46 protein-coding genes, 4 pseudogenes and 1 riboswitch (2 of these 51 only partly in view) are annotated in these 57,671 nt (G+C 36.0%); of the genes and pseudogenes, 38 read left to right on the plus strand and 12 right to left on the minus strand.

Annotated elements, in window-relative coordinates; translation table 11 throughout:
* A protein-coding gene (locus TR08_RS20095) for a phosphodiester glycosidase family protein (RefSeq protein ID WP_045521313.1) crosses the window boundary here: on the plus strand, nt 1–792 show its final stretch. It extends 3,318 nt beyond the left edge of the window; the window shows 792 of its 4,110 coding nt (coding positions 3,319–4,110); its start codon lies beyond the left edge, outside the window; the stop codon is at nt 790–792.
* A 61-nt stretch (nt 793–853) separates the two neighbouring features.
* Here the strand turns inward: TR08_RS20095 and TR08_RS20100 are convergent, their stop codons facing one another.
* The gene (locus tag TR08_RS20100; RefSeq protein WP_045521314.1) at nt 854–3,127 is read right to left on the minus strand and encodes an outer membrane protein assembly factor BamB family protein; all 2,274 of its coding nucleotides are present in this window, start codon (nt 3,125–3,127) and stop codon (nt 854–856) included.
* A gap of 625 nt (nt 3,128–3,752) precedes the next feature.
* Between TR08_RS20100 and TR08_RS20105 the strand changes: the two genes are divergently transcribed.
* Entirely contained in the window at nt 3,753–6,083 is a 2,331-nt protein-coding gene (locus tag TR08_RS20105) for a glycerophosphodiester phosphodiesterase family protein (protein ID WP_045521315.1), read from the plus strand.
* Nucleotides 6,084–6,486: 403 nt separating this feature from the next.
* Entirely contained in the window at nt 6,487–6,822 is a 336-nt protein-coding gene (locus TR08_RS20110) for a DUF1904 family protein (protein ID WP_045521316.1), read from the plus strand.
* A gap of 256 nt (nt 6,823–7,078) precedes the next feature.
* Here TR08_RS20110 and TR08_RS20115 read toward each other — a convergent pair whose 3' ends face one another.
* Nucleotides 7,079–7,963, minus strand: a complete 885-nt coding sequence (locus TR08_RS20115; RefSeq protein WP_045521317.1) for a LysR family transcriptional regulator — start codon at nt 7,961–7,963, stop codon at nt 7,079–7,081.
* 170 nt (nt 7,964–8,133) lie between these two features.
* Here TR08_RS20115 and TR08_RS20120 point away from each other — a divergent pair, with 170 nt between their 5' ends.
* The 3 genes from TR08_RS20120 (at nt 8,134) to TR08_RS20130 (ending at nt 12,801) form a co-directional block, all read left to right on the plus strand.
* Nucleotides 8,134–11,016 carry a 2-oxoglutarate dehydrogenase E1 component gene (locus TR08_RS20120; protein WP_045521319.1) on the plus strand — a complete coding sequence of 961 codons (2,883 nt, stop codon included), beginning with the start codon at nt 8,134–8,136 and terminating at the stop codon, nt 11,014–11,016.
* A gap of 68 nt (nt 11,017–11,084) precedes the next feature.
* On the plus strand, nt 11,085–12,344 hold the full coding sequence (odhB, locus tag TR08_RS20125; RefSeq protein ID WP_045521321.1) for a 2-oxoglutarate dehydrogenase complex dihydrolipoyllysine-residue succinyltransferase: 1,260 nt from the start codon (nt 11,085–11,087) through the stop codon (nt 12,342–12,344).
* Between the two features lie 184 nt (nt 12,345–12,528).
* A complete protein-coding gene (locus TR08_RS20130) occupies nt 12,529–12,801 on the plus strand; it encodes a hypothetical protein (protein ID WP_045521323.1) in 273 nt (90 codons plus the stop codon).
* 352 nt (nt 12,802–13,153) lie between these two features.
* Here TR08_RS20130 and TR08_RS20135 read toward each other — a convergent pair whose 3' ends face one another.
* Together TR08_RS20135 and TR08_RS20140 are read right to left on the minus strand one after the other, a co-directional pair.
* The gene (locus TR08_RS20135; protein WP_045521325.1) at nt 13,154–13,888 is read right to left on the minus strand and encodes an SH3 domain-containing protein; all 735 of its coding nucleotides are present in this window, start codon (nt 13,886–13,888) and stop codon (nt 13,154–13,156) included.
* 5 nt (nt 13,889–13,893) lie between these two features.
* Complete coding sequence (locus tag TR08_RS20140; RefSeq protein WP_045521328.1) at nt 13,894–14,814, minus strand: hypothetical protein; 921 nt, start codon at nt 14,812–14,814, stop codon at nt 13,894–13,896.
* 120 nt (nt 14,815–14,934) lie between these two features.
* Between TR08_RS20140 and TR08_RS20145 the strand changes: the two genes are divergently transcribed.
* The 9 genes and pseudogenes from TR08_RS20145 (at nt 14,935) to TR08_RS20175 (ending at nt 27,713) form a co-directional block, all read left to right on the plus strand.
* Nucleotides 14,935–15,180, plus strand: coding sequence for a hypothetical protein (locus TR08_RS20145; protein ID WP_045521331.1), 246 nt, complete (start codon nt 14,935–14,937; stop codon nt 15,178–15,180).
* A 139-nt stretch (nt 15,181–15,319) separates the two neighbouring features.
* Nucleotides 15,320–16,255 carry a DnaD domain protein gene (locus TR08_RS20150; RefSeq protein WP_238579202.1) on the plus strand — a complete coding sequence of 312 codons (936 nt, stop codon included), beginning with the start codon at nt 15,320–15,322 and terminating at the stop codon, nt 16,253–16,255.
* Nucleotides 16,255–17,517: a DnaB-like helicase C-terminal domain-containing protein gene (locus TR08_RS20155; protein WP_045521333.1), complete on the plus strand. Its 1,263-nt coding sequence runs from the start codon at nt 16,255–16,257 to the stop codon at nt 17,515–17,517. Before TR08_RS20150 ends, TR08_RS20155 begins: the two co-directional genes overlap by 1 nt.
* Nucleotides 17,518–17,583: 66 nt before the next feature.
* Nucleotides 17,584–18,006, plus strand: a complete 423-nt coding sequence (locus TR08_RS20160) for a hypothetical protein (RefSeq protein ID WP_045521335.1) — start codon at nt 17,584–17,586, stop codon at nt 18,004–18,006.
* Nucleotides 17,993–18,160, plus strand: coding sequence for a hypothetical protein (locus tag TR08_RS32715; RefSeq protein WP_193747807.1), 168 nt, complete (start codon nt 17,993–17,995; stop codon nt 18,158–18,160). The genes TR08_RS20160 and TR08_RS32715 overlap by 14 nt, the downstream gene beginning before the upstream one ends.
* Before the next feature lie 19 nt (nt 18,161–18,179).
* Nucleotides 18,180–18,656, plus strand: a complete 477-nt coding sequence (locus TR08_RS20165) for a DUF2569 domain-containing protein (RefSeq protein ID WP_045521337.1) — start codon at nt 18,180–18,182, stop codon at nt 18,654–18,656.
* Between the two features lie 824 nt (nt 18,657–19,480).
* Nucleotides 19,481–21,970: pseudogene (locus TR08_RS30435) on the plus strand (S8 family serine peptidase).
* A gap of 39 nt (nt 21,971–22,009) precedes the next feature.
* Nucleotides 22,010–23,515: a dockerin type I domain-containing protein gene (locus tag TR08_RS30440; protein ID WP_052427544.1), complete on the plus strand. Its 1,506-nt coding sequence runs from the start codon at nt 22,010–22,012 to the stop codon at nt 23,513–23,515.
* A gap of 91 nt (nt 23,516–23,606) precedes the next feature.
* The gene (locus tag TR08_RS20175; RefSeq protein ID WP_045521339.1) at nt 23,607–27,713 is read left to right on the plus strand and encodes a S8 family serine peptidase; all 4,107 of its coding nucleotides are present in this window, start codon (nt 23,607–23,609) and stop codon (nt 27,711–27,713) included.
* An 850-nt stretch (nt 27,714–28,563) separates the two neighbouring features.
* Here TR08_RS20175 and TR08_RS34035 read toward each other — a convergent pair.
* Nucleotides 28,564–29,118: an EamA family transporter gene (locus TR08_RS34035; protein WP_370576363.1), complete on the minus strand. Its 555-nt coding sequence runs from the start codon at nt 29,116–29,118 to the stop codon at nt 28,564–28,566.
* Between the two features lie 609 nt (nt 29,119–29,727).
* Here TR08_RS34035 and TR08_RS20190 point away from each other — a divergent pair.
* From TR08_RS20190 to TR08_RS20215, 8 genes and pseudogenes are all read left to right on the plus strand, one after another.
* Nucleotides 29,728–30,303: a hypothetical protein gene (locus TR08_RS20190; protein ID WP_045521342.1), complete on the plus strand. Its 576-nt coding sequence runs from the start codon at nt 29,728–29,730 to the stop codon at nt 30,301–30,303.
* Between the two features lie 24 nt (nt 30,304–30,327).
* Nucleotides 30,328–31,338, plus strand: a complete 1,011-nt coding sequence (locus TR08_RS20195; protein ID WP_045521343.1) for a phospholipase D family protein — start codon at nt 30,328–30,330, stop codon at nt 31,336–31,338.
* Nucleotides 31,339–31,843: 505 nt separating this feature from the next.
* The gene (locus TR08_RS20200) at nt 31,844–33,493 is read left to right on the plus strand and encodes a putative phage abortive infection protein (protein WP_045521345.1); all 1,650 of its coding nucleotides are present in this window, start codon (nt 31,844–31,846) and stop codon (nt 33,491–33,493) included.
* Between the two features lie 6 nt (nt 33,494–33,499).
* On the plus strand, nt 33,500–33,733 hold the full coding sequence (locus TR08_RS31320) for an ATP-binding protein (protein ID WP_441912655.1): 234 nt from the start codon (nt 33,500–33,502) through the stop codon (nt 33,731–33,733).
* 447 nt (nt 33,734–34,180) lie between these two features.
* Nucleotides 34,181–34,399 (plus strand): annotated as a pseudogene (locus TR08_RS32975) ((4Fe-4S)-binding protein); the annotation flags it as partial.
* 3 nt (nt 34,400–34,402) lie between these two features.
* Nucleotides 34,403–34,699 carry a GNAT family N-acetyltransferase gene (locus TR08_RS32980; RefSeq protein WP_441912657.1) on the plus strand — a complete coding sequence of 99 codons (297 nt, stop codon included), beginning with the start codon at nt 34,403–34,405 and terminating at the stop codon, nt 34,697–34,699.
* 320 nt (nt 34,700–35,019) lie between these two features.
* Nucleotides 35,020–35,580 (plus strand): NADPH-dependent FMN reductase, encoded by a 561-nt coding sequence (locus TR08_RS20210; protein ID WP_045521347.1) that lies wholly within the window; start codon nt 35,020–35,022, stop codon nt 35,578–35,580.
* Between the two features lie 103 nt (nt 35,581–35,683).
* Nucleotides 35,684–36,775 (plus strand): low temperature requirement protein A, encoded by a 1,092-nt coding sequence (locus TR08_RS20215; RefSeq protein WP_045521418.1) that lies wholly within the window; start codon nt 35,684–35,686, stop codon nt 36,773–36,775.
* 1,065 nt (nt 36,776–37,840) lie between these two features.
* Here the strand turns inward: TR08_RS20215 and TR08_RS20220 are convergent.
* Both TR08_RS20220 and TR08_RS20225 read right to left on the minus strand, forming a co-directional pair.
* Entirely contained in the window at nt 37,841–38,752 is a 912-nt protein-coding gene (locus TR08_RS20220; protein ID WP_045521349.1) for an EamA family transporter, read from the minus strand.
* Between the two features lie 167 nt (nt 38,753–38,919).
* On the minus strand, nt 38,920–40,137 hold the full coding sequence (locus tag TR08_RS20225; protein WP_045521351.1) for an ROK family protein: 1,218 nt from the start codon (nt 40,135–40,137) through the stop codon (nt 38,920–38,922).
* 243 nt (nt 40,138–40,380) lie between these two features.
* Here TR08_RS20225 and TR08_RS20230 point away from each other — a divergent pair, with 243 nt between their 5' ends.
* On the plus strand, nt 40,381–41,199 hold the full coding sequence (locus TR08_RS20230; protein ID WP_045521353.1) for a purine-nucleoside phosphorylase: 819 nt from the start codon (nt 40,381–40,383) through the stop codon (nt 41,197–41,199).
* A gap of 62 nt (nt 41,200–41,261) precedes the next feature.
* Here the strand turns inward: TR08_RS20230 and TR08_RS31325 are convergent, their stop codons facing one another.
* Both TR08_RS31325 and TR08_RS20235 read right to left on the minus strand, forming a co-directional pair.
* Entirely contained in the window at nt 41,262–41,510 is a 249-nt protein-coding gene (locus TR08_RS31325) for a DMT family transporter (protein ID WP_238579203.1), read from the minus strand.
* Between the two features lie 80 nt (nt 41,511–41,590).
* Nucleotides 41,591–41,917 carry a DMT family transporter gene (locus TR08_RS20235; RefSeq protein WP_045521355.1) on the minus strand — a complete coding sequence of 109 codons (327 nt, stop codon included), beginning with the start codon at nt 41,915–41,917 and terminating at the stop codon, nt 41,591–41,593.
* Nucleotides 41,918–41,982: 65 nt separating this feature from the next.
* A riboswitch (guanidine-I (ykkC/yxkD leader) is annotated at nt 41,983–42,077 on the minus strand.
* A gap of 228 nt (nt 42,078–42,305) precedes the next feature.
* On the opposite strand from TR08_RS20235, the gene TR08_RS20240 reads away from it, so the two are divergent.
* The 4 genes from TR08_RS20240 (at nt 42,306) to TR08_RS20255 (ending at nt 45,897) form a co-directional block, all read left to right on the plus strand.
* Entirely contained in the window at nt 42,306–42,662 is a 357-nt protein-coding gene (locus TR08_RS20240) for a hypothetical protein (protein ID WP_052427545.1), read from the plus strand.
* Between the two features lie 44 nt (nt 42,663–42,706).
* A complete protein-coding gene (locus tag TR08_RS20245) occupies nt 42,707–43,543 on the plus strand; it encodes a hypothetical protein (RefSeq protein ID WP_045521357.1) in 837 nt (278 codons plus the stop codon).
* 307 nt (nt 43,544–43,850) lie between these two features.
* On the plus strand, nt 43,851–44,711 hold the full coding sequence (locus TR08_RS20250) for an amidohydrolase family protein (RefSeq protein ID WP_045521359.1): 861 nt from the start codon (nt 43,851–43,853) through the stop codon (nt 44,709–44,711).
* A 151-nt stretch (nt 44,712–44,862) separates the two neighbouring features.
* Nucleotides 44,863–45,897, plus strand: a complete 1,035-nt coding sequence (locus TR08_RS20255) for a M28 family metallopeptidase (RefSeq protein ID WP_045521360.1) — start codon at nt 44,863–44,865, stop codon at nt 45,895–45,897.
* Between the two features lie 152 nt (nt 45,898–46,049).
* Here the strand turns inward: TR08_RS20255 and TR08_RS20260 are convergent, their stop codons facing one another.
* Together TR08_RS20260 and TR08_RS20265 are read right to left on the minus strand one after the other, a co-directional pair.
* Entirely contained in the window at nt 46,050–46,937 is an 888-nt protein-coding gene (locus tag TR08_RS20260) for a Gfo/Idh/MocA family protein (protein WP_045521362.1), read from the minus strand.
* A gap of 71 nt (nt 46,938–47,008) precedes the next feature.
* A pseudogene (locus TR08_RS20265) lies at nt 47,009–47,497 on the minus strand (dihydrodipicolinate synthase family protein); the annotation flags it as partial.
* Between the two features lie 261 nt (nt 47,498–47,758).
* Between TR08_RS20265 and TR08_RS20270 the strand changes: the two are divergent.
* The 3 genes from TR08_RS20270 to TR08_RS20280 all read left to right on the plus strand — a co-directional run bounded on the left by TR08_RS20270 (nt 47,759) and on the right by TR08_RS20280 (nt 50,144).
* Complete coding sequence (locus TR08_RS20270; RefSeq protein WP_045521364.1) at nt 47,759–48,565, plus strand: toll/interleukin-1 receptor domain-containing protein; 807 nt, start codon at nt 47,759–47,761, stop codon at nt 48,563–48,565.
* Between the two features lie 9 nt (nt 48,566–48,574).
* Entirely contained in the window at nt 48,575–49,021 is a 447-nt protein-coding gene (locus TR08_RS20275; RefSeq protein WP_045521366.1) for a hypothetical protein, read from the plus strand.
* A 136-nt stretch (nt 49,022–49,157) separates the two neighbouring features.
* On the plus strand, nt 49,158–50,144 hold the full coding sequence (locus tag TR08_RS20280; protein ID WP_045521368.1) for a hypothetical protein: 987 nt from the start codon (nt 49,158–49,160) through the stop codon (nt 50,142–50,144).
* A 298-nt stretch (nt 50,145–50,442) separates the two neighbouring features.
* Here the strand turns inward: TR08_RS20280 and TR08_RS20285 are convergent, their stop codons facing one another.
* Nucleotides 50,443–51,147, minus strand: coding sequence for a recombinase zinc beta ribbon domain-containing protein (locus TR08_RS20285; protein ID WP_238579204.1), 705 nt, complete (start codon nt 51,145–51,147; stop codon nt 50,443–50,445).
* Nucleotides 51,148–51,318: 171 nt separating this feature from the next.
* Between TR08_RS20285 and TR08_RS20290 the strand changes: the two genes are divergently transcribed.
* From TR08_RS20290 to TR08_RS20320, 7 genes and pseudogenes are all read left to right on the plus strand, one after another.
* Nucleotides 51,319–52,044 (plus strand): hypothetical protein, encoded by a 726-nt coding sequence (locus tag TR08_RS20290; RefSeq protein WP_045521369.1) that lies wholly within the window; start codon nt 51,319–51,321, stop codon nt 52,042–52,044.
* A gap of 11 nt (nt 52,045–52,055) precedes the next feature.
* Nucleotides 52,056–52,550 (plus strand): hypothetical protein, encoded by a 495-nt coding sequence (locus TR08_RS20295; RefSeq protein WP_045521371.1) that lies wholly within the window; start codon nt 52,056–52,058, stop codon nt 52,548–52,550.
* 1 nt (nt 52,551) lies between these two features.
* Nucleotides 52,552–54,429, plus strand: a complete 1,878-nt coding sequence (locus TR08_RS20300; protein ID WP_045521372.1) for a DUF2326 domain-containing protein — start codon at nt 52,552–52,554, stop codon at nt 54,427–54,429.
* Entirely contained in the window at nt 54,413–55,246 is an 834-nt protein-coding gene (locus tag TR08_RS20305; RefSeq protein ID WP_045521373.1) for a hypothetical protein, read from the plus strand. The genes TR08_RS20300 and TR08_RS20305 overlap by 17 nt, the downstream gene beginning before the upstream one ends.
* A gap of 254 nt (nt 55,247–55,500) precedes the next feature.
* Nucleotides 55,501–56,511 carry an RES family NAD+ phosphorylase gene (locus TR08_RS20310; RefSeq protein ID WP_045521375.1) on the plus strand — a complete coding sequence of 337 codons (1,011 nt, stop codon included), beginning with the start codon at nt 55,501–55,503 and terminating at the stop codon, nt 56,509–56,511.
* Between the two features lie 101 nt (nt 56,512–56,612).
* Nucleotides 56,613–57,224: a hypothetical protein gene (locus TR08_RS20315; RefSeq protein ID WP_045521376.1), complete on the plus strand. Its 612-nt coding sequence runs from the start codon at nt 56,613–56,615 to the stop codon at nt 57,222–57,224.
* 394 nt (nt 57,225–57,618) lie between these two features.
* A pseudogene (locus tag TR08_RS20320) lies at nt 57,619–57,671 on the plus strand (purine-nucleoside phosphorylase) (its annotated part continues 490 nt past the right edge of the window); the annotation flags it as partial.

The raw sequence follows: 57,671 nt of genomic DNA on the forward strand, positions 1-57,671 counted from the left end.
TCCGATTTGAGTGATTTTAATAAAATACTAGGGGATTTAGATAAGAAAGACTTGTCGTTCATGATTCATGTCGGCGACCTGATTGATGAATCTTCTAAATTTAAGCAATGGGACGATACATTACGGACCATGAGCCAGTACAACAATATCCGTACGACTGATCTTGTCGCAACTCTGGGAAATCATGAATACATGGGGGATGCGGATGGCCATTTAGCGAAAGCCATTTTCAACTCGCCTGAAAATGGTCCAGATGCCGATATAGGCGGTACGTATTCAGTAGATTACAATAATATGCACATAAGTGTATTAGGGTATACGGATAATACCGAGATTCTGAACAAACAGCTGGAATGGCTGAAACAGGATGTACAGAATTCCGATAAACCTTGGAAAATCCTTGTTACCCACAAGCCACCTTATTTCACCAATCCTTTTGGTGGAAATGCCATCATGAAAGAAAAGCTTCCGCCAGTTGTCGATGAATTAGGAATTGATATCGTATTCTCCGGCCATGATCATTCCTACGGCAGAACGAAAAAATTGAAGGCCGGCAAGGAAGACCCGAACGGAACGGTTTATGTAGTCGCCGGTACAACAGGTAAAAAACACTACGATGCCGTGGCAGATGAGAAATTTGACTATGTCAATATGGAAAACATTGCTGTTTCCATTCAAGCCAAGGTAGACAAAGATCAAATCACCTTCACCACCATTACTTCTGACGGTGAAACCATTGATCAATTTACGGTCATCAATCCTGATTATCACGAAGAAGAAGAGGTTGAATAAGGAGAAAATAGAAAGAGTGTCAGGCACCATCGGGTGGTGCCTGGCACTCTTTTAATTATTTCTACAAACTTCGGGCGTTGACAGTCACCGCTCGAACTTTTCCGTCCTGCCCTGCTGCGAAGAGAATGTTTCCTAATGAAGCAGGAGTAGAATAGGTATACCCTGTGGAGAAGTGGTATCGGTCAACGACTGAACCATCTTTTGGATTAAGTCCTGTTATGAGCCCGTTAACACCGGTTACATAAACCATGCCATTTGCCAAAACAGGAGATGCGTTAAATATCCTTTGTTGTGTTGTAATCATCCAGCGCACTACACCGGTTGCAGGTTCAACCGCAAATACTTTGCCCCATTCATCGGCAAGAATTAGGAGTGGCTCTGGTTCGGATAGAATCAGCGGGCTTGAGTAAAGGAAGCCACCCTTAAGCCGCCAAACTTCTGCACCGGTCGCGCAATCCAGAGCATAAGCATTTGTTACATCTCCAACCAACACTAACTGGCGGTCATTTGGGCCCTTCGGTAAAACCGCTGCCTTGGATGCCCATGGGCTGTAAAGCAGTGTACGGTATGGGGCGTCTTTAATTGCCAATGGTTTGGTCCAAATGACCTTCCCAGTTGCCGCATCCAACGCCCGGACTTTGCCGTCCCCAGCGCCGATAAATGCAAAGCGTCCGTCTGAGGCAGGCTTTCCGGCAGATAATCCTTCAATTTGTGTACTCCAAAGCAGAGAACCTGTTTCAGCATTCACTCCTGCTATCATTCTTCCAACTGGAATAAGGACAATACCAGAAGCTTCTGTTTCAATGTAATGCAGCGTACCGAGAATCGGTTTTGGAAGTTTACATGTCCAAATCAAACTTCCAGATTGCGTATCAAGAGCATACAATGTGTGGTCTGCAGACCCTACAAAAATCCGATCTTGTTTTTTGTTAACGGCTGGTGTACCAATAATCGCTGCCCTGGTTTTATAGCTCCAGGTCGTTTTCCCTTTGTCATCCAGGTTTAGAGTGACAATTTCCCCATCCATGGTGGAGGCCACTACCAATGCAGAGGCACCATTTTGCACTACGATTAAGTCGGACTGAATAGGGCTGCGTAGTTCTTGCACCCAGTTCATTCGTGATTTTGAAATGATCCCCTCAGACTTATCGATGGAAACCTCCTGGAATTCGTCCCAAAATTCTCCTTGTGTGTTAGTTACCCTAACTTGGAGTAAGTAAACTCCTAGAGCCATGTCACTTGTATGAACATTTCCCCGCCATTGAAGTCGAGAACTTTTGGCTGGGATTAGGTCCTGCCAGTCCCCTGGATTCTTACCAGCATATGTATCTTCCGGCCAAAACTGATATTGGACGGATTGGATACTCGATTTTGGACTTAGCTCCACATGGAGAGAACCTGTTCCAGACGCATCTTTAGGCCCGGTAAAATGAACCAGTTTCGGTTTCTCAAACTGTGCGGGCTTTACTCCTTCAAGCAGTATCTCGACAAGTAGTGTTTTACCGGATGGGGAAGAGCCGTTAATCTCTGCATGATATATTGCTAGTATCGGAGAACCGTTTGCCGCATTCTTTTTTTCCACCCAATGGTAGACAGCACTGTCTTTTGCTGCTGGCAGGGAGATCAATGTCATCCCATTTTGTTTCCATACTTCTTCGCGATGAATATGTCCGGTAAAAACGGCCCGAACGTTATAGCGTTCAACAACCTCAAAAAACTTATTTTCATTGATAATATAATAATTATTATTGCCAATTGGATAATGTAAATAAACTACGACAGGTGTATGCACGCCTGTTTTTTTAAGGTCTTTTTCCAACCAGTCCAACTGGGAAGCTGTAAAATATCCTGGTTCCTGAAGAAGCTGAGTTGGATCTAGAGCAATAAAATGAATGCCGCCATGATCGAAGGAATATTGAGACTCCCCAAATAGGTCCTCATACAATTCTCCAGCCCATTCGTCCCAACGTACTTCATGGTTTCCGGGAACGCCATAGACACGACCTTTCAGCTCTGCAGGCAGAATTTTATCGAATTCTTGATATTCTTCCGCAAATCCTGCTTCAACCATATCCCCGACATGTAGAACGAAATTTGCTTTAGTATTAGAAATTTCATTAAAGATGGTTCGAAGCCGCTCGCTGCGTGCAGGATTGTATGGGTCGATGTGGGTATCAGCAATAATCGCAAACGAAAAATCCTGATTATCCGCTAGAACAAAAGAGCCAAATGGAAGCTGGCTCAACATGGCTAGACCCATAATTCCTCCTGTCTTTTTCAAAAAATCTCTGCGATCAATTGGATCCGTTTTCCATTTCTTAAATTCCTGTTTCATCTTTTCCTCCTGATTTTTGTGAGTAGATATTTGTGTTCACTAAAACTTTAACGGATGAATGTAAAGTGGAAACTTAGGAATTGTTAAAAGTATGTTAATGTGGAAAAATAAGTAATATTACTCTCATTCCTTTTAGGTCTTATATCCCAAAATCTTTGTGGTATTTTTCACTACCAACTAAGATATGAAAAGTCGTTACAAGGAACTAATAGTAACAAACTTAATTTATAGAAAATGGAGTGCCAGGGTATGTAAACTTGTCACTCTTTTTTGTTTGTAAAAAGAACTTTTAGAAAAAAATTAAAAACTTTCTTTCTCACAAACCTCCTAAAAAGCTTTTATTTCAACTATTTATTCCTTTTTTATCATTCATTTTCCCCTGTTCATCGTCCAGTTAACTTATTACTCTATGTCCTAGATCATTTAGATTAGTAGAAAATACTTAATGCAAAAGTCCCGTGTTTTTTTACAATATCTTTAAAATATATTAATCCTACGTTTAACTTCATTTAGTAATATTTTCATTGTAAAGTATGTACTCCTTTGCACTCTTTCTATCTAAAATACACAAAAACACCCGTCAATTAGTCACAATGTTTCTACTAAATAAAAAGGAGACTAACAAATGGTAGCAAATTTCAGGGGGAAATCAAAAAGAATTACTGCTGTTCTAGTATCAGCAGGTATTTTTGGAAGTATGTGGATGGCTCCGGTGAACAGTTCTACTAAGGTACACGCCGCGGAGCAAGCTCTTACACAGGAGAATTTCGATCAAATCGCTAACGGTACACTGCCTGCGGGCTGGAAACTTGTACAGGGAGTTGCCAAGGTCGTAGACGGCAAGCTAGTATTATCGTCTCCATCTTCTGGTGCTCCTGCCAGAGTAGTGATTCCTTTAGGAAACCAAACAGGGAATTACGTTTTTGAAGCCGATATGACGTTTCAAAGTGCAGTGGAAGACACTCGATGGGCTTCATTGATGTATCGTATACAGCCAAATTCTTATCCTTATTATCAATTCGCGATTCGCAGAGGCACTACGTCGTTGAACGGGCTGGAGTTCGCCATCCGGAATGAAAATAATCAATGGGTCGTACCGGAAACGAATTTCTATCCGGAAAATATGGTTTTCAATAAGTCATATCACATAAAAGTCATTGCAAGCGGCAATCGAGTGCAGCAATTTATCGATGGTCAGCTTGTGGTTGATACGGATCAGGCGGGGACATGGGCAAGTGGAGATGTTGGCTTTCAAGCGAGCGGTACCACCGTTCAATTCGATAATGTAAAGGTCAATGCCTATTCAAATGCACTTCCTCCTTTAGGGAAGACGAACGCATTTCTTCCCCAAGAAGCGAAAACAAATATCGTGAATCCGCCTACGATTATTTCGGATACAGTTGCGCAAGAAGGTGCATCTTCAGTGCTCCTTCAGGCAAAGAGGAACGAGCAGGGACAATGGACTGTTGACGGGGCACCTATTGAAAAAGCCCTGGAAAACATTAAGGGCAAATTCATTCCGGTTATTCAAGTAGAAGAACATGCGGATATAGAAGTTCTTGCGAATATCATGAAGGTAACACAGACACAGGATTTTCAGATTTTATCCAGTAATCCAGCTATCGTAAAAGAAATGCGCGGTTTTATTAAAACGGCACGCGGTGCCCTTCTTTACAACAAAGCATCCTTCAATAAGAATGATATAGCGGCGTTCGCAAGGGACATTCATAAAAGCGATGCGATGGTAGCGGTAATTCCACAAAAAAATCTTAGCCCTGATGCAGTCCACTATCTGCATAGCCGTGCCATTTCGGTTTGGGGAAGCGGTGCTGAAGATGTGCAAGCCGCTCATACAATCATTCATCTTGGAGTGGATGGCATTGTAACGGATAACCCTTTAGCTTCCATTGAAGCTTTGGGGCATTATCCAGAGAATACACTTGTGCAGCGCCCGGTCGTTGCCGCACATCGCGGTGTTCCTTCCATTGCACCTGAAAATACAATGGCTTCCTATCGAAAGGCTTATGAATTGGGAGCTGATATGATCGAGACAGACGTACAGAGGACAAAAGATGGCAAGCTAGTCATTATGCACGATTCTAAAGTGGATCGGACAACGAACGGAACTGGATATGTAAAGGACTTAACGCTTGAACAGATTCGTGGACTAGATGCCGGTATCAAGTTTAGTCCGGAATTCGCAGGTGAAAAGGTGCCAACATTTGCAGAGTATTTAAATGAGTTTAATGGGAAAGATGTAGTGCTTCTTGTCGAGTTGAAGGCGGATGGCATCGAGAAGCAAGTGATGCAGGAAATTGAGCAAGCTGGAATGATTGATAACGTCGTAATTCAAAGCTTTAATGCCAATCATATCAGAAACACTCGCAGTCTCAACCAGGAAGTTGGCACCGGTTATCTTTATTCGTCAGGCTCACCTTCCACGACCGACAGCAGGCTCAAAAAAGCCCTGCAGATGATGCAGTACGGCGCAAGCATGAACGCGACACTTAATGCAGACTATGGCAGTCTGAATCCGGAATTTATCCAATACATGCGCCAGCGTGGATTCTTAAATATGCATTGGACGTTTAGAAATGAGAATCCGTTTGGAGAAGCCTTGCAGGCAGGCGTAGTAGGACCGATCACGGACTATACCCAGTGGCTGACGGATGCACCGATTCGCCTAGAAATTCCGAACAAAAAAGTCAACTTGAATGTCGGAAAATCAGCGATGATTCAGGTGAAATCCAAAGTGAACTATCGAGAATCTAAAACGGAAAATATTCAGACGACGCTCTTTGTGAACAGTGGAGAAACTAAGGTTAAAATTGAAGGTAATACCATCCAAGCTATTGAGCCAGGAACGGTAAATGTGTTTGCGATGCATACATTCCAAATGCTTGGGAAGGAATGGCATTTAGTAGCAGAGCCTATTGAAGTAACTGTTACAGAATGAGAATTTAGATAAATGCGCCTCTTTAAATGAACAATCAAAAATTAGAAACATAATATGTTTTGCAATGGTTCTATAATAAACAATCAACTAGATAACACAACAATTCACAAATCAAGAAAAGGAACCTGGATAACCAAGAGCCTAATTTGAGAATAACATCGAGATGCAGGGACCAAGTAGGGTCTCTGCTTTTTTTAGAAGGAACTATCGCTACACCCAAAGTAACTCTATACAGCTAATCATCCATATATTCTTTTTTATCATTATTATTGAAAAATTCAAAATACATTGACAAAGGAGGAACGTTAGCAGGTTTGATTTGGCAATGAGATAAATTAGTGCAATAATAAACTTTGTCTTTAATATTGTAAAAATTTATTACCCGGTTGCAGGAGGAATTTGTATGCCACATTTACTCATTAGAGGAGTTTCAGTTGATCAAGTAAAAACTATTAGTACTACACTAGTACAAGAATTGGCGGATTTATGTGCATGTGGAACAGACAATTTCACCTTAGAAATTGTCAATTCAACCTATGTACATGATGGCAATGAGGTGCCTGGATACCCATTAATTGAAGTAAAATGGTTCGAACGCGGTCAGGAAATTCAAGATCAATTTGCCAACATTGTAACAAAACATATTCAAGCACTCGGAATTTCAGAGGTAGAAGTCGCTTTCAGTACATTCCTTGAGTCCGCTTATTATCTGAACGGAAAGAGTTTTGCCTCTTCGTGACGCTAAAGTTTTATCACAAAAATATATTAACTGTCTGTATTATTATTTACTGCAAAAAAAGGCAGGGGCTCCCTGCCTTTTTTGCAGTAAATTTGCATTTAGGATAGCTGCGGCATCCTTTAAATACACGGAAAATAAAATCAATCGTATAGAACAGTTTTTATGTTATCAGTAAAGGACTGACTGTTTCACGGTTAGTCCTTATTTTTTTGACCAGTCTGATTGAAAATATAAATGTCAACGTCTGTTAAATTATTCAATTGTCTTTCCAATCAAAATTTTCGATAAAATGTACAAATGCCTTAACTACATTCCATTCTAGAGATTCCTTATGATAATACATCCACGTTCTTCGTAATATAGGATTTCCTTCTTGATCAAGTAGGTGGATTTTTTGTAAGTCTTCTATACCGGTTAGTACCCTGCTGGACAAGATGCCATATCCTAAACCATTTATAACCATTTCCTTACAAGGGTCTACTTGATCGACTTCTATACTTATAAAGGGAGCTTGGGCATAATTTTCAGCCCACCAATGATCAATGACTGATTTTAATAAGTAATCCCCTTTATATTCGATTCTCGGAAGACGAGGGAGATCCTTCATATCAATCTCATCCTTTGAAGCAATACAGATGGTTTCCTCAAACAATTGATGTTTCGATAATCCCCGCCAGCCATAATCTCCACGAACAAAGCTGATATGAACGTCCTTATTGTGTATAAGTTGAGTTACGTCTCTGCTCCATCCCGTAGTTACTTTGAATTCCACATGTGGATATTGCATTTTAAATAATTTTAAAACATAGGGAAGTTCATAATTGGCAAAAAAATTGGATACCCCCAATTTCAACGTACCTACCACTTGGTCACTTTCGTTATTACTCATATTTTGGACATTTTCTTTAATCTTTTCATAATGAGCAAGAGCCTCCTCAGCACAATGAACAAGATATTCACCTTGTGGGGTAAAATGAACTCCTCTGCTTTCTCGGGTTACGATTTTTACACCCAGTTCTTCTTGCATATGCTTTAATCGAGTCGTTAGTGCGGGTTGAGTTAGAAATAATAGGCGAGCTGTTTTTGTTAGATTTTTTTGTTGATAAAGTACCTTCAGTATTTCCCAATCACGGTAATCCATAGTTTCACCCATTTATCTGTTATAAATATTTTTTATAGTTAAATATAATTTTTTAGCATTTTATTTATTTCAATTATTACATTATCCTTATCCTATAGCAATTGATAAATACCTTACTAAATAATCCGAAACATAACATATAAAGTAACACAACAATGGGGGAATAGGGAATGGGAGTACAAAAAAACGAACATAATCCATGGCGGAAATTTAATGGTCCAAACCTTGGCTATGTAATCGAACAATATGAGCGGTACACGAACGGTGAAGACACCATTGATCCAAAATTAAAAGAGCTTTTTATTAAATGGGGCTCACCTTTGTCTTTTGAGTCAAATCATACCGAAGCAACCCATAATAATGAATCTGTCAATCCTAATAATTTTATAAATATACAGAAAATACTTAAAGTGGTAAAACTGCTAGAAGAAATTCGATTAAACGGTCATTTAGCGGCAAACATGAACCCATTAGAGGAGAATCTCCAAAATCAAGAGTTGTTTAATCCAGAAAAATATGGGGTTAGTGAACAAGAGTTGAAAACGATTCCAACCAAACTAGTTTGGGAGGAGGCACCGGCAGGCATTCAAACCGCATGGGATGCTATCAACCATTTAAAGCGTATTTATACCTCCACACTAGCCTATGAATTTAACCATGTTCAACATATCGATGAACGAGTATGGTTAACTCAAATGGTGGAGACAGGTTCTTTGCATCGCTCCTTATCTAAAGAAGAACAAAAGAATTTGTTACAGAGTCTGACAGAGGTTGAAGGATTTGAACAATTTTTGCATAAAACCTTTGTCGGTCAAAAGAGATTTTCTATTGAAGGCGTTGACATGATTGTACCCATGCTGAATGAAGCCGTGCACGAAGGTGTAGGGGATGGAGCACGTAATGTCGTGATTGGAATGGCGCATCGCGGCCGCCTAAGTGTCCTTGCACATGTATTAAACAAACCATACAGCAAGATGTTCTCTGAATTTCAGCACTCGTCTGCCAAACAACAAGGTCCGTCAGAAGATTTAGTCGACATTAGTGAGGGCTGGACCGGAGATGTGAAATACCATTTAGGTCGTAATCGATTCATGGAAGGCCCCGGGAACGTTCGCACACGTATTACCTTAGCCAATAATCCGAGTCATCTTGAATTTGTCGATCCGGTAGTCGAAGGTTTTGCAAGAGCTGCCCAAGAAGAACGAAATTATGCCGGTTACCCTAAGCAAGATGTTAAGAGGGCATTTGCGATTTTGGTCCATGGCGATGCAGCCTTTCCAGGCCAGGGAATTGTAGCAGAGACCTTGAATTTAAGCGGGTTAAAAGGATATCGAACAGGTGGAACCATCCATATCATTGCCAACAACATGGTCGGTTTTACGACAGATAGCCACGATTCTCGTTCGACGAGATATTCGAGTGACTTAGCAAAAGGATTTGAGATTCCGATTGTACATGTAAATGCGGACGATCCAGAAGCTTGTCTGGCTGCAGTTCGTCTGGCCTATCAATACCGTACTCGGTTCCAAAAGGACTTTTTGATTGATTTAGTTGGGTACCGGCGATTTGGCCACAATGAAATGGATGATGCAGCGGTCACCCAGCCACAGGTTTACAAAAAAATCGCAAACCATCCAACGGTAAGAGCGGTGTATTCCAAACAGTTGCAAAATAAAGGCATTCTCAAACAAGAAGAAGTTGAGCACATTAATCGCTGCGTGTACGAAATGTTGCAAGCAGAGTTTGACAAAGTGTCCGAGAAGAAGCAGAGTGAACCCCTTGCAGAAGTAGAGGTTCCGAGGGTGATCGCAAAAGGAATTCCACCGGTGGAAACAAGTGTACCCCTTGATACCCTTCGTGAATTAAACCAAGATTTGCTGAAATGGCCGGATGGTTTTCATGTTTATCCAAAATTAAAGCGGATTCTGGAGCGCCGTGATAAGGCACTAGAAGAGAACGGGAAAGTAGATTGGGCGGTAGCAGAAGTGCTAGCATTTGCGTCGATGTTAAAAGATGGTACGCCGATTCGTCTAACCGGCCAAGATTCTGAGCGTGGAACGTTTGCGCAGCGGCACATTGTGCTTCACGACTCGGAAACAAACGATACCTATTCACCACTGCACCAGCTTCCACAAGCGCGAGCTTCGTTTGCGGTTCATAATAGTCCGCTGTCGGAAGCAGCTGTTGTAGGTTTTGAATATGGATATAATGTATTTGCTCCTGAAACACTTGTCATGTGGGAAGCACAATATGGCGACTTTGCCAACACAGCACAACCCCTCTATGATCAATTTGTTTCATCCGCAAGAGCAAAATGGGGGCAAAAATCAGGGCTTATCCTCCTGTTGCCTCACGGGTATGAAGGCCAAGGTCCGGAGCATTCCAGCGCCCGTCCGGAACGCTTTTTACAGTTAGCAGCTGAAAACAACTGGACAGTTGCCAACCTGACAAGTGCAGCCCAATATTTTCATATTTTACGCCGTCAAGCCTCCATACTAGGCACAGAGTTTGTTCGGCCATTGGTGATTATGACGCCAAAGAGTCTGCTTCGCCACCCGTTGGTCGCTTCTCCTGGTACTTCGCTAAGCGAAGGCCATTTCCAAACAGTTGTGGAACAGCCTGAGCTAGGAAAAGAGACGGATATGGTAAGGCGTTTAGTGTTAACAACTGGCAAGATGGCCATCGATCTGGCTGTAGAAATCGACTCAATGAAAGAAAAGCGAAACTTAGAAGAGATACACATCGTTCGAATCGAACAATTGTATCCATTTCCTCAGGAAAAAGTAGAAGCGATCTTGAAGCGTTATCCTAATTTGAGGGAAATCGTATGGGTACAGGAAGAACCGAAGAATATGGGAGCTTGGCATTTTATTGCCCCAACTCTTTTTGAACTTGCTGCAGGCAGCCTGACTGTCACTTATATTGGGCGTCAGTACCGTTCAAGCACGGCAGGCGGGGACCCATTAGTTCATAAGAAGGAACAAGAACGTATTATCGAACATGCCTTGAATTCTAATAGTATAGTAGTTAATCAGAAACAAGAAAACAGATAATCATTAGCGAAAAACTAAGATAATAATTTAAAAGAAGATTTAGCCTAATACCTAGGGGGATACATCACATGATAGAAATTAAAGTACCAGAACTGGCAGAATCCATTACAGAAGGAACCATTTCACAATGGCTCATTAATATAGGTGATAAAGTGACCAAGGGAGATAGTGTTGTTGAGCTGGAAACTGACAAAGTGAATATCGAATTAAATACCGAATACTCAGGTATAGTTTCAAAATTATTAAAAGAGACGGGCGATATCGTCGAAGTAGGCGATGTAATTGCGATTATCGAAGAGAATACAGCTGAAGAAGCCACTCCAGGCACTCCAGCTGTTCCAGCTGCAGCTCCGGAAAGACCGGCAGTAGAAACTTTAAATCAACCAAGCAACCAACCTGAGCCAGAACTTTCGAAAGCCGCACGTCCAATTGCTTCACCAGCGGCAAGAAAATTGGCAAGAGAACTGGGAATCGATTTACACCAAGTAAACAGCCGTGATCCACTTGGCAGAATTAGACCAGAGGATGTAAAAGCATATACACATACACCTGCGGTTAAAGAAGAACCAAAGTTGGAAAAGACCAGCCCAAAACCTGCCGTACAACAAATAGATGAAGAGTTTGACAAACCAGTAGAACGTGTGAAAATGTCCCGTCGGCGTCAAACCATCGCTAAACGCTTAGTAGAAGTCCAGCATACAGCGGCGATGTTAACTACATTTAACGAAGTGGATATGTCCGCTGTTATGGATTTACGCACTAAGCGGAAAGATGCCTTTTTCGAAAAACATGGTGTTCGTCTTGGGTTCATGTCCTTCTTTACAAAAGCCGTGGTTTCAGCTTTAAAACAATTCCCGCTTTTAAATGCCGAAATTCAAGGCGATGAATTGATTCTCAAGAAGTTTTATGATATCGGAATTGCTGTAGCAGCACCAGAGGGGTTGGTCGTACCAGTTGTACGCAATGCGAACCAGAAAAACTTTGCCGAAATCGAACAAGAAATCGGTAATCTCGGTAAAAAAGCTCGTGATAATGCCCTTACTTTAAATGATTTGCAAGGTGGAACATTTACGATTACAAACGGCGGTGTTTTCGGTTCATTAATGTCAACGCCAATCTTGAATAGCCCGCAAGTGGGGATTCTCGGTATGCATAAAATCCAAATAAGACCAGTAGCGATTGATCGTGAACGAATGGAAAATCGCCCGATGATGTATATTGCCCTTTCTTACGACCATCGAATTGTGGACGGAAAAGAGGCAGTCAGCTTCCTGGCCACAGTAAAAGAATTGTTGGAAGATCCACACTCTTTATTATTAGAAGGGTAAATGCATAATAGAGTAGGTTCAATTTATAACTATTTTTTTAAGAACAAGATAGAATATTTTAAAGATAATAACACCCACAAATGTTGATATATCAATGTTTGTGGGTGTTTTTTTGGGGGGGGAGTTGAAAAAGGTAGGGTTTGAATTCATTTTCACACAAAGTTTTCCGTAGCTTAACAGGGAAATGATAGGATTAAAGGATGTCGAGGATACCGCATTAATTAAATATGTTTCTGAATCCATTCAGAGACAGGAAATTCATAGATTATATGGATCTTTTTGTCAGCAAGAAGGGATGTTTATTGAAAAGGAAGATATCGAACAAGATGAAGATGATACATATTTAGATCCTAAATGGGGAGAGCTTACCCAAGTGATTCCTATTAGTTCTACGCTTAGTGGGCAAGAAAAAACAAGTTCTTTATCGAGACATAGAGAAAAATCCAGAAATAGATAATCGATTAGAGAATCATCCACTAGAAGTGAAAGAAATTTATAGAGTTTCAACACAATCGTTTCCTGGAGGCAGAGAATATTCCAAGTGGCTTTGAACTTGACCTTACGGGAGGTGAAGAGTGATGAGTTTTGAGGAAAAAAATCAAATTTGTAGTCGTAAAGCTATGCTTGCGTTTTAACTGGAGGTTTACGGTTTGATCAATTGGAGAACTTTAAATAAGGAGAGGGGACTATGCTTATTAGAGTCAACCCTCCTTATTTAGGTTGTGCTGTGACCTGGAAAAAGGTTATAAAATAACGCAAATTGTTCAATCCATTGCGACAGTTAGATGGTGAATATCCCTCTCAATTTATTATTTTTCCCTGACAATCAAGGCTGAAATCCAGCCTTCGACCCCGTTTGCGGTTTGAACTTTTAGCCACTTTATTCCTTTGGAATCTACTTGTTCTTCATTCAAAAAGTTTATGATTTCTCCATTTGTAATCGTGTATAGACGGGGTGCGGTTAGTGCAGGAGCTTCACGAATATTTCCGCCTTCTTCATAATTCTTATTTAAAATTAATTCTTTTTGATCAGGGGAAGCCCTAGATACTTGTATGTGCACATGTTCTTGGTTTAACCATACCTCAGCTTTCTTCCATTTTTGTGTATACCACTCATTAGGGTTATTTATGATGGCAGCAGTAAGCAAAATCACTAAAGCTGTGGCAGAATAGAAGGTCCATCTTTTAACCCTTCTCTTATTCCTTTTCCGTTTCATGAAAAGTTGAATCATTTTGTTGAAAAAACTTTCGAACAAGGCAAACATTCCTTCAATCATTTCAATCCAAACTGGTATACCAGCTATTCCTGCTTCTCTTCGCCGTCTTTGCATCGTGGAAAGAAATGCCATGATCGGGTAAGAAATTAGATATATCATCTTTTTCAACAAACGGCACAACAAGTTTAAGAAGGGAGGAACAATGTACAACAAAATCAGCCTAGCGAGTTGCAAGAGCACAAAGAGAGCGAAAAAAATACGCATCCATTCCGGCAGGACAGAAATAAGTGACCAGATCCAAAATAGCTGATTTAAAATGGATTCCACAATCGCTAATCTCCTTTATTTAAATAGGATTGAAGTTCTCTCTTTGGACCAGAAATCTGTTTTTTTCTATCGATGTTTTCCAAATTAACGGGGAGATAGGGGAATAGTTTTTTTAGCTTGGCCAATCTTTGTTCTGCCTCAAACTGGTCAATAGAGTGATCGTTGATTAAGTTGAATAGTTGTTTGTTCACCTCATATTTGAAGGCTTGATTTTGGCTAAACTCCGATTCCACTAACCGCTTTGCCATTTCATTCTTTTCTCCAAGCTTCCCTGCAGTGATAAAATCACCTGCTTGAAGAGCTTCTTTAATCGAGGCAGAAATGCGACGCGCTTCCTCCAAGTCTAGAGCCTCTTGATAGGCAGATAGTTCCGCGTTCCTGTCTAAATCGGCAATCGCCTCATCATGGTGCTGGTCCCGAAGACCTTGCCGGATCAAAACACGAACATTTCGAACCACAATACCAGCCTCTCTTAACACCTTGACTAATGGCGAGGTTTGAAAAAATTCTTCAATATGCCGGGCAAAACTCAGATCCTCTTCAATAGGGTAAAATCTTGCTTCTGACTCCACCCAGAAGGGCAAATTATTGTTAATAATGTCGCCAAATTCTCCTGCATTTTGTTGAACTAACCGTTCGGGGTGTTCAACGGCAATATCGATAAATAAATTGACAGAAAACCTTCTTCCTCTTGTAGCCGATGGGACTTCCTCCTTGTAGGTGATGGTTTGCTGCTGCATATTGACTGTATAAACCCTTTTGTATTTGCCAATCCGCAATTCACTACGTGACAAACGCTCTCCATTTTTTACTGCATAGTATTCGTTGTGATTATTAACATAAACAAAGGCATAGGTCATAGACGACGCTGGCGGCTTTTCCAAAAAACTAAATTTCACGTCTTTAACATCTTCAATAAAATGCATTAGGTTATTCCCTCCAGGTTAACTATTTTCATTGAGAGATCACTTACCCTTGTCTACATTCTATGCAGACAATCCGAAGAAAAGCCCCCAAAACTATGAAGAAATTGGAGATTGAGGGAATTGAAGCAACATAATTTAAGAGGGATCGTGAGGAATTTGGAAAAAATATTTAACGGAAACTATATTAAAGAATTGAGAGACCCTATTAAGTCAAAAGTTAACGATGCGTTCATGCACTGTTTTACGATACGTGGGCAAAAAGAAAAAGAAAAAGAAAAAGAAAAAGAAAAAGAAAAACAACAAGTTCTTTATCCAAATATAGATAAAAATCCAGAAATAGAGTCCATTACAGATTCAACAAAATAAAAGGGAAGTCATAAGTACCATGTTTTTGTTTGTCATAAATTATTCACAACTAGTTGAAAAACATCCTGTCCGTTTTGTCCTTTTTTCCATATATGTTTTATGAAAGATATTTTAATAGAAGAAAGGTTAGTGATGGAAGATGGCAAAGTTTAGAATGATACGTACTGAATTTTGGAAGAATCCGATGGTTCTGGAGGAGATGACCCCAGAAGATAAGTTATTTTACGTGTATCTTCTTACGAATTCAAATACCACTCAAATTGGGATCTATAAGATTACCAAAAAACAAATGGCATTTGAATTGGGCTATTCGCTTGAGAGTGTTCATTCGTTAATGGAACGATTCATCAACCTTCACAAGGTGATTCGTTACAATCCTGAGACAAGAGAACTCGCCATTAAGTATTGGGGGAAAGAAAACCTGCATAAAGCAGGAAAACCAGTCATGGATTGTATTTTTGCAGAATTAAAAGAAGTCGAGGATATTTCACTAATTCAATATGTTTCAGAATCCATTCAGAAACAGGAAATTCGTAGTTTGTATGAATCGTTTTGTGAGCAAGAAGGGAAGTTTATCGACCAGGAAAAGATCAATCAAAATGAAGATGATACATATATAGATTCTGAATTAGGAGAGCTTGATAATGCGATGCTTGGTGGGCAAATAAACCAACAACAAGTTCTTTATAAAGAGATAGAGAGTCCATTAGAGAATCATCAACAAGATGTAAAAGAAATTATCGAGTTTTGGGACGCTAATGGATTTGGTTTTACGAACGTGAATGCGAAAGAGCAGCTGTTATCTTGGTTGGATGATTCTAGTTTTTTACAGCCGAAAGAGATGATCTTAAAAGCGATGAATATTGCATGTGCCAATAACAAGCGAAGGCTGAGCTATGTGGTTGGGATTCTGAAAAACTGGGAAAATGAATCGTTACTTACCGTAGAAGATATTGATTCATATCAGGAGAACCAAAAATCGCTACCAAAGCATAGCCAAACATCACAATCGTTTTCAGCTGGAAGAGATATTCCTCGTGATTTTGTACTTGACTTATCGGATGGTGATGAGTGATGAGCATGGCGGAAAAAGCGTTCTTAGGAACACTGATGAAGGCAGAGTACTTACTAAAGGATACCGTGATACAACCTGAACAGCTCGAAAGTACACGACACAAAGAAATCATGCGAAAAATGCTGGAGTTAACCCGTGCCGGTAAGAATATCGATTTGATCACATTCACAACCCTACCTGACCTGGAATCATTAGGGGGAATGTCATACCTTTCAGAGCTGTCAACATATGCGAATCTTGAGAAATTCGATGGAATGGAGAAGCTTATTCTAGATCTGTGGAAGGAACGAGAAAAGAGAAACATCTTAAACGTTGCCGCCATGAATGATTGGGAGATTGCGAAAGTCATTACTGAATTGGATAAGATTAACCAAATGAAAATGGAGGATCACACGTCCTTACAACAAGCATTGGTAGATATCTATGAGGCACCCTGGCAAGATCAAATATCGATGAAAAGTGCCACAACGGGTATCAAAAAGCTTGACGAAGTGACGGGAGGCTTTCGGGGCGGGGAAGTGACGATTATTGCCGCTAGACCATCGATGGGAAAAACGGATGTGATGCTTCATTTTGCAAAAGTGTCAGGTTGGGCAGGTTTTCTGCCTCTTGTCTTTTCCTTAGAAATGCCTGAAAAGCTGATTACCTCCCGATTAATGGCGTCGACTGGAGACTTTAACCGGGCAAAAATGCGAGATCCGAAAAGAATGCTCAGTCAAAATCAAAAGAATAAATGGTCAGATGTAATTGGTGATCTCAATGAAACCCATATGCAAATTTTTGATGGAGCTGGACAAACCATTGCCGAAATGAGAGCGAAAACGCGAAAGATGATGAATCAATTTCCAAACAGGAAACCGATCCTTTTTATTGATTACTTAACACTCATCCAATCAAGTCAATTTTACGGAGGAAATTCTCATTCACAAGTAACGGAAATATCCAAATCCCTGAAAACGCTGGCGAAGGAATTCGATTGTCCGGTCATTTGTTTGGCACAGCTCAATCGATCGGTAGAAACAAGAGCCAATAAACGGCCGATGATGTCTGATATTCGGGAATCTGGCAGTGTGGAGCAGGACGCCGATGTCATTTTGTTCTTATACCGTGAAAAGTATTATGACAGGGGATCGGAGGATCATTCCCTTGAACTCATTGTCTCGAAAAATCGAAATGGTCCAGTGGGCACCATCGCTGTGAATTACCACCAGAATACGGGGAGGATCGAGGACCAAAAGGTGAGTAATGTTACCCTTATCTAACCAAATAGACAAGCAAGAACTAAACTGATGATGGATTTAAAAATCTAATACCGAGGTGTTATCAACATGTTAGTGAAAGATCTTTACCTAGATACTATACGGTATGAAAATTCCGCTTTGGCTCATTACATCTACCATTTACTAGCAGAGAAGAGGATATCATTAGATGACGACTCCATCAAAATAGACTTAGTACGAGCAGACCTTCAGAAAGTAGAAGAATTGATTCAAAAAAATGTACTCTGCATTAATAAAATTTGCATCTACTCACTGAAAATGAACCAGAAGGATTTTGTTTTTATCTTTGCAGCGAGCCGGGAAGAGGCCATCCACTTCTATAAGAGAACATTTCCTCAACCTCCATTGAACTGTCACGAATATTCGCTAGATTTTCAGCTTACGAGAGGCAATGATGTGATTTCGTTTCGGGAAATGAGGAAGGAATTTGATTGTTTTCCAGCTATTGCGGGGTGGTTTGAGAAGTATTGATGATAAAGAAAGGGGACAACCAACTTCTAGTATGATTCCTAAAGTGGAGGAAGAAATCTATTGCCTGGCCAAGTTTATTAATATCATCAGACCGGAACCAGCGGACTGGGCTTTAACAAGCATTAAACTTAAGGTTGTAAATGTAAACGTTTGAAAGTTAAGGGGGGATTGGTTTGATACTTACCCCAGTAGGTATAGGTTTAGAGCTTAGTAGTTCATTTTCTGTTTTTCAACCAGAAGTATGGCATACAATTACTAAACACGGATCAGATATGTATCATCCTTTGTTTGGTACTTGGGTAATTTATGAGGTGGCATTAAATATTTTTACGATGATATTCAGCATTTGTTTGTTGGTGCTTATGCTAAGGAAAAGCAGACGATTCCCGGCACTGATGATTTTTTACTTTATAAGTGCAGTAATCCTTCACTCAATCGATTCCTTTATTGGAAACTTGATTTATTCTGATTTACCAAATTTAGCCCAAGGTGAAATACCGTATATAGAAGGTGTATTGCGAGCTGTAGTGCAAGCAGCAGTGTGGGTTCCGTATTTTATTAGATCCAAACGAGTTAAAGTAACGTTTTTAAGTAAAGACTCAAAAATAATTTTTGATGAGAAACCAACTGATCAAAATATTCCTTACTAGCGAGTAGAAATACTCGTTTTTTTTGTTGTGTTAAAGGTTTTATTTTGAATCCCAGTAAAACTATTTGGAAGTGTGTGAAATGGCGTACAGTGAGAATATGAACGTCTACGGCATGTGGTGCAAGAACAATGCTATCAGACTAGTAAGCTAGTGGCTGCCACGGTAACAGTATAAAAAAGTCGATTGCCTTTTACGTCGAGAAATCGACTTTTTTTGTTAAATTAAAGCACCCGTTAGTTTAAGTGCAACCTTTCACAATCTTTATATTGTTTGTTATTACCCTTAATCTAATTACTCTTTCACTTAAGTATCTTTCATAATGAAGCGGAGCATTCTAAATAATAATAAAGTTAGGAAATATTATGCATGAACTTATAAAAAATAGCAATTAAGTAAAACCAAATATACCTTAAGAAATAAATAATCATAAAATTCTGAATTTTATATCAATCGCGAAATAGTCATTGTTATAATTTATTCGAATAATAAAAAAGGGGGACTAAAATGAAAAAAATTATTTATAGAAGATCTGTTTGCTGGGTTACCTAGAGTACTAGAGGTTTATGTTGATGGGAGGGTATAATTATGACCCCCACATGGGAAAAAAATTGGAGATATTAATCCACTCGGTTTCCGCAGACGAACCACCATCTTTCAGAAAAAATGTCTAAAAAAAATATAAAATTGACAGAATTTTAGTAATACTAAAATTCTATAAAATCATTTTATACTTAACGAGAAAGACAATTAATCTTGAGGGAAGGGAAGAGAATAGAGGTATGAAATACAAAATTTCAAAGCGTTTCACTTCTTTGACGCTATGTATGGGTTTAATATGCAGTACATTTCCAGCATTGTTGTCTGTAGACAATATTCACGCACAGACCGCGTTACCAATTGAACAAATATTAGCAAAGCTTACACCAGAACAGAGAAAAGCATTAAAGCAGCTTCAAACTAGTGACCAATCGGGACTACTTTTGTCACCTGATGTTGATTTAGAATCTGAACAACCAATTTCAGTCATTGTCGAATTTAAAACAAAGCCATTAAAAATTGCGATGCTTGAGTCTCAGCTTCAAGGTAAAAGCTTATCTTTATCAAGTGCAAATCAACTTGTTGAAGAGTCACATAATAAGTTTGAAAAAGATGCAAGCAGGATCTTGGAACAAAAGCAATATAAAATTAGAAGATCTTTCAAAACAGCCTTTAACGGTGTTTCGATGACTCTTCCTGGAAATCAAGTAAAAGCATTATTGCAATCAGATACTGTTAAAGCTGTTTGGAGCGACGCTGAAGTACAATTAGACCTACCTTCAGAAATGCAGGTAACTTATTCATCTAACATGCCAAGTAGCCTACCTTTTATAGGAATTGATAAGCTTCACCAAGAAGGCTACACAGGAAAAGGAATTAAAGTAGGCGTGATTGATACAGGAATTGATTATAATCATCCTGACTTAAAAGATGCCTATAAAGGTGGTTATGATTTTGTAGATAATGATTCAGACCCAATGGAAACTACATATGATCAATGGGTTTAAGCAGGAAAGCCATCACGAGGCAACGTTAACTATTATACAGAACATGGTACTCACGTATCTGGCACAATTGCGGCCAGTGGGAAAAATGATTCAAAGAATACACTTAAAGGGATTGCACCCGATGCAGAATTGTATGCATATCGAGTTTTAGGTCCATTTGGTTCAGGATCATTAACAGCAATTTTAGCTGGTATTGATAAAGCAGTTATGGACGGAATGGATGTTATTAATTTATCGCTTGGTACAAATTACAATGACCCACTTTTTGTGACAAGTGTTGCGATTAACAATGCAGTGCTTCAAGGTGTGACAGCAGTTGTAGCAGCAGGTAATGCAGGAAGTAATCCGTATACGATTGGATCTCCAGGAACAGCAGCCCTTGGATTAACAGTTGGAGCAAGTGATGTTCGTACAACAGTATTGCAGCCGCAAGGAACACTTCATACAAATACAGGTGATTTGACTGCTCCAAAAATGGAGATAAATGCAGAGGATTTTGACAATCCTATCATAGATTTTAAAGAACAAACTCTACAAATTGTTGATCTAGGTTCTGGCCTTGAAGCAAATTATGCTGGCAAAGATGTTACAGGAAAGATTGTCATGATGGATATTTATTATGCAAACATATCTTCAAAAATCGCAACTGCAAAAAAATATGGTGCAAAAGCTATTTTTCTTTATGATGACGAAGGCCGCCGTGACTCATTAGGTTATTTAGGTCAAAATCCGAAATATATCCCTACCTTTTTTGTGCCAAAACAGGATGGTCTGGCATTAGATACGAAAGTGAAACAAAATAATGGAGCAACATTCAAGTTTGATGACATCAAAGAAGTGGTTTCTTCAGAAGGTGATCATTTAGTTCCATTTAGTTCTAGGGGTCCAACAAAAGTGACTTATGATATTAAGCCGGAAATAACTGCACCAGGTGTGCAAATACTTTCCACAGTACCAGCTAATATAAATGGTCCTGACTATAGTGAAAACTATAATGTTGCTTATAAAAAGCTATCAGGTACATCTATGGCAACACCGCATGTTTCGGGTATTGCTGCATTATTACTTCAAAAAAATCCGAATCTTGAACCGTCTGATATTAAAACAATTTTAATGAATACAGCGGATCCATTAAAGGACGCGTATAGTGTTTATGAAGTGGGTGCCGGTCGAGTTGATCCTTATGAAGCGATTCATTCTGATGTTGAAGTTCAAGTTTCAGATGAAACAACAACACTCAGTAAGGATAAGGAAAAGAAAATTAAAGAAAAAACAGGGGCAATTAGTTTTGGCACACTTGCACCAGGTGGTGAAGATGTGGAAGATAACCGATCGCTCACAATCTATAACAATAGTAATCAAGAAAAAACTTTTGATGTAAAAGTAGCGTTTCAAAAAGATAGAGCAGATTCCAAGGATGCAGAGGCAAATGGCGTATCCATTTCAACAGATAAGATGATTAAAGTAAATGCAGGTTCAAGTAAGAAATCTGCAGTCTCGCTTTTTGTTCCTAAGAGCGCTTCATTGGGAACGTATGAAGGGTATATTATGTACACAAATCAATCTAACTCTGAAGAAGTTTATCAAATTCCGTTCGCAGTACGTCTTGTTGAAAAAGGAATCAATGGGATGATTGTGTCACCAAATGTCTTTACAACAGAATCGGATAGCTTCCACTTAGCATTAGTTAATAATGCTAGTCTCATGTTCGAATTTAAATCTCATATGAGAACTGTTGACCTAGTTTTAGAAGATGTAAAGACAAATTAAGAAATAGGATATATTGGTCAAATAGACGGTATTCCTTTAATGGAAAACGTGACTTATTACTTACAAAAAGCATTTAACGGATCATACTACCCGCTAACTGATGACGAGAAGAATCCATTTGCAGATGAAGCTGTAATTGCACCACAGGGAGCATATAAAATCAAATTAATTACAACTGATGATAATGGAGAATCGTTTGTAAACGAGGCCCCAGTTTATATTGATAATGAGAAGCCAACTCTTAATATGGAACTAGCTGATTGGGTATACGAATACGAAGAAGGACAGAAATCTTTCAAGCTTCAAGGATTAATTTTTGATGGGGAGATTGCTGACATGCAAGCTAACGGTATCAATCGTACTCAATCCTCTAACAAGCTGATATATAGCTACAATGGGGGATCAAGTAAAGCGATGCCAGTTGCTGAAGACGGGACTTTCTCCGTTGATGTACCTATGCTCGAATCTAATCCACTTTTAATGGTGCAAATGAATGGTCTAGACGGAGCAACTAACAAGGATTTCCGTAGCGCTAAACAATTCTTCTTTGCGAAAAAGGGGACTTCATATGCAATATCGAAGCCGGATCAACAAACTGTAAAAATGGGTGAAACGTTTAAATTCACGTTATCTATGAACAATGTAAAAAATCTACGCAAAGCAGATTATGCTTTTAAATATCTTAAAACTTATTTTGATCTGATTGATATTAAGCCAAATTCGGAAGAAAGCAAATTAGGGGACGTTAAGATAAATCAAGAATTTACAGACAGTGGAACACTGAGAAATTTGAAAATCTCTGCATCTTTACCTGAAGGAGCCAACGTAACGGGGAATATTCCGTTAGTGGATATCACTTTAAAAGTTCGTGATGATAAATTCATCAAAGAACCTACTACCCTTTCGATTTCAAGTTCATCTTATACAGATGCATCTAATAGCGTAGTACAAGTACCATGTGCAGGTTTTAATGTTTCCATGATTCCAACTTATTCTGAAACGTTTGGTGATGTAAGGGCGGAAGGGTTAATGAGAAACGGCGCTGTATACTTTGGAATTGACCATACAATGATGGGTGGAACAATTAAAGCAACCGATGTAAATGGAATTGACTATAATGGTGTAATTTCTAAACAACCATCATTTACCTTATCAAAGTTACCAGTCACAGATCTACCATTTACATTCGTAATGGACATCCCAGGTCATTTTACGGTGAAAAAGTCTTTTAAGATTAGTGATAGTGATTTTGGAAGTTTAATAGGACAACGATACCTATTAAACTACAACACTGCAATTGCGGGCGATGTAAATAAAGACGATGTGATTGACGTGCTTGATGCAATCTATATCCAATCAAATTGGGGAACAAGTAAGCGTGAAGCAGACATTAACTTTGATGGAAAAGTGGATATGGCAGATCTTTATTTTGTACAGAAAAACTATTTGATGCAAAATCCAACAGTGGCAGATGCACCGACACCAAAAAAGACAATTAAAGGTCAATCTTTAGAGAGTTTGCTGAAGGTACTTAATATCCAGTAATAAGAATTGAGAGATTACTAGAACAATTATGGAATAACAATTACTTAATAAAAAGTTTTAAATGCTTATTATGAAGAAAGAGGAGAAGAGTATGAGAAAAAACATTACGAAATCAGTTACAGTATTTGCTCTAGTTACAAGCTTGGTTACAAGCAGTCTTGTTTCAACTTCTGGGTTCAAGCCAGTTAACGCACAAGCTACCATGAATACTGAGTCGATCTTAGCAAAGCTTACTCCAGAACAAAGAAAAGCATTAACGCAATTAAAATTAAGTGATCAATCAGGGCTGCAATTAAGCCCTGATGTTAACTTAAATAGTGATGAAAAAATCTCTGTTATTGTACAATTTAAGACTTTACCTTCTAAAACTGCAGTCATGTCTGCACAGGCTGAAGGAAAGTCGTTAAGTCTGTCTCAGGCAAATCAACAGGTCGAAGAGGCTCACACATCGTTTCAAAATGATTTAACAAAAATTTTTAAGGATAAGAAACATTATGTTCTAAAACAAATGTATAAGCATGCTTTTAACGGTGTTTCCATGCAAATACCTGCTAATAAAGTTGAAGCATTGATGAAGTCGAAAGCTGTACAAACTGTTTGGGAAAGTAAAGTACTATCTGTAGACCCTCCTGTCGAACAAGAGAGCACAGAAACTGGATCTAATTTACCTCAAGGAGATGTGAATCCATTCCTTGGAGTGAACAAGCTTCATGAAGAAGGATATACAGGAAAAGGCATTAAAGTAGGGGTAATTGATACGGGGATTGACTACAATCATCCTGACTTAAAAGCTGCATATAAAGGGGGATATGATTTCGTCGATAATGATAGCGATCCAATGGAAGCAACTTATGACGATTGGAAAAAATCCAAACAGTTAGAGTTTGTAGGGGGAGCATCATATTATACTTCACACGGAACTCACGTATCTGGGACGATTGCTGGACAAGGAACTAACGACTCGGAATATTCAGTAAGAGGTGTAGCACCAGATGCTGATTTGTATGTATATCGAGTACTTGGTCCGTATGGAAGAGGATCTTTCGATGCAATTATTGGAGGAATAGACAGGGCTGTAAGTGAAGGAATGGATGTTATCAATCTGTCGCTTGGTTCTGATTACAATGATCCGATGAATCCGATTGCTTTTGCGATTAATAATGCAGTACTTTCAGGAGTAACAGCTGTTTTGGCTGCTGGAAATGCCGGGAACGGAATGTATACGGTTGGAACACCAGGAAATGCACCATTAGGATTAGCAGTTGGTGCAAGCAGTGTACCAACAACAATCGCTGAAATAAAAGGGTCAGTACAAGCTGGTACAGAAAAAATCGCTTCAGATATTCGTTTAATTGGAAAGAGCTACACTGATCAGTTACAGAACTTTATCGGAAAGAATCTTCCAGTAGAAAATGTGGGCTTTGGTACCTTTGCAGACTATAACGGTAAGGATGTAAAAGGAAAAATCGCTTTAGTTCAACGTGGTAATATTACATTAAACGATAAAATCAAATTTGCTAAATTAAAGGGTGCAGCTGCGTTGTTTATTTACAATAACGATCCGAAAGAAGGTTATGTTCCAAATTATATTGGTGACTCTATAGCGAATATCCCAACCTTCTCATTAACGAATGCTCAAGGTCTTGCTTTAATCCAAAAACTACAAGCAGGAGCTACGACATACTCATTTGAGCAGTTAGGGCAAGTTAAAACAGAAGGAGACAAGCTAGCTAACTTTAGCTCACGTGGTCCAGCGCGTGTAACGTATGATATTAAACCAGAGGTTACTGCACCAGGAGTAGATATTCTTTCAACTGTTCCTACTCACTTTGCTGGTAGTCAGGGGCTTGGTGACTATAAGCATGCATATACACGTTTATCAGGTACATCAATGGCTAGTCCACATGTAGCAGGGATTGCTGCATTAATGCTTCAGGCTCATCCAGATTATACGCCTTTAGATGTAAAGACTACTTTTATGAATACAGCTGACTCACTTAAGGACAATTACAGTGTTTTTGAGGTTGGTGCGGGTCGAGTAGACGCATACGAAGCGATTCACGCTGATGGGAATCTAGAGGTGCTTGATAAAACTGATATAATGATTGGATCTAAAATGAAAACGATTAAAGAGAAAACTGGAGCGATCAGCTTTGGCACTTTCGCTTCAACTGGTGTGAACATTGGAGATCATCGTAACGTCGTCTTAAAAAATAACAGCAAAGAATCAAAAGTATTTGATATAAAGGTAGAATATCAAGCGGCAAGAGGTTCTAATGATGCAGTTGCTAATAATGTAAAGATTACTGTTGATTCAGAACTAAAGGTTAAAGCCGGTCAAGAAAAGAACCATACAGTTTTTATCGATATTCCAGCAAATGCTGAAAAAGGGGCATACGAAGGATATATTGTTTACACAAATAAACAAAATCCTGATGAAACATACCAAATTCCATTTGCAGCGCGTTTTGTAGAAGAAGGTATTGAAGAGGTAGGAGCATATCCATATGCTTTGACAAGTAATACGTTTGATAATCATCCATTTACGAGACCGCGTACCGACTTATTCTTCCAATTGAAATCTCATATGCGTTACATTGACGTAGTTCTTGCAGATGCAACTACAAATGAAGACCTGGGAATTATTGGAACAATTGACGGTATTGCAGCAAATGAAAACATTCTATATCGACTTGCTAACGGTTTTGGAGGGATCTATATTCCATTTTCAGCAGATCCAAATAGCCCGCTAGTGTACAAATATGAACAAGCAAAACCAGGCTTATATAAAATTAAATTAATTGGCCGAAGCGACGAAGAAAAAACATTTAGTGCAGAAACAAAAGTATATATCGAGGACAAAAACCCGACTGTACAGCATAGTTTACCATTTGGAGTTTATGAATATGAAGAAGGTCAGCAATCAATCCCGTTTTCAGGAACGATCTTTGATAAAGACATAGAGGATATGAAAACTTTTGGGTTTGATATGGATCAGTCATATAATTCAGTAGTAGGTTATTATGATTCATATATGGGCCCTTATGGATGGAAAGCTGAACCATCAGAAACATTAGAGGTCGACCAAAATGGAAAGTATAAAGGTGAGGCTAAATTAAATCCAAATTCATTTACGAGATATTATTCATTTGCGATGGATGCTGCGTCAAATGGAGATTTTGGCAGAATGAATGAAACACTATTTGTTAAAAAAGGAAGCCCGTATATTTCAGGTAGCTTGAATAAAGAAGAAATTAAAATGGGTGAAACTGTTTCAACAACATTAACAGCTCATAACTTAAATAAGACAAACAAAGTCACGTTTGAGTTTGATTATGCTCAATCAAATTTTGAGATTGTAGAGATTTCAGGAAACTCACAATCAAAAAATCAAATTAGCTCAATTACAAAAGAAGAAACAAATGGAATCAGCGGAAAACATGTGAAGGTTACTGTTGAAACAACAAACCCAATTTCAGGTGCACTACCACTACTTGATATTCAAGTAAAAGCAAAGAGTGAGAATTACAATAAAGGATGGTATGAACTACAAGACTTAAAGGCTACCTACATTAATCAATCTGGTCAAGCTGAAGTTGCGCCTGGATTTATGAAGTCGTTTAAAGTATTACCAACTTATTCGCAAATGGCTGCCAAATTACTTCCAGAAGGATTATTTACGCCACAAGGTATGCCGATTGCAGGAATGGATTATTCGAAAATAGGAGCGGAAATTAAAGTAATCGACGATCAAATGAATGAATATACTTCGGTTATTGCTCACCCGAATGGATTTTTTGAAGTTTTAAATCTTCCGTTATCTGATAAACCATTTACAGTAGAAATGGCTGTACCAAGTCACTTTACAACAAAAGCAATCTTTACGATTGGAAAACAAACAGAAAACGGTGTACTTGGAGAAGCAAAGTTAATTGGTGGAATCAGCATAATTGCAGGAGATGTAAATAATGATAATGTGATTGATGTGATGGATGCTATTAATATGAAGGAAAATTGGGGTACGAATAATCGAAATACTGATATTAACTTTGATGGTACTACTGATGCGAAGGATTTTGCTTTTGTTGAGGCGAATTACTTGATGAGTAATCCAACAGTTAATGATGCTCCGAAAGCTGTTAAGAAGTATAATGGTACAATGATTGATGATGTAAAGATTGAACTAGGAATCAATTAAAATAATAGTTTTTAAAGACAATCAATAGGGCAATGAAATCCTTGTTGATTGTCTTTTTTTCTTAATAGAACATTTAAATTCATTATTATACTAGCTATCTAGCTTATTTTGATACAGGTAGGGGTAGTTCCCAAATAGATGAAGAAGGCAAAAAGATAGCTGATATAGATTATTAAGGGGCATATTAATGTTTAAAATTGAAGCCTATAGCTGATGAAATTGTATTTGGTTCAAATAAGATTAATTATAAAGGAATGCAGTATGGTGTTGTAGATCTGGTACCACACTTTGTTGAAACGGATAGTAGCAAAACAAAAGCCACAAAAGAGGATGTCGATAATTGCGAAACAAAATTTTATAGTAATTATTTCCCAAAAAGGAGTAGCATTTCTTTAAAAATAATATTCAGTATATATAAACAAATAAAAGATTCTTTATAAAAAATGTGGCTAGGATATTTTAGGGTGAACACCTGCTACATCTAATTAATTTAATTTGTCTACTTTCAGCAGTCCACACATGTGGAGTGTGGTAACAATAGAAGCAGGTGCACTACACCAACATTATAGATCCAAATAATTATATACAAATTTTACACACTGGTTCCACAAAACCATATTAAAACATTACTAATTGCTCTATTTCAACTCCGACCACCGGTATTAATAGGTTGATTAGCAGAGTCTCCGATTCTTGAAAGGTACTCTGCTTTGCCTTTTATCAGTATCAACCAGACTCTGCAATCATAATTGATTTTTCAATTTCAATAATGCTTGAGAAATTTATGTAAAATATAAAAGGGGGGAGGGGTTACCCGATAAGGAACCTCCCCACCCCTTGACTACCATTCTTATAACGTAGATCCCCTTTCCAAATAAGAAGACTTTATTTTAGTTTTAGATAACTTCAGATTTCCCGCTATAATTCCGCCTAATATTAAAACAACCCCGAACCATTGGGACATACTTACCTGTTCTGCTAAGACTAGCGATGATAAGATAACAGCAATAGGAAGTTCAGCGGATGTTAAAATGGTCCCAAGACCTTGTCCGATATGTGGCATGCCGATTGTAAATAAGAGCGGCGGCAAGACTACTCCTAATAAGCCAAGATAAAAACCATACGGTGCAATTTCCATTAATACTGGTAAATGCAGTAACTCCTTTGGCGGATTGAGGAAGAAAACGGTAATCATGCCCCCAGTGGTAAATAGAGCACTTTTTTGCACAACTGGTGTATCTTTTTCCACACTACCACTAAGAAAGATGAAGGTGGTATAGGTAATTGCAGAAAGCATTCCCCAAAGTGTTCCTTGCCATGTTATTTCCATGCTGCCTCCAGCAATAATTCCTGAAGCAAATATTGAACCAGTCACCAGAATAGCTATGGAAACAACCTTCCCCATTGTTGGTTTCTTTTTATAAAAGACCTATTCAAATAAGCTGCCACTCCATACAAATTGAAATAAAAAAATGATTGCAAGCGATGCGTTAAGTGTTTGCAGAGATTGGTAATAAAATAGACTCGTTAAACCAAGTGGAAACCCGGATAAAAGTAATTTGCCTATTTTGTGCAGCGTAAGTTTTTTCTTTTTCGAAAAGAGAGCTACGATCCAGTTTAATAGAGCCCCAATTAAGAATTGAGTTCCAGTTACCTAGCGACTAGTAAAACCATTAGAATAAGCTAACTTGACAAAAGTTATAATTCGCCGGAACTGCATTCCCTCAATAAAAAATAGTTCGTAATACCCAGTTTTCCTTTTTTCCTACCCTTTTCAGTCAATCAAAACATAAAATGCCACACAGCTAATAAAATCTGTGAAATGAAGTAATTTTTAATAAACTAATTACAAATTTTAGATATACATAATTATATTATGTTAACTAAAATTACAACCAGAGCTAGGGACTTCCCAGGAAAGGAATATCTCGGCCTTTTATGGATTTTATTGTCGATTATAGTAGAATAGCAGGTAGAGGGAGTTCCTTTAGTAGGTAGTTAGGAGGGTAATTTTTTGAATAACGACTTTTACTTAAAAGTGGAGGATATAGAAAAAAAGACGACAAATTTAATAAAGGATTACCAACAGGATTTTTATCAATATTTAGTAAATAAAGAGCATCTGTTAGAGATTGAAATGGAGGACACTAATAGCTTATTTAAACATTTGGCTGATGATCCTGGAATCTATTACTTCGAGGAGCGTTTTCCAAAATTTGAAGCTTCCATAACATTTGATGAGTTTCATGAAGATTTTACATCTAAATGGAATGAGATAGGTGATACCTATAAGTCTCCAAAATTTTATAAGACAAATGCCGAATATCATTTTAACAAAATTCGACATGGACATTGGGTTCCTTTTTACCTAGGAAAGCGGAAGAAGTTAAAGAATCGTGTGATGGAACACATCCTAGGTCCTAAATCCAATAAAACATATGCAATGAGACTAAAAGATCGAAAGTTAGATTTAAAATACAGAATGAGCTATATCTCTTTAAAAAACCTGGAAAAAGAACAATATTTTTTGGTAGAGCATTTTGAGAAAGAGTTAAGAAAACAATTAAATCCTATTGTTGGAAAACAGTAAATAGGAATCAAATGGAGGTGAAATATGAGTCTATTGAATGAAGACTTACATACTGTGATAGAGAATGCAGTGAAAGAAGCACAACATTCCGTTCTGATTGTTTCACCATATATAAAATATAATACGGCCGCCCGGATTGTTAACATTGTAAAGAATAAAAATCTTGATCTAAAAATATTAACACTCCCACCTGGTGAGGAATACATAACTGGTGCAACGGACCTTGAAGCTATTCTTACTCTTCAGACTTACGGCTTTAAGATTAAAATGCTGCCTTACTTACATGCCAAACTCTATCTAATTGACGAAAAATGTTTGTTTATTGGTTCAGCGAATTTTACTAATAGGGGGTTAGGATTAGCAAAGGAAGCTAATAAGGAAATACTCATCGAAAAGAGAGCGAATCATGTAGATTTGACACTCATTAGGAATGATTTTTGGAATCACGAAGAAGTGAGGTCCATTGATTATTTCAAAGATTTTAAGGAGCAAATCATTAAATTACAAGATAAATACGGGTCCATGAGTGAGCAATTAAAAGCAGTTCATCGTGATTTTAATATTACTTTCAAGCCTTATTCTCCTCATGAAGAATTATTAATTAAGCTAAAAGAAAAAGGAACCATTGAGAGTTACTCCCAAATGAAAAATGGTTATTATAAGCACGCATTTACAATTAATGACAAGCAAATCGTAAAAATTATGCGTTCAAAAGTAGCGGAAAAGAATCAAGAACTGGTTTATGAAACATTTAATTATCAAATTTCAAAAAAATCGGCTGCACTATTTCAGAAACGGAAAGTAAAAGCTCTCATTCTCATATTAGAAGAGCCGGATCAATTTGTTTGTTTGCCAACAACTTTCATAATTGAAAAGATCCAGCGTTTATCAAATACAAAAAAAATGAAAGATTACCAATTTAAAGTTAAGAGAAAAGGGGACGAACTATTTCTATCCATTAAGGGGAAAAGATCCGTTCAAAAGATTGATATAAAAAAGTATGAAGGTGCCATGCGTTTTAAGGTTTTGAAGTAGTATTTGTCACTAATATTGCTATCATGAAGATACGGAGATGATGCTGCCGTTTTCTTACACTTACATCTATAACCAATTTCGCGCTTTCTAAGGTGAATGTCCTTCATAATTAATAGTTAGTTCCTCCACATCCGAAGAATCGTACACAATGTCTTTATGACGACTAATAAATGTACGACCAACTTCAATTTATGTATCTCAATGGGAAATTCCCGTTTATGCAAGGTTTTCAATAAAAATGTATTAATTCAGCAAAATAGATTAAAGGAATGTTGAATCTATTAATAAAAGGATTTACGAAGTTTTTAGAAAATGGTCTGATTAGCAATACATAAAACATGTTTGTTTATATCTTGTAAACTACAATTAAAACTAAGTGTCGATTGTCAAGTTATGCTGAATACTGTAAAATTCAGTTAAAAAAGGGGACTATTAGGTTGATTCTATTAGGGATAAAGGAAAATATGATAATTAATACGCTTAATGTAAAATGGGGGATAAAATATTGTTTAGAGATTTACTGAACTACTGGAAAGGAAAATGGAAAGAGATATTATTCTTCTTTTCCATATTATTTATTCTACTTTATGAAAATTTACTGAAAAATATTGGACCTTGGTGGACTAATGCAGATGTATATGGATACATAACTAGCCTGTTAGCATATGGTTATATAGTAATTTATTTTATCTATTATCTTAGAGTCCAAAGATCTTTAATGGAAAAAGAAAAAAGTAAAGAAAATAAAAGTAAGAATCTTTCGTTAGTAGATGATACAGAAGAAAAGATTTTAGAAAACAAAGCAAAAACTTATTCAAAATTTGCATGGTTTGTAGCAAGTATTACCGTCCTTTTTCCAATATGTGGTGTTTTATTGGTGGGATTATTTAATGTTAATTTTGGTGACTTAGGACCATATGGTGATTTCGTTGCAGGTTCTACAGTTCCTTTTTTAACCTTTTCAAGTTTTGTTCTCTTATCAGCTACTTTAATAACTCAACAAGTACAACTCAAAGTACAAATGAAAGAGTTAAAACTTTCTAGAGAAGAATTCGAAAAGACAAATAAAGAATTAGATGAACAAAACAGAACTTTGGTATTACAGAGATTTGAAAACACGTTTTTTAATATTCTTTCATCTCATAATGAAGTTATGGATAGCATTCGACCAAAATTTAAAGAAATATATGAAAAATTTAAAAGTAAATCAGAGGTAGAAAGAGAATTAAAATTTTTTAATGACAATAATAGTTTCCTTTATGAAGATGTATTATTAAAATGGTTTAAATTTGATCCTAATGATTTCAAAGGGATTTTAAGTGGTGAAAGGGTAAATGAAAATGCAAGCAAATCACTTGCATATTGTAGAGAAAATATTGATTTAGTTCATGAATTCTTTGTAAAAGTGTATCAAACTAGAGAATTTAAATACATATTAATTAACCAAGTATACGAAGAAATATATAACGAATATCATCACATTTTAGGACATTTTTTTAGAAGCATGCATCGAATAGTTAAATATGTAGATAACTCTAATATTATTAATAATGAGGAAAAGAAATTTTATCTTGGTATTGTAAGAAGTCAAATTACATCATATGAGCACATTATGCTATTTTATAATTGCCTTAGTCCATATGGTAATGATGGTTTCTTGCCTTTAGTTAAGAGATATGATTTCCTAGATGAGATGAAGGATGAGTTATTAATAAATAAAGATATTTGTAGCCACATGGAATTGTTTACAGATTTTGATGACCTAGACGTAGATATAATTTTTAATATGAGTAAAGTTTATCAATTAGGATTTCATAAAAAATGGTTAGATAATATAAAAATTTTAAAGAACTATAAAAGTTTATTTGAATTTAGAATTAAAGAAATTGCAAATAACTATGTAAATAGACAATTAGTAGTTCCTAGGGAATTGATAAAATCAATAGAAAAGGAATTAATTGACAAAGGATTGGCGAAAAAAATAGATTCATTCATAAATAAATTGAAAATATATGAGAGCGATAAAAGGGAATTAATAAAACAATTAGATATTGACATTGATTATTTGGAAATCATAAATAACGAGTGTAGAGTTTTAAAGGACGAGTGTTTTGAAATATTTTATAATGCACAAAGATCAATGGTAACAAATTAATATTTTATTTTTGTTATAGTAAGTGTTTTTTGCCTTGTATCTAAGGTTTGTAATGAACGAGCTAGCGTAATGATAACTACGAATCTCGAATTTACAGAGTGGACCTCTATATTCGGGGATGAAAAGATGACCGCAGCTCTTCTAGACCGACTAACCCATAGGGCTCATATCCTCCTCCTTAATGGAGAATCATATCGATTTAGACAAAGTATGAAACAAAGGGACGAAAGCGACCAGTAGGCCTGGCGCGCGAGGAGTTTAGGGTATCTTGCCCCTCACCATTTATATGTGTGATATTATTATTCTTGAAAGAAATCTAAGTCAACTTTTTTACTAAATAAATGTCTTAATCAGAAACACCAAAATTAATAAATTTATACAAAATGAAAAAAATATCATTCTTCAAAAAAAACTAATTTGGTTATAAACACTTAGTAGAAATTCGTGGACAAGTATTAGCAAACATGAAGTCATTAAAATTGAAGAAAAACATAAGAAGTCAATCGACACTACTTTAAAAGTTTGTACTTCTGTGATTTTATTCGATCTAGCAACAGAGGACCCAGGCTTTGTGTAAAATGGTGATATTGAAGGGCTTGGTCAGTTACTTCACTTACCACCAAAACTAGAATCTCGCCGTATTGAAATTGAAGCAATGCTAGAACCTTTAGAATAGGAGTGATTTTTGTGACAGAAAAAGAATTACTAGAGAGTGGATATCGTAAATACCCTGGAGAAACTATTGATGTATTTTATGACATTAAGAAATGCGTCCATGCAGGAGAATGTGTACGTGGGAATGGCGATGTATTTAAAGTAAAACGTAAGCCCTGGATTATTGCAGATAACGCATCAGCAGAAGAAGTTGCACTAGTGGTGGATTCATGTCCATCAGGTGCACTAAAATATATTCGAAAAGAGGAAATGGATATGGAATTTTTAATAGACTCAAATCGTTTTTATTTAGAAGATGCAAATGGCGAACTTACAGCGGAAATCACATTTACACGTCCGAATGATGATTTTTTTATTATCGATCATACTAGAGTAAATGATTCATTACGTGGACAAGGTGTTGCACAAGCGTTAGTAAAAGCAGTTGTTGATAAAGCACGCGCTGAAAATATGAAAATTATTCCACTATGTCCATTTGCAAAATTAGAATTCGAGAAAAAAGAAGAATACGCAGACGTATGGAGACGCTAAGGGGAGCAGAAGAATAGATAATAAACATTCGAATTTAAAAATGGGTCAACTTTAAAAATTCGATATGTAATGGAACCAATGACAACTTAATTAGACAATACTGATCGCACAGTTTCAGATGATGAACTTACTTATTATGCATGCATTGTTCCAGGCTTTCACTGATTACTTGCTTCCGAAACAGGCATAATAACATCGACAATAATTTCTGCATAAAACGCGGCGTATCGTATACATGTATCAAAAAAGGTAAAGAGAAACGACATGATGTTCCAATCCAAAAAGTTTCTAGAAACAGAGCAAACAAGGAGGAAATTTGTATGACTAAAATCATTGGTCTTATTTGTGGTAGTTTAAGAAGAAATTCTTATAATCGAATCATTGCTCAATCATTGGCAGAGATGGATAATTCCGTCGAATTCCGTTGGATTGAGATAAATGATCTTCCTTTATTTAATGAAGATTTAGAAATGGAAGGAAATCCAGAAACGGTAACAACATTTAAGTCTTCTATTCAAGAAGTAGACGGTATTATTATCGTAAGTCCAGAGTACAATTCTGGGATTCCGGGCGTGTTGAAAAATGCGTTGGATTGGGCATCAAGACCTGCGAAGTCCTCTGTGTTAAATAGAAAACCAGTTGGTCTTATCGGAGCAACTCCCGGAGGATTAGGTACTGCTTTTTCTCAAATGCAAATCAGACAAATTTTAGAAGCCATGCAAGCCCATGTACTTCCGTTTCAAAAAGTACTAATTTCACAAGTACATGAAAAGATTGATTCCAATCAGAAAGTACTTACTGACGAAAAAACAAAACGATATCTTCAGCGTTATTTACAACAATTTATTGATTGGATTGATCACCTTCCTATTTTAGATTAATAAAAGTTGACCAAAGAGGGTAACCCTTAAAGTAATAGAATGGAGAATGTTAATATACCAATTTTGTAGCTATGTGAGTGTAGGGAGTGAAGCTTCGTTGAATATAGCAGAGAAGAAAGTGACATGGTTAGAGTTATTTTACGATTTAATATTTGTTGCAGCTGTTGCTACAACCACACATGTTCTGCTTCAGGTAGAGGCTAAACACATTCCAATCGAGTATTTATTTAAATATGTGTTAATGTTCATTCCAGTTTGGTGGTCTTGGGTAGGACAAACGTTATTTATTAATCGTTTCGGACAAGACATATTAAATCAACGTATTCATATGATTGTTCAAATGGTGTTCGTCCTAATCATGACTTCTAGCTTATCAGCTAATTTTGATCTATATTATTATGCATTTCTAATCGGATATATCGGCTTGAGATCTTTAACAGCCATACAATATCTAGTCGTTCGAAAGAAGGAAACGGGGGATAGAAGATTAGTAGCTCACTATTTGGGAACCCGATTCTGGATTGGAGTACTTATTTCTGCAAGTTCCATCTTTTTCGATTCTTGGTTTCGTTATATTTTGTTATACATCGGTATTTTCGTGGATATCTTAGTGCCTATATTTGGGCGTAAGTATTTAATCAAGATGCCGACCAACATGGCTCATTTGTTAGAGCGCTTTGCGTCACTGACACTCATTCTTTTTGGAGAATTGATCGTCAGCACCCTTTCGGTATTACAACCGCATCGAGGGGACTGGAATTCGATATTATTCTCTGTCACTTCCTTCATTCTAATTCTGTCCATGTGGTGGCAGTATTTCGATAATGTGGAAAAAAAGGTAAATAAATCAATAGGAACCGTTGGACATGCCATTATCTATGGTCATCTCTTTATTCTCATGTCGCTAAGCATGATTGCTGCTTCCATAAAACTGATATTCCTCAATGATATCAGTTATTTCTTTGGCTTAACCTATATTTATGGTTCCGCATTCCTTTATTTCATTGCAACGACACTTACTTTTCATCAATACAGATATGAACAACACAAATATAAAAAGTATCATTTCTTCTTACTTAGTGGTCTGTTAGCAAGTCTAGTTGTGTTCAGTTTGATTGTGACTGTCCCTAACCTAGTCCTTGTGGGTGAACTTGCCCTATTCTTCATGATCTATGCCAAAGTAACAACGACGTAAAGCTAATTCTTCTCTACCGGGATACATATAAGTTACACAAAGAATATCATGCGAGACGAGGCGGTTTATTCCAAATGATTCAATTATGGGTGAATCTTCCTCGCTCCAATAAAATGCATGCACTCAAGTATCAAGAGTTACTGCTGCAATGGCATTTAAAAACCTACTCAAACGTTTACGCCGATTCACTTTTTTGATATTTCATTCAAGGCTTATGGTCAAGCATCTACCGTACTTCCATCAAACTTCAACACCGCTGCGTTTGTAGAAAGGGACTACCAATTTGACAATATTCTAAGGCATATCATCATTGAAGATCAAACCGACGATATGCTCGTCATTGTTTTAAGTGGAGAACCTATTGATGAACCTAATGAACAGTAAGGAAGAAATCATGGAAGCCTTTAAAGACTTTCACTCCGGCAAAATGTATAATCTAGATTTCTAATATCCAACAGCCCACCGCCATTTAATAAATATCCATCTTAACACATTTAAGTTTACCGTTATTTATGGTAAGGTTCGGGGCAAGATACCCTAAACTCCCAATCCTCCCCCAAATATGGAAATAACTCAGAATGAAGTGGCTCACTTTTGAAGTGATCGCTCTGGCTCAAATTAATATTGACAAATACACAACCTTCGGAGGCATGATGTAATATTGCCTTTCACATGCTAACATGATTATTAATTGAAAAGTATAGGGTAAACACTACTACATCTATAATTTTCTGCGATCACTACTCAAGCCATCTGGAGTGTGGTAACAAAGAAGTAGGTGAAACTATACACCTGCATTACACATCCCAATCATTTACAAACTGGTTACAAAAAACTTATTAAATCAATACTAATTCTTTTATTTCGACCCCGGCATCCGGTATAGATAGGTTGATTAGCAGAGTTTCCAATTCTTGAAAGGTACTCTGCTTTGCCTTTTGTCAATATTAACCAGACTCTGCTATTATATTGATTATTCAATTGCAAAAATGCTTGAAAAATTTATGTATATTAAAAGGGAGAGGGGAGACCCTCAAAGGAATCTCCCCACCCCGGATACAATTCTTATAAGGTAGATTCCCTTTCCAAATAAGAAGACTTTATTTTTGTTTTAGATATCTTCAGATTTCCCGCTATAATTCCGCCTAATATTAATACAACACCGAGCCATTGGGACATACTTACATGTTCTGCTAAGACTACCGATGATAAGATAACAGCAATAGGAAGTTCAGCGGATGTTAAAATAGTCCCAAGACCTGGTCCGATATGTGGCATGCCGATTGTAAATAAGAGCGGCGGTAAGACTACTCCTAATAAACCAAGATAAAAACCGTACGGTGCAATTTCCATTAATACTGGTAAATGCAGTAACTCCGTTGGCGGACTGAGGATGAAAACGGTAATCATGCCCCCAGTGGTAAATAGAGCACTTTTTTGCACAACAGGTGTATCTTTTTCCACACTACCACTAAGAAAGATGAAGGTGGTATAGGTAATTGCAGAAAGCATTCCCCAAAGTGTTCCTTGCCATGTCATTTCCATGATGCCTCCAGCAATAATTCCTGAAGCAAATATTGAACCAATCACCAGAATAGCTATGGAAACAACCTTCCCCATGGTTGGTTTCTTTTTATAAAAAACCCATTCAAATAAGCTGCCAATCCAAACAAATTGAAATAAAAAGATGATTGCAAGCGAAGCATTAAGAGTTTGCAGTGATTGGTAATAAAATAGACTCGTTAATCCAAGTGGAATTCCCGATAAAAGTAATTTGCCTATTTTCGGCAGTGTAAGTTTTTTCTTTTTCGAAAAGAGAGCTAAGATCCAGATTAAGAGAGTCCCCATTAATAATTGACTTCCTGTCACCGCTGAGCTGGTAAAACCAGCAGCATAAGCTAACTTTACAAAAGTGGATAATGCGCCGTAGCAGCATCCCCCTAATAATACAAGTAGTGCGTAATGCCAAGTTTTCATTTTATATACCCCTTTCATTCTATAAAACATAAAAAGCCACACAGCTATAGTAGCTGTGTGGCGAAAATAGAGATGTCTCTAGAAAAGTCCACAAACAAATTTTTTTGGGTTCAATATTACTTTGTTTATTCTAAAACGATTCATCATGAATGTCAATCAACAACTTTTCAAGGCAGTATTTCTTCAGAGAAATAATCTAGTACCATACATCCAGCTCCCTGGGCTACGATGTTGTAGGCTGCAGTTGATTTTATTATCTGAACATGACTGTTAGGATAGGGCATGAGTCGATTCTGTGCTGTTTCAGAGACCACTTCGTAAAAAAGAGGTTTCGGCACCAGTGTTCCTCCGCAGACAACGATCTCCGGTCGCAAAAGGAAAATTAGATTACTAAGACCGATGCCAAAATAATAAGCTGCATCCTTCACGACATCAAGACAAAGAGGGTCTTCTTGCTCTAGAGCCTTTAAAATATGATGAAAATCGATATCTTCTACATCATTAAACCTATCTTGAAGGATAGAAACTTGACCACGCTTCAGCCGACGGACCACTTCGTTACGAATGGCTGGCAAGCTGCTATAAGCTTGTAGACAACCATACGATCCGCATGAGCAAAGCCGTCCGTGTATATCCACTACCATATGTCCTAGGGCATCATCCATCTCCATTTTATTACCAACCAAACTACCTTGTAAGATGGTACCGCAACGAATTCCCATATCACTTGAGACAAAAACTAAATTATCAGTTTCTTTCCAATAGTTTTTACGGTATTCAGCTAATGCAGCAAGGTTTGTTCCGTTATCTATGAATACATAAGTATTAATATTTTGTTGTAGATAGTCGACGATGTTAAGGTTATCCCAGCCCCCTGCAGGAAACAGATGTGGGTTTATGATAACCCCCGTTTCTTTATCAATGGGATCAAGAACTCCAATTCCAATTCCCAGCAATTTCTCTTTTTGAATTTTGTGTTTAGTCAGTAGTTCATCGACACATCGGGTTACAAAATTTAATGTGTACTCTCCCGTGCATTGTGAATCCATCTTTAATTTTTCAACGTCTACGATATCTAATGTTAGATCAAGGAGCAGGACAGTGGTGTATAAGTTGGTGATTTCTACGCCAATTACATAATAAGCGTCAGGCTTGATGACATACATCAATGGTTTACGTCCACCACTAGACTCCCCAATTCCACTATCGTAAATAAGTCCTTCCTGAACGAGCTCGTCCAGTAAACGTGTACATGTCACATGTTTGTATCCAGTTATTTCAGTAAGTGTATTAATCCTGACCGGTCCTAACTTACGAATAAGGCTATATAAAAGTTTTAGGCTCTTTGTTTTAGGTGATGTTAAGCCTGCAAATTGCTTTAACATATGCTTCCTCCAAAATGAATAAGGGTTACTTTATATTTTATCTGATTTAGTAATAGAGGAGAAGATAATACAACGAACTTTTTTCTTTTTTGAAAAAAAGAAACCTGATAAATAATTATTAACAGTATATTTTAAGATAATTTTTATAAACTTTTTTTCAAATTGGTTTTTAGTCATTTACAATAGCTTCAAAATCTATTACACTTTTTTTATAAATTGTTTTGAAAAAAGGAGATGTTTTTTATGCATAAAATGCAAGATATTTTAGAAGCTAGAGATTTCATCATGAGTAAGACTGGCTATCGTCCAACGATTGGGATGATTTTAGGATCTGGATTGGGAACTCTTGCAGATGAAATTGCAAATCCTGTCACAATTCCTTATAGCGAGATTCCTCACTTTGCAAAATCTGAAGCAATCGGCCATGCAAACGAATTAGTAATTGGGGAATTAATGGGAAAATCAGTAGTGGCGATGAAGGGACGTTTTCATTATTATGAAGGCTTTACTTTAGATGAAGTCACTTTTCCAGTACGTGTAATGAAGGCGCTGGGTGTAGAGAATCTACTCATCACGAATGCATGTGGTGCGATCAATACAACCTTCAACCCAGGAGATTTAATGTTAATTACGGATCATATCAATTTAGTGGGTACAAATCCATTGATTGGGCCAAACAATAATGAATTAGGAACCCGTTTCCCTGATTTTTCTCAAGTATATAATCGTGAATTACGAAATATTGCAGTTAATGTAGCAAAAGAACAAAACATCACCCTACAACAGGGCGTTTATGCTTGGTGGAGTGGACCGGCTTATGAAACTCCTGCTGAGATTCGCATGATTCGTACATTAGGAGCGGATGCTGTTGGTATGTCAACTGTCCCAGAAGCGATTGTAGCTATTCACGGAGGTATGAAGGTACTTGGTATTTCCTGTTTAACCAATATGGCATGTGGGATTCTCGATCAACCATTAAGTCATGATGAAGTCATTGAAGTGGCTGCTATGGTAAGAGAGAAATTTATCAAACTAGTTAAGGAAACCATTACAAGAATGTAATACATTTATATTCATGCTGACTTTTTATCATCATGATAAAAAGTCAGCTATCTTTTCTACTTTTAGGAAACAAGTTTCAATCCAATGGTTGCGCTTAGTATTAATGCAATACATGCAATTCTTCTCCAATCTTTTGATTCACCGTAAATAATGATTCCCAATAGTGCTCCACCACATGAACCAATTCCCGTCCATATGGCATAAGCAGTCCCCATAGGTAGAGTTTTCATTGCGTAGGCAAGAAAAAGGAAACTTGCTCCAAATCCGAAAATTAATAGTAATAGCGATTGCCAATTCCGACTGTTATTCAATTAATTGATGGTAACCACACCAAATGCTTCACAAATTCCGGCTAAAATTAATGAAATCCACGCCATTAGGACTCAACTCCTTAATGAGAATTGTCTTTTGTTAGTAACTTCAATCCAAGAACACCGGCCAGTAAAAGTAAAATCAACATTATTTTTTCTACCTTGATGGGTTCTCCAAAGAATATGATTTCAGATATGACCGTTCCTGCTGTCCCCAAACCAACAAATACGGCATATACAGTACCGACCGGCAGTTTCCGACCCGCCATGATGATTAAATAGAAACTCACAATAATCGAGATCACGGTTCCTGTCCAAGTCCAAAAGCCATTTGCATGTTTTAGACCTATCAACCACAACACCTCAAAAAAAGCCCCAATAAACACTTTCAACCAGTTCGCATTCATTATCGATTACCTCCATTATTCATTTTTTTAAATAAAAAAAGCCCGAGAGATAACTGTTAAACAGTATCTCCCAGGCTTTTATCCTTCCGTGACTCAGCTAGGCTGTGAGTTTTCTCTCGGACCAGACCAACACAATTGCGGAACCCTAGAAAACATTTACGTATACAATTAACATTGATTAAATACACTTTTTAAAATTATTCAATAGTAAAATATAGAAGAACGAGACCTGAGTCGAGCTTCATTTTTTACTCTTTGGATTCTATAATGATATTTGAATAGTAAAATGTAGATGAAGCGGTAAATGTGCTTCTCCACATAAAAGAGATGGATAAGGGCTGAAATACTTTTCAGTCGGAGATTGGCCAAAAGTACTGAGGGAAAGTAGTTGAAGAGAAAAGTAAAACGCCATAAACAAAACAAATACTTCGAGGAAGATTCAGACGAAAACTTTTATTTTATTGCAGCATACACGGATGGTGGAGCACCCTATGGAAGTACTTGGGAGCATATCATTGCCCAAGAATTGGGGTTTAGGGGTGCAGTAAAAAAGGATGCCAAGAAAGCTGCAGAACTCATTCATATCGCAATTGATGATATTGCCGAGAAGTTGACTGGGCAAACGAAGAAAGAAAACATCCGGGAAATGCTGGCGAATTTCTTTCGTGAAGAGAATAATCGTTTAAGCTACCAAAATACAATTATTGCGAATCTTCACGAATCCCGGACGATTATCGTGTTTTAAATAAAGTTTCTAGAGGAAAGTATTGTCTTATAAATTACGAAAGTATGAAAGAAGACTTGCAAAGAGTTAAAAACAACAGGCAGGAATTTTTCGCAGATATCCTAAAAGAAGATAAAAAAGATAATCAATCACATTATTTTATCAACACCCCAAACGATAATAGCATCGAAGTCTATAGCTCACAAAGACTTCCATATGAGCCGAAAGGATGGCTTTTGGAAATGCGAAATGCCATTCGGCATCATCTAAAACGGTTGAAAGGGGATGGCGTATGTTTACAGGCTCTATATAAATCAATGGATCAACGCTTCTTTGATGTAGAAAACGTCTTATTCTACAAAGTTGGGCCATCATCCTTTAATCACTTAAACATAAAATCCCTTCAATTTGAAAGAGCATACGAATATCCTCTTATCGTGAATGGACATCATTTTGAACACTACCAATCATATAAAATTGTTGACCAAGATGAAACAAATTCACAATATTGGATAAAGAAAAGGACATTGGCAACATGGAAAAGCATCCCTATCCCTAAATTAGCAAGTGAGACAAAACCTCATACGATCTGGCATGCAATGAAAGCCGGACTGGTAAATATTCTGGATAGAACAAAAAGCGATTTTTACGGACTGGAAGTAACGATTAAAGCCCCAATACATATTCAGGTTCATTTAGTTACGATAATGAAACCACTTTTAGATGGAATGATTAGTGCCTTTCATCAACATGACTCTTCTGATATAGACGAAGTGGTATTTTGGTTGAAAAAGTATATCAATCTACCAACACAGCAAATCAAAAACCTCTTACTGGATAGTGACAACGCCATATTAGGACTAAGAAACCTTATTCAACCATATAGAAATGGAGTGAAATGAAACCCAGAAGATGATGCCTTTCAATTTATAAAAATTCATATAAAGCCGTAAAACTATAATGATAATTGGATCATTGATGTGGAGATTTTTACGATAATTTACATTTGAAAAGGTGGATTTTTGGTGAATTATAACGACATTTCAAGGTTTTAATATATTGGAAAATAATAAAAGAGGAAGACCCGAGAAATGTAGAAAAAAGTCTTATTATTAGTTTTTGAATATATATTATATGAGGCCTTTTGCGAATCTAAGAGACTGACTTCCTTTAGAAAATTGAGTGACCTTGTAAATGGGGAGGAACTTTATGAACGTTGATTGCCATTTTCATGTGGATGAGACAATGTTGACCCTCGAAAAAATGATAGAGGGTATGGATAAACATGATATATCTAAAACAGCCTTGATTGCTCCCATGAATGAAACAATGTTTGAAGTAGATAGTACTTTTCAACATAATTTACAAAGCTTTTTCCGTTTTCTAATACTGAATGCACCACAAATTGGACTCAAAATTTATGATGGGCTAGTGAAGGATGGCTATTTCAAACTTTATGGAAAATCATACAAAATTTTTACCAAGCCGAACAATGACATTGTTGCTGCTGCAATTGATCGGTTTCCAGACCGATTTCTAGGCTGGGTTACAGTGAACCCATTGATTCCTGAATCAGTGGAAGTTTTAGAGGTTTATCTTAATAAACACGGTTTTATCGGAGTGAAGGCTCATCCGTTCATGCATGAATATAGTATTAAGGAACTTGATTCAGTTGCAGCTATTTGTGAACCAAAAGGGATACCTATGATTATTCATTTATCTTCAGAACCAGACTCATACAAATATTTGCCTGAAAATTATCCGGAACTTAAAGTAATTTATGCTCACGCCGGACTTCCTTTTTGGAAACAACTGTGGAAATTCGTTAAGGATCAACCAAATGTATATGTTGATACATCAAGTGATTATCTTAATCTTTCTATTGTAAAGAATGCAGTGGAATCTCTAGGGTATCGTAAAGTGCTTTATGGTTGTGACGGACCATATGGAATGAAAAAGTTTAATGAATATGACTTTTCAGAAAAGAAAAGTTGGATTGAGTCACTTCAAATTCCTGATTACCAAAAGGAATATATTCTTGGGAAAAACTTTTTAGGATTGATTAATTGATAACTAAGATGTTATTCCAAAAATGACCCTTTAATGGATTAAGTGTATTCATGGTAAAAGCTCAAGGCTAAGTTTTTATAATAGTCATTTTCAAGCAAATGTAATTGCTCCTTAAATCAAGATATAGGAGATGTCAAAGGGGGGATACTTGTTGAAAAAAGAATATATTAGACTCATCCAAAAGTTATCCAATCCGAGCCTAAATGGGCGAGTACCAGGAACAAAAGGGCATGAAATTGCAAGAAGACTTATCTTGGAACAGTTTGAGAAGTTGTCGTTAACTCCATTATTAGAGAAAAGATGGGAACAAACCTATACCGCATTTGATGGTAAGATTGGACGAAATCTCCTTGCCAGAAGAAAGGGACACAATGATAAATGGCTGCTTTTAGGAGCCCACTATGATCATATAAATGGCTGTCCAGGGGCAAATGATAATGCTGCTGCCATTGGAATACTACTGTCTGTGCTGGATTCATTAAAGTCATCAAACTTAAATATAAATATTGTTCTAGCAATCTTTGATATGGAGGAGCACCGATACTTTTTAACCAAAAGCATGGGTAGTATATATTTTTATCGCGAAAGTCAAAAACGATTAAATTACGATCATTTTCTTGGGGCATTTATCTTAGATTTGTGTGGTCATTCTGTAGGTGTAAAAGACCGTGAAAACTCTTTGTTCGTGATTGGAGCAAATACATCCCTAATCTTATCGAAATCTATTGAAATCACACAAAATCATATGGAAAATCTTCAAATATACAGGTTAAGAAGCAGAAGATTATTTTATTTATCCGATAATTATATCTTTGATCGTAACAGGAAGCCAAACCTATTTTTCACATGTGGTCATGATCCTTACTATCATACTCCGAAAGATACATTTGAAAAATTAAATTTAGAGAAGATCTCAAATATCTCTACTTATATTTCACACTGCATTTTAACGATAAACAGGAAATTTGGTGATAGTACTGCTGAATTATTACTTTCCTCCGGTGACAATCCTCCATTCGATCATGAATCAGAAACTGTTGAGCTAAGTCGTTTTTTAAAAGCTGAAATAGGACCTCATCATAATCTTGACCGCATATGCGATTTCTTGATAAGAGAATTATCAAAAACTCCGAATAATGATTTAGAAAGTATCAAATCAACTTTGAAAACGTTGAGGATACTTTAATCCGGCCGAACGATCTCTCCGTCTGATTCAATATTACAAGAAATAAAAGGCGGGAATTCTATAAATGAAAAGTCTTCGTTTAAAATGAAAGCGAATTAAAGAAGCTCGGTTCTTTTTGGCCTTTTCTAAATATTACATTTTAGACTCCATTTTTAAAGAAGTTCATTCCTAATCTTGTTTATTTGACTACATAACGAGATGATTTCTAACGTTTCTTCTGCGGGGACGGGGCTGTTTCTTGTTTTGAAGAAGCAGACGATTTCCTCAAGAAGACTAGCATAAAAAGGTTTAACATCTTTTTCAATATCCGCATTATAAAAGCATTGGTCAGTATGTAGGGTCACTCCAAAGCGAGGGTGCCATTCATATTCACCGTGTATGACGGCATGTCTACCATCGTTCCATTCAAAAACAATCGTCTCATATTGACTATTCTTAAAGACGTTTATATTTTTTACTTTTGTCCCCATGGCGGCGATGACCATTTCTACCACATGAATGCCATACCAAAAATAACCGGGAATGTTTTCTTGCATGGGAAGGGGGCCGTGAACATAGAGACTCTTCACCTCTTCCTGAAGTTGTACTAGATGCTTGTAAAAGGATTCGGCAAAACGGAGGGAAGAGCAACTCATGACGGGGATTTGGTATTTCTGTGAAAGAGAAAATATTTCCTCGGCTTCCTCTAGTGATAGGGTCAATGGTTTATCAATAAATACTGGAATTTTATAAGGAAGAAGTTCCTTGAATAAAGCGAGATGCTTATCCCCGTCAACAGCTGTTATCAGAATGGCATCACATGACTGTGCTAGTTCTTGAATGGAATGTGCCATATGTAAATCAAAATTAAGTTCCAGCGTTTCCTTAAATTGCTGAACACGGTTTTTGCTGATGGGTAGGTTTTCCGAAAAAAAGGGATAAACAGCATGAATGACTCCACCATTCACATGAAAAGGGTGATGAGTATCATTTAATAGCTTGGTAAACTCGATGCAATGTGAAGAGTCTAAACCAATCATTCCAATTTTAAGATTTTCCATCGGGCAATCCTCCATAAAAAGCTGAACACATCTAAAAGTGTTCAGCTTCTTTTCATTTCGTCATGTTAATGTTACTTACTTGAGACAAGCAAAAACTGTTTCACAAATTCGTCATCGTGTAAATGGGGATAGTCTTTATAAACGCGGTCGATTTCTTCGCTTTGGCCGGGACTCAACTTTTCCTTTTCCAACAGGCACCAGTTCCCTTTCAGCAGCCTTTGTCTGGCCAATACTTCATTGATTCCGGCAATACAGCCCTGGAAATGGTGGGCTGAATCGAAAAATGCAGCATTCGCATCGGTAACCTGCTGACCTAGTGTTAACAGGGAAGCAGGAATGTGATTTGAATCTCTGACACCCTTGATCTCTTCAAATAATTCTACCGCTTTATGGGTCCAGACAGCCCAATGTCCTAACAGGCCACCAATAATTTTCTTTTTCACCATAGTGCCATTAACGTTTACTTCGTAGGTTGTTAATAAATCATTAACGATATTATCATCATTTCCTGTATACAAAGCAATTTCATCACAACGTGTAGAACGGCAAACTGCTCTGACTTAATCCTTCAGGTATGAAATAATTATTTGCATTTATCACTATTGTACTAACGGGGGCTTAATGTAAAAAAGGTTGCAATGGCAGCCTTTTTTTCTTCTGTTGTTTAAGGCGTGGATGAAGATTTTTAATCAAACTTTTTTATAAGCGACAATTCAAGTGTTATTGTTGAAAATTATTCCAGATAATATTATTATGGAAATTAAGGTCAAATATAGTCAAATTATGGCAGTCTATCATTTTTTTAAACCGGGGGAGTAAAAATGTTTGCAGGATATAACTTAGTAGCGGATAAAGCCCTAGCACAAGATTTTATCAAAAAAGGAATGATTATTTATAATGAAAATATGAAACAAGTTCAAAAAGAATTAGATCATTTTCTTCAAGACGATAATAGTTTAAATGGTACAGCTATGCGTGATAACTGGTTTCCTCAAATTGAAGCTGATGTTTTTATATCACATTCTCATAAGGATCAAAATATTGCATTAGGATTGGCTGGTTGGCTTAAAGAACATTTTGGACTTACTGCATTTATAGATTCATCTGTTTGGGGATATGCAGGTGATTTATTGAAGGAAATTGATGATAAACATTGTTTACAGAATAATGGTAATTATAGTTACCAAAAAAGAAATCACTCGACAAGCCATGTTCATATGATGTTATCTACAGCTCTTACTATGATGATGGATAAGACAGAATGTTTAATATTTATTAATTCTCAAAATTCGATTGAAACCAAAGGTGCAATTGAACAAACAAAATCTCCATGGATTTACCTTGAAATTGCTATGTCAAAATTAATAAGAAAAATCAAACCTGAAAGAGAATCAGTAATAATACATAAAGCATTTGAAGATCTTTCAGAACAATTAACAATTAATTATAACCTGGATTTAAATCATCTTGCTGACATAAATTATAATCACTTGATTAGTTGGTACAGCACGTTTACAGAAGCAATTAATATTACTAAAGGGCAAGTACACCCATTAGATGTACTATATAAGCAGCATGGTTTCATTGAGAATTTAGATATTATAAATGAAATTATGATAGTAAGATAGGGGGATAGTATGGAAGGTAAATTGAAACATCTTGAAATGCTTCAAAATACTATAAGCAGAATGGCAAATAACTCCTTTTTACTAAAAGGGTGGACAGTTACACTAGTTGTTGGGTTATTTGCATTTGCAAATGTGGAAGAAATGGAATCCAAATTTATAATATTAGCATTACTTCCAACACTTTCTTTTTGGTTATTGGATGGCTTTTTTCTACATCAAGAATGGTTATTTCGTACACTGTATGACTATACTACAACTTTAGATCAAGATGATATTGATTTTCTGATGGACCCTATTTCTTTTAATACAGAAGAACGTAGTTGGAAAAACGCTATTTTTTCAAAAACCTTAAGACTATTCTATTTACCAATTTTATGTGTAGTGATTATCGCAATTGTTATTAGTTTTATGGATACCGATTGTAGTATCCTACTAGCAAAATTAATAAATTCATAAAATTACAGGAAAAAGCTCATAAATTGGGTTTATCTTACTACAGAAGATAAACCCAATTAATCTTTTACTGAATATTTATGAAAATGAATTGATTTTTAAAGCAATAATATTGGTATGAGTAAGGAGGTTTTTAATAGTGAAATTAAATAATAATTTAAGAGAAAGATTAATTGAGAAAGCTGCTACATACTTTAGTGATGTTTATAATAAATGTCAGGAGAATGTTGGTGCTGGAAAGGTTTCAGAAAAGGAAATAATTATAAAAATGCATGAGGAATTTGAGACTCTTAGTAATGCATGGAAGACAGAAACCAATAATAGAGTATTTATGACTTCATTTTTTACGCACTTACAACCACAAGTTGTTGAGGTCATTCAAGATTCTGCTGGACCAAAGGACGCAAAAAAAGGGTGTGAAATTGGAGATATATTAGTTATTCATGTTGAGATGGATCAAAGTGGATTTCCATCAAGTAACTCACTTTTATATCAAGTAAAAGTGACTGATACAAGTTATAAAGATTTCGAAATCCAAGAAAAACTATACACAGAATGGCCATTATTTCGTTTTAAAAATCCGTATTCAGAGGAGACTTACAATGTAGTAGATGAGCCAGGGGCTCATGAGGGTGCAAGATTTCTAGAAATACATAATGAAATAAAAGATGTCGATTATCCCTCAAAGAATAGATATAGGGTGAATTTACCCAACGGGTCAATAGAGGAATCTTCGTTTATAGAACAAATTGTTGATATTATACAATTCAAAGAGGGCAGAAAGATTATTACAGACACAACAACTCCTGCTCTACCGATTGATCAAAGTTGGACAGAAACAGTTCACAAAGTCATTGATTATGCACATGCAAAAAAATATGCAGGGCGGTTAGAACGAAGTATTGGGGCAAAAGTTAGTCCTAAAGGAACGATGTTACTTTTAGAGAAATTTAGGTGTTGTCCTAAATACTCTATATTTTCTTTAAAAAATAGTGACAACAACTACCCTATAACTTTTCATAACAACCTTAATGAAAATGGTTTTAATAATGGTATGTTAGTAATTCTAATATTTTCATCAAATAGCGAAATTGCATTTGTGGACCATTCAATGCAAAAATCATAATGTAGATCGGGTAATAAGTGGCATACTTGGTGCCCAAATGTTAAAAATTCGAAATCACAAGAGAATGCTAGAAGTCAAGAACCTTGATTTATTAATATTTGTGGGTACATATAGATACTAGAAACACAGGTGACAGCAAAATTTAAAACTGCTTGTATTATATATAAGTAAGGTGAACAAGGCTACATCATTAATAATAAAAATAAATGTCTACAATCAGCAGTCCAGACACGTAGAGGTAGTATCGCAGATGATTTTAAAAAATTTAGCAGGTTCCCGATAAGGGGAAATCCTGCTTCTATTCAAATGTTGGGGCGGCAAATCGGTAATGAATAACCGGTGTGCCGTCTTCTTTTACATCAATCCGATTTATAAGACGATGTAAGATTTCAGGTGTTAATTCATCAAAGTTAAGAAAATGAAGAAGCTCTTGTTTAAGCTTGTCGATATTATCGATCACTTGTTCACTTTCAAGCATCAATAACATTTCATTTTTCTTTCCGACTAGTTGGATCATTTCGGTGTTGTTATCCTCGACCATATCTAAATATTCATCATGTTTGATATTTTCATCAGCTAGCATTTTGATGAAATTCTTCTTACGATTCTTCAACACAGCGATTTGCTTAATGAGTTTATCAAGCTTCTGCTGCAAATCCTCCTTTGATTTCTTCGACTTTGCTTCAAGCTCTTTCAAGTATTGCTCTTTATCGATTTCTTGGACTAGTGTTCTAATATCATACAAAATCGTTTCTTTGAGAAAATTCTCTTTGATAGTATGGGCGCTACAAGCCTTTTTACCATGACGAGCATAATTGCCACATACATAACCATTTTGGAGGTTGCTTCGAAACCACATTCCCTTACTACAGTCAGCACAGAAAAGGATGTTCGTAAATAAGTGAAGCTTCGGGGCTGTAATAAATTTCTTCCGTTGCTTCATCAGATTTTGTTGTACCGCTTCAAATATATCCCGTACCTGAATAGAAAATAATAATTTCAAAACGACTTGTCTACTTATAAAGATGCTCTCAATCATTCAGTATATTTAAGTAAGAATATGGTATTATTTAGAGTAGATTAAATAATAAGAGAAAAATAAATAATCTGATTAGTAAAGGTCTAATGTTAAACAATTATTTATCTGAAATGGTTAGTATGTGAGGTATGTAAAATGAATCATTTAACACCGCAAGCGGAGGGTAACTTAGTAGAAAGACTAATACAATTGAAACTTAGTGAAAAACAATTTAATGAACTTGCTAGATGTATTGGTGAGTATCCACAGAATATATTCTCTAACCAATATACTAATGAACAAAAAGCGGAGGCAATTGTGAGCCGAGCGAATCAGAAAGGAAATTATCATTTAATTGATGAAGAATTAAAGAAAATGTTTATTCCCCCTACGGCTTCAATTAATACAACTGGTATTAATACTTATTTAGCTATTGGCTTTGGTAAACTCTACCAAGATTTATTAAGTTCATTAGAAAAAGTTGAGGTAACTGATAATGGACAAAGTGAAGGGTTTCCTAATGGTAGTTTTGTTAAACATATGGAATTTAAGGCTAAGTTAAGATTTAAGGCTAAATTTAAACCGAGTACTAGGAAGTTGGGGATTGAACAAAAAAATGATAACTCTGTATTGCAAAGAAAAGCAAAAAAATTAGGGTTTCAATCATATCGAGATATTGATATTAAAGTTAGTCAGCTTTACCAAGAGGTTCTAATTGAATATCCAGTAGAAAAGTTCTCACCTGAAATGAGGCTTAATGAATTATTGAAGAAATTATACTTATTTCTACCCGAAGAACATAGAAAAAATATTAATACAACTAACTATTTATATGGAATAGTCTTTGGAACAACAGCACAATGTTTAATATTTAATGAATAACGGAGTGAACTATGAAAAGAGATTTGGAATATGAGCATAAATTATATGAAATAGAAGAAAGTAGGGAAATAAATGGATATATACTACTACTTCTGCTTAATGAGCTAGAGGAATGTAACATCGAACAACTGGCCGTTTCTTTTTATTTATATAGATTCACCAATGTTTTAGTTGGAATATTATATAGCGCGAAATTGGAACAAGAATTTTTAAATGATTTACCTGAACGAGAAATGTTTAATTTAGATACAATATTAATGCCATTCCTAACTGAAAAATACAACGAACGCTTTAAGAAAGGTGTGACACAGTTATTATCTCGTTCGTTAATTAATGTAAGTGAAAGTAAAATAACACTTAATCGAACTAAATTAGCTTATTCTACTAATGGATTAGAAAAAGGTGATTCAATACTTCAGTTAAAAGTTAAGTTAATTTCAAAAGTAATCAGAGAGTTTGAGATTAGTAAATTAAATAAAATAATTTCAAAAATAGTTGGTGAGTGAAATGGTTAAATTATTTATAAATTATGTCGGTACATTACCAATTAAGGGTAAAGCTGATGTGGGTTTACGTAAAGGCTTAAATGTTGTTTTTGCTGAAAAAATATTAGATGGTGAAAATAGTGGACCAAGAAATAGCTTAGGAAAGTCTACTTTTGTAAATTTAATAGACTATGGTCTAGGAAGTAACTCTTTCTTTCAAAAACGTCAAGTTAAAGCTCGTAAGGAACTATTAAATTATTATTTAATTATGGAAGTTTCAATTAATGAATGCGAATTTACTTTAAAGAGAAAATTAGTTGATTCTACTGAAAATTTAATATATAAAGGTTGGATAAAAAATGATCTTTTAAAAAATAATAATATACAACCTATAGTTGGCCCATCGCTTGATGACTATAAAGAGTTTATCGAACTTGAACTTCTTCAAAAAAATAATTACATTAATGACGAAAAACTTATAAGCTTGAGAAGTTACATACCCTTTATAATTAGAAATCAAGTTGATGGATTTTCAAATATACAAAGGCCAATGGGAATTAGTGAAGGAGCACAATTTGCTAGATTCCGTTCTGAATTTTTTGCTGGGTTAAGTACATTAAGAAAAATAGAACTTGAGCAAGAGCTTCTAGAAGCTGAAGAAAAAAGAAAGCAAGCTGCTCAAGATTTTAATACGATAGCTAAATATTTAAAAAAGAAAGAATCAATAGCCAATTCTGAAAATGAATACATTGATTATGAAAGTAAAATTCAACAAATCTCAAATGAAATTAGTTTATTGAAACAAAACTTATTGGAACGAAATAATGATGAAGCTTTACTACGTAACGAACTAAAAGAAATTGAACAAAGACTTTTTATATTAGAATCAGAGGTTAGTTTCAATGAATCTAGAATTCTAAATTACCAAGCTACTATTAATGATATTTATAAAGAATTGGATTCTTTTAATCTTTATACAAAAGCATCAGATTTTTTTAGAGAATACGATTTAGAAATATGTCCAACATGTTTAAGATCATTTGGAGATAATGCAATGCCAGAGGAAGGCTTTAAAGAAGATAGTGATAGTATTTCTCTTATACAAGAGATATTGAAGAACGAAATAAGTGATTTACAGAATGCTATAGAAAATATGAGAGTACATATTGATGAATTAAACACAATTAAAAGTGAGCTGAATGATACTAAATCACGACTTATAGAAAAATTAAGTAATTTTACTGCGAGTATAATTACAGAATTAAATGATAAAGAACATAGATTAGATAATCTAAAGCAAGAACAAGCTGAAATTCTATATCTAAATGGTATTCAAGAAGACCTTGAAGAATATAAAAGTGACCTTAATATCCAAGTTAAAAAGAAAAAAGAGATTAATCAAAAGATTGATACAGCTAATTTAGAAATTGAGGAAAATAAAGATAAATTAATCCAAGTTTATGATAAAGTAGTTAGATATTTGTATAATAATACAAGACAAGGAATATTAAAATTTAGTCCTAAAGCGAATAATATTGAAGTTGAAATTGCATATATTGATTCGGAAGATAATGTTGATAGTGGAGCAGCGGCCCAGAATGTTAAAGTTATAGCATTTGATTTAGCATTATTAGAGCTATCCATAAATAATTCAACTTATCACCCAAAATTATTAATTCACGATTCACCAAACGTGAATGATATAGATATTGATGTATATCATAATATATTCTCTTATATTATTGGATTAGAAGAAGCAGAATTAGAAAAGAAAGGAAAAGTAGATTTCCAGTATATTATTACTACAATTTCTAAACCAGAAGAAGTATTAAATGAACATATAATTTTACAGTTAGATACAGGTGATGAAGGAGGAAAATTATTTGGCTTTACTTTTTAATTTATCATACGAAGATCAAGATAAGATGGTGAATTTCCTTACTGCTAAGTATTCTGATACAGAAATTCTAAGTATATTAAGGAACTTGGGTATAAATAAAGATAGTATATATAACAAATATACCCCCAAAAAAATTAATTGTGAAAACCTTGTTGAAGCTATTATGCAACAAGATCTTTCGGAGAAACTTTTACTATTACTTCAATCACAGAAATTCTATAGACCTAGTTTTTTAGAAGAATTCGGTCATTTAGAATATTTAATTAGTGAAAATACTTTTCAAAATAATACTACCCAGATATATAATCTAATACCTAGTAATAATACGATGCCTATAAATGAATGGATAGATTCTTGTAAAACAAAAGTGGTGTTAATTTTAGGAAAAGATTCTCCAACTGAATACTTGGAAAAATTACAAGAAATTGCAAACATAGTAGAAAGAAAAGGATATCAACCTATTTTAATAAAAAAGCAACCAGAAGTAGAGACAATAACGAACGAAGAAAAGATGTTAGCTTATGCTTCTTTGGCTCGATTTGTATTAATAGAAAAATCTGAAGCTGCTGGACAAATCGATGAAGCTAAAATCTGTGCTTTTAATCGACTACCTTCAATTTGGATTCAGAAAGAAGGAGTTGGAGATACTTGGATGCAGGGTGATTACGAAGTTGATTTTAAAAATGTAAAAACTTTTAAATATGAAGATATTTCACTTGAGCAATGTTTAGACCAGGGAATTAATTGGGTTGAGGGGTATCTGAAAGAGAAAACAGCTCACCTTAACGCTTTGTATCCGTGGAGAAGCGAACAATAAAATTAAAAGCAATTTCTATTGCGAATAATTTTTAAACTTAACAAATTTTGTGATAAAGGCTTCCGTTAGTTTGTGTAAACTATTAGAAGCCTCTTTTATTTAGATCAAATTTCGATAGATCTTTGTAATATTATTCTGCTGGATTCGAATCATAAACTTTTTTTAAAACTTAGAGAGTAGGAAAGTTTACAAATATCTTAATGGTATAAGCTATATTTTTAGCAGAAAAAGATTTATATAAAGGGGAAAACAATATGACTGAGTGGAAAGATGGATTAACGAGGGTAGAACTTTATGACGCAATGATGGAGCTTTTTTATCGAGACTTGGAATCCTGGTTTAATGCAGGAACATTTTATTGTGATAGTTGTGTTGATGATTTTATCGAACAATGGCCAGGAATATATAACAGAGATTTAGATTTTCAAAGAAATTTCATTTCACTAGATATATTTTATAGTGGTGGGCGGATTCAAGACTACTTCACTAAAGAAGAATTTTTTGACTTATCAGGGTATATAAGATGTCCTAACTGTGGTGATTCTCTTTCAGGACATATGTGGCCATATGATTTGAATTTTGATGTTCCAGATAATTTTGATTCTAATGTCCATGAGATTGCAACCCTTGCAGAGAAAACGCCATTTCTCTTAATGCTTCATCCATTTGCTAAGGAAGTCTATACTGAAATTGAAGTGATTTCAAAAAGCATTGAGCCTTCGCTATTACCAAATCCTCTTTACAGAGCAAGAGTATACGAAAATGAACATGATTATACCAGTAAGGACTTCTTAGCCGCACCAAATAAATATATAGTAGAAGGCAGATACAACCATGCCGGTAAACAGGTGCTGTATTTAGCTGAGGATGATCTAACATGTTATCTTGAGATGCGGAAACCCTCTATGGGCATAATGCTTGCGAAAATTGAAATCATAAATCCATTAAAGGTTTTAGATTTAATGGCCGAAGATTTGGAGGACAACCATTTCGTACAGGCAATGCAACTTTCATCGCTAATGAGTTCACCCGTTGAAGGCGAGGGTTGGTATAAACCTCACTATGTATTTACCCGCTTTGTTGCAGATGCAGCATTATCAGCAGGCTTTGACGCGATTCGGTATCCAAGTGTGCGTTCAAATACAGGCAATAATATCGTAGTTCTAAATTATGAAAAACTAGAAGGACAGTTTCACGTAATTGATTTCAATTATGTTACAGAAGCTGATTTTTTAACAAAGCAAAAAAAACAAAGAGGATTCTAACGGTAAACAACAACAAATATGCTAGTTCAATCAGATCGATTACCATAATTTTATAAGATTATGGTAGCAATAATTCACAAGAAATTAGGAGAAACAGTAATTTGCTTTGGAAGTTAAATAGAAAGAAGTATAAGGATGTTTATGTAACGCTAGAACAATTAAAAGTAAAAGCTAACTATGCTAATAAAATTAATATTTATGTTGATTACTTTGACAAGTCTTATAGCGGTACAGCATTATCAAAAAGTACTATACTCCTTTCAAGAAAATTAGTTAAACTGTATGATGATGAACAAGAAACTCCTTTAAAAAGTATATTAGCTCTTAAGTTTGCTCATTTAATTAATGGTGATTCGATAAAACAGATGAAAAGTGATAGAAAGCATGATATACATACCGTAAGATTAATTAATATTATCAAAGAAATTAGAGCTGAAATTGTGGGTGCAAATCTTATTGGATTTCTTCCAAATGAAATAAATGAAGCACAAAATATTTTAATGGAAAAGAATGGTGGGACAAAAAATATTAAAGTTGCTTATGAGGCTAGATATCCTACTAGAATCCAAATTAAATATTTTGCTAAGAGGTATTCTAATCTAACTAAAAATGTAATTTATTATTTTATTAGTAGTTACTTTAGACATATGGATATCAAAGATAAAACTAGACAAGAAGAAATTAAGGTGAAAGTGGAGGCTAGGTTTCTCTAAAAGATATTAGATAGTGAAACTACATCTTGTCTAATTATTTACAAATATTATAAAAGAGTTTTGTTTGTTACAGTATGCTTTTACTAGCACCCTATGTGCTACAATATAAACTCTTGATATGTAGAACTCATTTTAAAGTTGGATTTAAAAAGACATTGTAGGGAAAAGAGACTTAGTGACTAAATTACTTGATCGTGTAAAAAAGTATTCTCTTGACTTTTTTGAGAAATTAATCTTTGGTTATTAGTTGGCATGGGGATATGGAGGTTCGAATAGTGATGTTGAACAAGCTTAAAGATTAAAAATATTTAAGGTAAACACTGCTACATAATTGTCTGCGGTCACTAATCAAGCCATGTGGAGTGCATAGTGCAGTTTGGTTTATAATTTAATTGTTACTTTACCAGTCTGTGTCATGAAGGCGCTGGGTGTAGAGAATCTCCTCAT

It is taken from the genome of Neobacillus niacini (assembly GCF_000759675.1).
GTDB classification, from domain to species: Bacteria; Bacillota; Bacilli; order Bacillales; family Cytobacillaceae; genus Neobacillus; species Neobacillus niacini_A.

Bases quoted from the DNA above. Each gene is read 5' to 3' on its own strand.
- TR08_RS20100 (WP_045521314.1), bottom strand. From the start codon at position 3,127: ATGAAACAGGAATTTAAGAAATGGAAAACGGATCCAATTGATCGCAGA.
- TR08_RS20105 (WP_045521315.1), top strand. From the start codon at position 3,753: ATGGTAGCAAATTTCAGGGGGAAATCAAAAAGAATTACTGCTGTTCTA.
- TR08_RS20110 (WP_045521316.1), top strand. From the start codon at position 6,487: ATGCCACATTTACTCATTAGAGGAGTTTCAGTTGATCAAGTAAAAACT.
- TR08_RS20115 (WP_045521317.1), bottom strand. From the start codon at position 7,963: ATGGATTACCGTGATTGGGAAATACTGAAGGTACTTTATCAACAAAAA.
- TR08_RS20120 (WP_045521319.1), top strand. From the start codon at position 8,134: ATGGGAGTACAAAAAAACGAACATAATCCATGGCGGAAATTTAATGGT.
- odhB (WP_045521321.1), top strand. From the start codon at position 11,085: ATGATAGAAATTAAAGTACCAGAACTGGCAGAATCCATTACAGAAGGA.
- TR08_RS20130 (WP_045521323.1), top strand. From the start codon at position 12,529: ATGATAGGATTAAAGGATGTCGAGGATACCGCATTAATTAAATATGTT.
- TR08_RS20140 (WP_045521328.1), bottom strand. From the start codon at position 14,814: ATGCATTTTATTGAAGATGTTAAAGACGTGAAATTTAGTTTTTTGGAA.
- TR08_RS20150 (WP_238579202.1), top strand. From the start codon at position 15,320: ATGGCAAAGTTTAGAATGATACGTACTGAATTTTGGAAGAATCCGATG.
- TR08_RS20155 (WP_045521333.1), top strand. From the start codon at position 16,255: ATGAGCATGGCGGAAAAAGCGTTCTTAGGAACACTGATGAAGGCAGAG.
- TR08_RS20160 (WP_045521335.1), top strand. From the start codon at position 17,584: ATGTTAGTGAAAGATCTTTACCTAGATACTATACGGTATGAAAATTCC.
- TR08_RS30440 (WP_052427544.1), top strand. From the start codon at position 22,010: ATGGAAAACGTGACTTATTACTTACAAAAAGCATTTAACGGATCATAC.
- TR08_RS20175 (WP_045521339.1), top strand. From the start codon at position 23,607: ATGAGAAAAAACATTACGAAATCAGTTACAGTATTTGCTCTAGTTACA.
- TR08_RS34035 (WP_370576363.1), bottom strand. From the start codon at position 29,118: ATGGGGAAGGTTGTTTCCATAGCTATTCTGGTGACTGGTTCAATATTT.
- TR08_RS20195 (WP_045521343.1), top strand. From the start codon at position 30,328: ATGAGTCTATTGAATGAAGACTTACATACTGTGATAGAGAATGCAGTG.
- TR08_RS20210 (WP_045521347.1), top strand. From the start codon at position 35,020: ATGACTAAAATCATTGGTCTTATTTGTGGTAGTTTAAGAAGAAATTCT.
- TR08_RS20220 (WP_045521349.1), bottom strand. From the start codon at position 38,752: ATGAAAACTTGGCATTACGCACTACTTGTATTATTAGGGGGATGCTGC.
- TR08_RS20225 (WP_045521351.1), bottom strand. From the start codon at position 40,137: ATGTTAAAGCAATTTGCAGGCTTAACATCACCTAAAACAAAGAGCCTA.
- TR08_RS20230 (WP_045521353.1), top strand. From the start codon at position 40,381: ATGCATAAAATGCAAGATATTTTAGAAGCTAGAGATTTCATCATGAGT.
- TR08_RS20235 (WP_045521355.1), bottom strand. From the start codon at position 41,917: ATGAATGCGAACTGGTTGAAAGTGTTTATTGGGGCTTTTTTTGAGGTG.
- TR08_RS20245 (WP_045521357.1), top strand. From the start codon at position 42,707: ATGAAAGAAGACTTGCAAAGAGTTAAAAACAACAGGCAGGAATTTTTC.
- TR08_RS20250 (WP_045521359.1), top strand. From the start codon at position 43,851: ATGAACGTTGATTGCCATTTTCATGTGGATGAGACAATGTTGACCCTC.
- TR08_RS20260 (WP_045521362.1), bottom strand. From the start codon at position 46,937: ATGGAAAATCTTAAAATTGGAATGATTGGTTTAGACTCTTCACATTGC.
- TR08_RS20270 (WP_045521364.1), top strand. From the start codon at position 47,759: ATGTTTGCAGGATATAACTTAGTAGCGGATAAAGCCCTAGCACAAGAT.
- TR08_RS20275 (WP_045521366.1), top strand. From the start codon at position 48,575: ATGGAAGGTAAATTGAAACATCTTGAAATGCTTCAAAATACTATAAGC.
- TR08_RS20290 (WP_045521369.1), top strand. From the start codon at position 51,319: ATGAATCATTTAACACCGCAAGCGGAGGGTAACTTAGTAGAAAGACTA.
- TR08_RS20295 (WP_045521371.1), top strand. From the start codon at position 52,056: ATGAAAAGAGATTTGGAATATGAGCATAAATTATATGAAATAGAAGAA.
- TR08_RS20300 (WP_045521372.1), top strand. From the start codon at position 52,552: ATGGTTAAATTATTTATAAATTATGTCGGTACATTACCAATTAAGGGT.
- TR08_RS20310 (WP_045521375.1), top strand. From the start codon at position 55,501: ATGACTGAGTGGAAAGATGGATTAACGAGGGTAGAACTTTATGACGCA.